This is a genomic window from Nocardia sp. NPDC050712 (assembly GCF_040654295.1).
In the GTDB taxonomy this organism is placed as follows: Bacteria; Actinomycetota; Actinomycetes; order Mycobacteriales; family Mycobacteriaceae; genus Nocardia.
Map to the genome: position 1 here is coordinate 339785 of NZ_JBFAHT010000003.1, position 56130 is coordinate 395914.

Genomic DNA, 56130 nt, shown 5'->3' on the forward strand with positions numbered 1-56130 from the left:
GACATGAACGATCATCTGGGGTGATTCTGGTGCTGTGCCGACCGCTGACATCTCCCCCGCCACGCACCTCGCCGCCGAGGTCGCCACCCAGCCCGACGACTGGGCGCGCGCCGCCGCGGTCGCCGCCGAATACCGCGCTGTGCTGCCGCAACCCGGCGAACGCGTCGCCGTCGTCGGCTGCGGGACCTCGCTGTTCATGTCCCGCGCCATCGCCGCCCTGCGCGAGGAAGCCGGGCAGGGCCTGACCGACGCCTGGCCCGCCAGCCAGCTGCGCCTCGGCCGCGAATACGACCGCTACCTGTTCATCTGCCGCTCCGGCACCACCACCGAGGTGGTGCGCGCGATGGAACAGGTGCCCGCTCACATTCCGCGCACCGTCGTGTGCTCCAGCCCCGGCACCCCCGTGCTCGGCCTGGGCGACGCCATCCTGATCGACGAGGTCGACGAGAAGTCCGTGGTGCAAACACGATTCGCGACCACCACGCTGGCCATCCTGCGCTGGCACCTCGGCGCGGACCTCGCCCCGGCGATCGCGCAGGCCCGCGCGGTGCTCGCCGAAGACCCGGCGAAGTCACTGGCCGCCGTGCGCCATGCCGAGCAGATCAGCTTCGTCGGCATGGGTTTCGCGGCCTCGATCGCCGACGAGGCGGGCCTGAAACTCCGCGAATCCTGCCAGGCCTGGACCGAGGGCTACCTGGCCACCGAGTACCGGCACGGGCCGATCAGCATCGCCGCCCCCGGCCGCGCGGTCTGGGCCTTCGGGGCCCTGGAACCCGGCTTCGCCGACGACGTCGCCGTCACCGGCGCCCACCTGGAACACCGTGACATCGACCCGATGGCCGACCTGGTCCGCGTGCAGCAACTCTGCCTGCTGCGGGCCGCCGACCTCGGCCTGGACGCCGACCACCCGCGCAACCTGAACCGCTCGATCATCCTCGAGCAGTGAGCGGACCAGCCATGAACTCCGGCAGCGCGGCGGCCGTCGGCCAGAGCCGGCCGCTATGGTCCAGGCCATGCCGATGACAACCGCCACCACGGTCCCCGACGAGGCACTGGTGCTCGCCGTCGACGTCGGTGGCACCACGATGAAAGCCGAGGTCACCGACGTTTCGGGGGCGGTGCTGAGCTCCGGTGTCCGCGAAACACCGCAGGGCGAGGCGGCTTTCGAGACCATGGGCGAGCTCGGTGATCAACTCCTCGCCGAGTTGACTCCGGCGCAGCGTGCCGCGGTGGCGCGCGCGTCGGTGGTGGTGCCCGGCATCATCGATGTCGAACGGTCGATCGCGGTGTTCAGCGCCAATATCGGCTGGCGCGACGTGCACATCGGTGACCGATTCACCGCGCGCTGGCGGATGCCGGTGCTGTTCGAACACGATGTCGCCGTGGCGGGCTGGGCCGAATGGCGCTACGGCGCGGGGCGCGGGCTCGACGACGTGTGCGTGGTCATCCTGGGCACCGGTATCAGCGGAACCCTCTCCGTCGGCGGCAGATTGGTGCGCGGCGGCATCGGCCAGACCGGCGAATACGGCCACATCTCCGTCCGCCACGACAACGGACTCCCCTGCGCCTGCGGCAACATCGGCTGCGTCGAAACAGTCGCCTCGGGCGCGTCCATCGCCCGGGCCTACACCGCCCGGACCGGCCGAACCGCCGGTGCCGCCGAGATTTTCGCGCTGCGCGACACCGACGCCGACGCGAAGGCCGTCCTCGCCGACGCCGTCGACGCCTTGGCCGCCGGTCTGGTCGGCCTCGTCCACGCCACCTGCCCCGAGCTGATCATTCTCGGCGGCGGCCTGGCCGGGGCCGGAGCGGCCCTGACCGACCCTCTGCACCGAGCGCTGACCGAACGCCTCCGCCTGGTCCCCGCACCCCGCGTCGTCCTCGGCGAATTCGGTGCCCGCGCCGGGTTGGCGGGCGCGGCCTGGTTCGCCCGCCAAGGGGAACTCGCGTGAGCGTGTTCGAGGTGCGGGGGCGGGTGGTTTCGGCTTCGCATGTGCTCGACGACGGAGTGGTGACCATTGCCGGGGACCGGATCGCGGGGGTGCAGCCGTTCGCCGAGTGGGTTGCGGCGCAGCCGGATTCGATAGCACCGGAGTTCGCGGGGACGGTGCTGCCGGGGCTGGTGGATATTCACAACCACGGCGGGTTCGGGTATCGGTTCGACACCGTCGACGCGGCCGAGGCCGAGGCGGCGGCGCGGTTCCATCACTCGCGCGGGTCGACCACGGTGGTGGCGAGTGTGGTCACCGGCGCACCCGCGGACATGGTCGCGCAGACCGCGGTGTTGCGGGGCCTGGCCGACGACGGAGTAATCGCCGGGATACATGCCGAGGGGCCCTTTCTCGCGGTGGCGCGCTGCGGGGCGCAAGATCCGCAATTCCTCCGCGCGCCCGACTCCGCGCTGACCGAGCAGTTGCTGGCCGCCGCGGGCGGGCATTTGCGGGCGATGACCATCGCCCCCGAACTTCCCGGTTATCACGCTGTGGCGCAACAGCTCTCCGAACGCGGCGTGATCGTCTCCCTCGGCCACACCGACACCGTCTTCGAGGTATTTCGAGCCGCACTGCGCCCGAACGGGTTCGGCAGCCTCGTCACCCACCTCGCCAACGGGATGCCGCCGCTGCATCACCGCTCCGGCGGCCCGGTGGCCGCCGCGCTGGTGGCCGCCGCCGCCGGCGATGTGGTGGTGGAGCTGATCGGCGACGGCGTTCATGTCGATTCCGGTTTCGCCGCACTGGTTTTCGCGGCTGTTCCGGGCCGTGTGGCTTTGATCACAGACGCGATGCAGGCCGCGGGCATGCCGGACGGCGCGTACCGGCTCGGGCCGCAGTCCGTCCGGGTGGTCGACGGCATCGCCCGGGTGCCGAGCGGATCCATCGCCGGCGGTACATCCACCCTGCTGCGATGCGTGTCGTGGGCGGTCGCCGAATGCGGGGTGCCGCTGCCGGAAGCCGTCCGCGCCGCCAGCTCGGTGCCGGCCGCGGCAGTGGGCTTGACCGATGTCGGTGACCTGCGCACCGGGCAGTTCGCCGATCTGGTGATAGCCGATGCCGATCTGCACTTGCGCCGGGTGCTCAGACGTGGACAGTGGTTGTCGTGATCCTCACCGTGACAATGAATCCCGCCTACGACATGACCTACCGTGTGGAGCGTTTCGAACGCGGCCAAGCACATCGTGTGCGCTCGGTCGAGCAGCGCATCGGCGGCAAGGGCATCAATGTCACCAGGGTGTTGAACCAGCTCGGGAAGTACGCCAGAGCAACGGGTTTCGCGGACCACGCGTTCGCCGCCGCGGCCGAGCTGGAGATGCCCGTGGATTTCGTGCACGCGCTGCCCTGGGTGCGCCGCACGGTGGTGATCAGCGAATCCGACGACGGGACCGCCACCGCCCTCTGGGAACCCGGCGCCCGCGTCTCCAATCCACATGCGGCCGAGCAACTCTCGATCCGGGTCGCGGGCCTGCTGCCCGACATCAACGGCCTGGTCATCTCCGGTTCGCTACCCGGCGGGATCGATCCCGGCCTGCCCGCCGAGATCGCCCGCATCGCCGTCGAAGCCGGCGTCCCGACCATCTGCGATGTCGACGGCGAGGCGCTGCGCCTGGCCGCCGAGGTCCCCGGGGTGGTCCTGATGCCCAACACCGAAGAGCTGGAACGCCTCACCGGCCTGGCCCCGGTCACCCCCGACGAGGTCGTGCACGCCGTCCGCCCGCTGCTCGAGCGCGGCGTCCGCGCCGTCATCGCCACCCGCGGCGCCGAAGGCATGATCGCCATCACCCCCGAGGGCGCCTGGGTCGCCGGACTCCCCGAGGTGCTGGCCGGAAATCCGACCGGCGCGGGTGATTCCGCCGCCGCCGCGGTCATCGCGACGCTGTCCGAGCACGGCGAAGCCGACTGGCCCGCCATCCTGGCCGACGCCGTCGCCACCTCGTCCGCCGCCGTCGTCATCCCCGTGGCCGGCGAGATCGATCGCTGCCTGCGCACCCGTATCGCACCCACCGTCGTCGTCGAGAAACTCAGCACCGCCCAGCCGACCACCGCTTGACCCCAGGAGCCCCACCCATGCCGTTGACGCCCGTTCCCGAGCTGATCGCCGCCGCCCGTCCGGGCGGCCTGGGCGCGTTCAACGTCATCACCCTGGAGCACGCCGAGGCCATCGCCACCGCCGCCGAGGCCGCGGATCGCCCCGCGGTCCTGCAGATCTCGGAGAACACCGTCAAGTATCACGGCAGCCTGGCGCCGTTGGCCCTGGCCTGCCTGCGCATCGCCGCCGACAGCACCGCGCCCCTGGCGGTCCACCTGGATCACGCCACCTCGTTCGAACTCATCACCGCCGCGGCCGAACTCGGGCTCACCTCGGTCATGTACGACGGCTCCACCGCCGACTACGCCACCAACCTCGCCGCCACCGCCGAGATCGCCGCCTGGTGCCATGCCCGCGGCATCTTCGTCGAAGCCGAACTCGGCGAGGTCGGCGGCAAGGACGGCGCCCACGCCCCCGGCGTGCGCACCGACCCCGCCGAGGCCGCCGACTTCGTCGCCGCCACCACCGTCGACGCCCTCGCCGTCGCCGTCGGCACCTCGCACGCCATGCACACCCGCACCGCCGAACTCGACAACGACCTGATCACCCGACTATCGGCGAAAGTGCCCGTCCCCCTGGTTCTGCACGGCTCCTCCGGCGTCCCCGACCCCGCCCTGCGCGCGGCCGTCCAGCACGGCATGACCAAGATCAACCTGGCCACCCGCCTGAACATCGCCGCCACCGATGCCGTCCGCGCCGCCCTCACCCCCACCCTCTCCGACCCCCGCAAATACCTCACCCCGGCCCGCACCGCCATCCACCAGGAGGTCCTGCACCTCCTCCGGCTCTTGGCTTCGTAACTCCGCAGGCGAGAACGCTATTCGGCCCGGACCACCTCGGCGAGCCACTTGCCGGGCTCCTCGGTGGTCCAGGTGACGGTGATGGCGGTGCCGTGGAAGTCGCGGGCGTATTCGGCGAGCATGTCGGTGGCGGCCTGGGTGGCCTGCTCGGGGGCGGCGTCGGCGGCGATGCGATAGAGATGGCCGCAGATCATCGAGTTCTCGGTGAAGATGCTGTGGCGCCAGCCCTCCGGCGTCGCGTAAACGTACATGCCGGTGGGCATTTCGTAGCGGCCTTCATAACGCGGCAATCGATGCACCTCTGTACGACGGTGTTCTCTCCGGCACCCTATTTCAGCACGTATGGCGAAACCGAGCTGCGGTGTTCGGAGATGTCCAGCACCTTACCGAGGGGCGGGAACGCGCGCTGCGGACAGTTGGTGCGCTCGCAGACGCGGCAGCCCGCGCCGATCAGGGTGGGTGTGGCCTCGTCGAGATCGATGCCGTCGGCGTAGACCACGCGGCCGGCGTGCCGCAGTTCGCAGCCCAGGCCGATGGCGAAGGTCTTACCGGGCTGGCCGTACCGGGTGGCGCGACGCTCGACCGTCCTTGCCACCCAGAGGTATTTGCGGCCGTCGGGCATCTGCGCGATCTGGGTCATGATCTTGCCGGGATAGGCGAAGGTCTCGTAGACGTTCCAGAGCGGGCAGGTGCCGCCGCTGGCGGAGAAGTGGAATCCGGTGGCGGACTGCCGTTTCGACATATTGCCCGCTCTGTCGACGCGGACGAAGGAGAAGGGGACACCGCGCAGCTTGGGGCGCTGCAAGGTCGAAAGCCGGTGGCAGATGGTCTCGTAACTCTGGGTGAAGAAGGCCGATAGTCGCTCGATGTCGTAGCGGAAATCCTCGGCTACCTCGTGGAAGTGCGTGTAGGGCAGCACGGTCGCGGCCGCGAAGTAGTTGGCCAACCCGAGCATCGCCAGTTTGCGCGAATCCTCGGTGGCGAAATTGCCCTCCTCGACCAGCTTTTCGAGCAGCTCGCCGCACTCGAAGTAGGCGAGTTCGGCCGCGAGTTTGAAGGTGCGCTGGCCGCCGGACAGGTGCGGCGCGATCTCCAGGACATGGGCGTCCTCGTCGTAGCGGTGCAGCACGCCCTCGCCGAGGTCGATGCGCTCCACGATGCGCACGTCGTGGTCGCGCAGCAGGCGGGCGATCTCCCGGTTCACGTCGCCGCCGTGGAAGCGGATGCGGTCGGTGAGTTTCTCGGCGGCCGTGTCCAATTCGTGGATGTAGTTCTGCCGCTGGTAGAAGAAGTCGCGGACCTCCTCGTGCGGTTTGCTGATGGCGGCGCTGCCGGAGCCGTCGGCGAAGCGGTCCTCGGTGGCGGCGGCCAGCTGCGCGCTGGTGTTGCGGTAGCGGTTGTGCATGTTCACCAGGGCCCGGGCCATGCTGGGGTGCGCGGAGACCATATCGGCGATCTCCTGGGTGTCGGCCTCGATGCCGAGCTCGGCGTCCATCACCACCTCTTGGAGTTCGGCGATGAGCCGGGTGTCGTCCTGGGAGGAGAAGAAGGTGGCGTCCACGCCGAACACTTCGCTGATCCGCAGCAGCACGGGCACCGTCAGCGGGCGCACGTCGTGCTCGATCTGATTGAGGTAGCTCGCCGAGATCTCCAGCTTGGTGGCGAGTGAGACCTGGCTCAGCCCCCGCTCGGTCCGCAGCTGACGCAGCCGCGCCCCGACGTAAGTCTTGGCCATGTGTCCAGTTTAGGCCCGATTTCGCACCCCTGCCAATGTTGGATTAACAGCAGAGCGAAGCAATTGTCCTAGGGGCGCGCTACCGTCAGTGCGTGCTGTTCTCGGATGTCGTCCAGGCTTCGGAGACCGTTCGCGCCACCCGGTCCCGGAAAACGAAGATCGCCACCCTGTCCGCGCTGCTCGCCACCGCCGCGCCGGAGGAGCTGGCGCCGGTCGTGGCGTGGGTGTCGGGCGAGCTCCGGCAGGGCCGTATCGGCACCGGCTGGCGTTCCCTCACCGCGCTCGACAGCGCTCCGGCGCCGGGCGCCACGCTCACCGTTTCGGCGGTAGACCAGGCGTTGACCGACCTGGGCGAGGTCTCCGGCAGCGGTTCCGCCGCCCGGCGTAAAGACCTCTTGACAGCCTTGTGGAGCGTCGCGACGGCCGACGAGCAGGGCTTCCTGCTTCGCCTGCTGACCGGCGAGCTCCGGCAGGGCGCGCTCACGGCGATCGTGAGCGAAGCGGTCGCCGCGGCCGCAGACGTTCCGGTCGATCTCGTACGCCGGGCGTACATGCTCTCGGGGCAGCTGCCCGTCACCGCCGCGGCGGCCCTGACCGGCGGCGCGGCCGCGCTGCGAGAATTCCGGCTGGAAGTGGGCCGCCCGATCCAGCCGATGCTGGCCGCGCCCGGCGCCTCACTCGACGAGGTGCTCGCCGAGTTCGAGGGCGAGGTGTCGGTCGAGCACAAGATGGACGGCGCGCGCATCCAGGTGCATCGCGACGGCGACCGGGTCTGGGTTTTCACCCGGACGCTGCGCGACATCACCGATCGGGTGCCCGAGCTGGTGGAACTGGTCGGCAAGCTGGAATGCACCAGCGTCGTCCTGGACGGCGAGACGCTGGCCCTCACCGATGCCGGCCGTCCGCGCCCGTTCCAGGAAACGATGAGCCGCTTCGCGACCTCGGTGCCCACCCCGCCGCCCGCCGCGCCCGAGCCGGCTCGGCGTTTGCCGATGGCCGACCCGACCGGCGTGGTGCACCCCGATCCGGGCGCGCGGGCCCGCAAGGCCGCACCCGCCGCGGTCAGCCGGGAAACCGGTGTCGCGGCGGAGCCGGCCGCGCCCACCGCGGTCGCCGAATCCGCCGCCGCGACGGCGACCCGGGAACTCCTGCTGCATCCCTATTTCTTCGACTGCCTGCACCTGGACGGCCGCGACCTGCTCGACGCGCCGCTCGTCCGCCGCCGCGCCGCGCTGACCAAAGTCGCGTCCGAGTACAGCATTCCGGCGCTGATCCGCCCCGACGCCGAGGCCGCCGCCGAATACTTCGACGGCGTGCTGGCCTCCGGGCACGAGGGCGTCATGATCAAGTCGCTGAGCGCGCCCTACGCGGCGGGCCGTCGCGGCCGGGCCTGGCAGAAGATCAAACCGACGCACACGCTGGATCTGATCGTGCTCGGCGCGGAGTGGGGCTACGGCCGCCGCACCGGATATCTGTCGAATCTGCACCTGGGTGCGCGCGATCCCGAAACCGGCGACCCGGTCATGGTCGGCAAGACCTTCAAGGGCCTGACCGACGCGTTGCTGGGCTGGCAGACCGCCGAATTCCCGCGCCACGAACGCGCCCGCGACGAGCACACCGTCTACCTCTGGCCGAAGCTGATCGTCGAGATCGCCTTGGACGGCGTCCAGGTGAGCCCGCGCTATCCCGGCGGCGTCGCCCTGCGCTTCGCGCGCGTGGTGCGCTACCGCCCCGACAAGGGCCCCGCCGAGGCCGACACCATCGACACCGTGCGCGCTCTATTGCCCTAGCCAGTGCACATACGCCCCGGTGCGTTTTCCGCGGAATGCCGTGATCGATACGCCAGACTGATCGCCGGTTGAGTCCGGTACGCATTCGGAACGGGGTTTCGGCAGTGCGCTTGTGCTTACGAAAGACGGCCGACAGAGCCGCGGTCCTGCTGGCTGTGCTGTGTGTCGCCGGCGCTTCGGCGGCCCGGGCGACGCCGGTGGACGAGATCGAGAAGCTGGCCAGACCGGTGGTGCGCGATCCGGCGACGGTGATGCCGACACCCATCGCCGACCCGTTCTACGATCCGCCGCCCGGCTTCGAGAACACCGCGCCCGGCACGGTGCTCGCCAGCAGAGACGGCGGGATCGGGCTGACCCTCACGCCGGTCACCTCCACCGAACTGCTGATCCGCTCCACCGACACCAAGGGCAATCCGGTTCCGGCGGTGGCGACGCTGCTGGTGCCGCAGGCGCCGTGGACCGGGCCGGGGTCGCGGCCGGTGGTCGCGTTCAATGTCGCGATCGACTCGCTCGGCCACACCTGCGCCCCGTCCTATCAGCTCCGCAAGGGGCCGTCGCCGGATCTGGTCGCCGCGCAGATTCCGCTGTCCAGAAACTATGCCGTGGTGGTGCCCGACCACGAGGGCCCGAGACAGGCCTACGCCGCCGGCCGGATGGCCGGGCAGGCCGTGCTCGACGCGGTGCGCGCCGCGGTGCACACCCCGGAGCTGGGGCTGCGACCGGATTCGCCCGCCGTGGTCACCGGCTACTCGGGCGGGGCCATCGCCTCCGGCTGGGCGGCGCAGCTGGCCCCCTCCTACGCGCCCGAACTCCATCTCGTCGGGGCCGTATTCGGCGGCGTCCCAGCCGACTTCGAACTCCTGCTGCACACCATGAACGGGGCCAATGCCGCCGCCGGTGTCTTCCTCGCCGCCGCCCTCGGGGTCGCCCGCGAGTACCCGGAGCTGATCTGGATGTTCAACGACAACGGCTGGCGCCTCGCGCAACACTTCAAAGATCTGTGCTTCCCGGGCGAGGCGGTGCTCGGCGCGATCCTGCCGGTGCCCGCGCAGCTGCTGACCGACGCGCCCGAGCCGCTCGCGCATCCGATGGTCCAGCAGGTGCTGGCCGACAACCGGATGGGCGCGGCCGCGCCGCGGGTGCCGGTCTTCATCTATCACGGTGCGCACGAGGTGTGGGTCCCGCTGGCAGGGGCGGAGAATCTGTACGACGACTGGTGCGCGCAGGGGGTGCCGGTGCGGCTCGAGATCTATCCGGGTGAGCACCTCGTCGCCGGCGGGCTGGGCATCGCGGAGGCCAATGCCTGGATAGACCGGATGTTCGCCGGAACCGGACCGGACGGTTGCTCCACGGCGTGGCGGTGAGTGCTTGAAGATCCACGTTAGCCCATCCGGATCGGGCCGCGACATGTGGCAACCGCATGGCAATTCGGACAGACCATGCGGGACACTGGACACGTGACCGCCGAATTACTGGTTCTCGTGATCGTCATCGTCACGGCTCTCGCCTTCGATTTCACCAACGGCTTCCACGACACCGCCAACGCGATGGCCACCTCGATCGCCACCGGGGCGCTGCGCCCGCGAGTGGCGGTGGCCGTGTCCGCGGTCCTGAATCTGATCGGTGCCTTCCTGTCCGTCGCGGTCGCCGCGACCGTGGCCAAGGGCATCGTGCAGTTGGACGCGGTGCACGGGCAGGACCTGTTGCGCATCGTGTTCGCGGGCTTGGTCGGCGGCATCCTGTGGAATCTGCTGACCTGGCTGTTCGGGCTGCCGTCGAGCTCCTCGCACGCGCTGTTCGGCGGCCTGATCGGCGCCACCATCGCGTCGCTGGGCTGGGGCGGCGTGATCTGGTCCGGCGCCTCCCAGGGCGTGCTGACCAAGATCGTGCTGCCCGCGGTGCTCGCGCCGATCGTGGCCGCCCTGGTCTCGGCCATCGGCACCCGGGCGATCTACCGGATCACCCGCGGCTCGAATCAGGAGAAGGTCACCACCGGATTCCGCTGGGGTCAGATCGGTTCGGCCTCGCTGGTCTCGCTGGCGCACGGCACCAACGACGCGCAGAAGACGATGGGCGTCATCTTCCTGGCGCTGGTCGCGCACGGCACCCTGACCCAGGACGCGGAAATGCCGCTGTGGGTGATGGCCGCCTGTGCCGTCGCCATCGCGGCGGGCACCTACCTGGGTGGCTGGCGGATCATCCGCACCCTGGGCAAGGGCCTGGTCGAGATCGACTCCCCGCAGGGCCTGGCCGCCGAATCCAGTTCGGCCGCGATCATCCTGACTTCGGCGCACTTCGGCCTGCCGCTGTCCACCACGCAGACCGCGACCGGCTCCATCCTGGGCAGCGGCCTGGGCAAGGGCGCCGAGGTGCGCTGGGGCGTGATGGGCCGCATGGTGGTGGCCTGGCTGCTGACGCTGCCGCTGGCCGGTGTGGCCGGTGCCATCTGCTGGGCCATCGCGCATTTCATCGGCGGGCTGGCCGGCGTGCTGGTGGTGTTCGCCATCCTGATCGCGCTGTCGACGCTGATGTGGCTGCGCTCGCGGCGCAACCCGGTCGACACGCACAACGTCAACGAATGGCCGAGTTCGACCGAGCCCGTGAACGTCTCCGAGGTCGAGACCACCGTGATCTCGACACCCGACGAGGTGTCCGCGGGTACGCCCTCGGCGAAGAAGTAGGAGCAGGGGATGCACACGCTCACCACCAATTTGAAAGCCCTGTGGGATGTCACCCTCGCGGCGCTGATCCTCGGGGCCGGGCTGCCGATCATCTTCGCGGTCGGGGTGCGGCTGTGGTCGTCCGCGGATACTGTCAGCGCTGGCAGCGCGGCCAAGCGGAACTACCCGGCCCTGGCCGGCGCGTGGGCCTGCTTCGCGATCGTGGTCGCGGCGATCGGCGCCGGCATTCTGTACACCGCGAAGGCCTTCCTCGCCGCCAAGTTCGGCATCCACGTGTTCGGACAGGCCTGAAGGGCGGAGCAATGACGGAACAGCAGACCCCACGGCAGAAACTACTCGGCCGCGTCATCGACTGGTTGCGCGCCGGCTATCCGCAGGGCGTCCCGCAATCCGATTACGTCGCGCTGTTCGCGGTGCTGCACCGCCACCTGACCGACTACGAGGTCGTCGCCATCGCCGAAGAGCTGGTGGCCGACCGCAACCCGAAGTCCGAGATCAGCCACACCGACATCGAGACCGCGATCTCCCGGGTCGCCCTGGAACAGCCGAACCCACAGGATGTCGCGCGGGTCGCCTCCCACCTCGCCGCCGGCGGCTGGCCCCTGGCCACGCCGCTCACCGAGTCGGATTGACATGCCGCCGTTCCTGCACGCCATCATCGACTGGCTGCGCGCCGGCTACCCCGACGGCGTCCCGGAATCGGACTACATCCCGCTGATCGCACTGCTGCGCCGTCGCCTCTCCGACGACGAAGTGCACCTGATCGCCGCCGAACTCGCCAGCACCGGCGACTTCCCCGCCGACACCGTCGACATCCAGGTCATGATCACCAAGGTCACCCACGAACTCCCCGCCGAACCCGACGTCGTCCGCGTCCAATCCCGCCTCGAGGCGCACGGCTGGCCGCCGCCGGAGCAGTAGGGCGCGTCAACCAGCGGCGGGCCGTCCCGAAGTGCTAGAAGGCGGACTCGTCCAGGGTCATGATGTCGTTGTCGAGGGTGGTGAGGATGGCGCTGGTGGCGGTGAGTTCGGGCAGGACGTTCTTGGCAAAGAACGACGCTACGGCCACTTTGCCCTGATAGAAGGGGGTGTCCTTGGGGGTGGGGCCGGCGGCGAGGGCGGCGGCGGCGATTTCGGCCTGGGCAAGCAGACGCCAGCCGATGAGGAGATCGCCGACGGACAGCAGGAAGCGGACCGAGCCGAGGCCGACCTTGTAGAGCTCGGCGGGGTCCTGCTGGGCGGCCATGAGGTAGCCGGTGAGGGTGGCGGCCATGGCGCTCACGTCGGCCTGTGCGGTGGCCAGCAGGGCGCGTTCGGTTTCGAAGCGACCGGTCCGGCCGTCGAGGAAGGCGGTGATCTGGCTGTTGATGTGGGCCAGGGCGGCGCCCTTGTCGCGAATGATCTTGCGGAAGAAGAAATCCTGGGCCTGGATCGCGGTGGTGCCCTCGTACAGCGAGTCGATCTTGGCGTCGCGGATGTACTGCTCGACCGGGTAGTCCTGGAGGTAGCCGGAACCGCCGAAGGTCTGCAGGGATTCGGTGAGGTACTGGTAGGCGCGTTCGGAACCGACGCCCTTCACGATGGGCAGCAGCAGATCGTCGACGCGGTGCGCCAGGTCGGCGTCGGCGCCCGAAACCAGTTGTGCCACATCGGCGTTCTGGTGCGCGGCGGTGTAGAGGTAGACCGCGCGCAGGCCCTCGGCGTAGGCCTTCTGCAGAGCGAGGGAGCGCCGCACGTCGGGGTGGTGGGTGATGGTGACGCGGGGCGCGCCCTTGTCGGCCATCTGGGTGAGATCGGCGCCCTGCACCCGAATCTTGGCGTACTCCAGCGCATTCAGGTATCCAATGGACAGCGTGCCGGTCGATTTGATGCCGACCACCATGCGCGCGTTCTCGATCACCTGGAACATCTGGGCGATGCCGTTGTGCACGTCACCCACCAGCCAGCCCTTGGCGGGCACGGCGCCACCGAAGGTGAGCTCACAGGTCGGCGAGGACTTCAGGCCCATCTTGTGCTCGACGCCGGTGACGTAGACGCCGTTGCGGTCGCCCAGCTCCAGGGTCTCGGCGTCGAACAGGAACTTCGGCACGTAGAACAGCGACAGCCCCTTGGTGCCCGGGCCCGCGCCCTCGGGCCGGGCCAGGACCAGGTGGAAGACGTTCTCGGCGGTCTCGCCCGCGTCGGCGCCGGAGATGAACCGCTTGACGCCCTCGATGTGCCAGGAGCCGTCCTCCTGCTGGATCGCCTTGGTGCGCCCCGCGCCCACGTCGGAACCGGCGTCGGGCTCGGTGAGCACCATGGTGCCCTGCCAGCCGCGCTCGTATCCCTGTGTGGCCCAATGCTTCTGCTCGTCGTTGCCGACGTTGAACAGCACCGAGGACATCACCGGGCCCATGTTGAAGAAGCTGGCCGAGGGGTTGGCGCAGGTGATCATCTCCTGCAGCGCCCACACCACGGCGGCGGGCGCGGCGGTGCCGCCCATGCCCTCGGGCAGGCCCAGCCGGCTCCAGTCCGCCTCGCGCACGGCCGCGACGGTCTTGCGCAGCGGCTCCGGCACGGAGATCGAATACGTAGCCGGGTCGTATGTGATGGGATCGCGGTCGGCGGGGGCGAAGGACTCGGCGATCGGCCCCTCGGCCAGGCGCTTCACCTCGGCCAGGATTTCGCGGACCGTGTCGGAGTCGAGATCGCCGTAGGCGTCGGTGTCGAGCAGCTTGTCCAGTTCGAGCACCTCGAAGAGGTTGAACTCGAGATCGCGCGCGTTCGCCTTGTAGTGACCCACCGTGGTCCTCCCTGACTCACTGCCGTGGCCCCGGCGGCCACCAATTCGGGTTCTGACGTTGTACAAAACGAAGAGTGCCGTACCGCTGTCGAGCTACGCAACCGTAGGCAAAACACTACGAGACCGTAGGTTTACCGCGCCCGGAATCTGGTAGCCGTAAGGTAACTGTGACCTTACACCCACCTTCCCGCAACCTCCGGCAGACGCGCTGGAAACCGTTGCTGTGAGCATTAATTCACCTGCCGGAAACGCACGCAACGGACTCGTCACCGAGAGATATTCCGCCGCAACAACTCCTGGCTACCGTTCGCATCACGAATACAGCCGCTGTATACAGCGCGGTCCACAGGCCGCCGCGGCGAACCCGCGAGCAGCCGATACGGACCGTGCCGGTGCCGCAGGCGGGCGTATTCGGCACGGCGCATCCAGCGCCGCCGTTCCACCTGATGAAGTTAGAAGGGTTCGCCCCATGCCAGAATCCCGTGCCGCCCGCCGGCCGTATGCCCGCCTGACCAAGACGCTGGTCGTACCCACCGCGGTGGCGCTCGCCGGTCTGTTGCTGACCGCCTGTGGCGCCAAAGACGATGCCGAAACCGGCTCGAGCGCCGCCTCCTGCGTCGACACCTCCAAGGACACGATCAAAGTCGGTTCGCTGCACTCGCTTTCGGGCACGATGGCGATCTCCGAGGTCACCGTCGCCAACTCCACCAAGCTGGCCGTCGACCAGATCAACGCCGCGGGCGGCGTGCTCGGCAAGAAGATCCAGCTGGTGCTCGAGGACGGCGCGTCGGACCCGAAGACCTTCGCGGAGAAGGCCGAGAAGCTGATCAGCTCCGACTGTGTCGCGGCGGTTTTCGGCGGCTGGACCTCCTCCAGCCGCAAGGCCATGAAGCCGAAGTTCGAATCCCTGAACTCGCTGCTCTACTACCCGGTGCAGTACGAGGGCCTGGAAGACAGCAAGAACATCTTCTACACCGGCGCCACCACCAACCAGCAGATCATCCCGGCGCTGGACTACCTGAAGCAGAAGGGCGTGACCTCGCTCTACCTGGTCGGCTCGGACTACGTCTTCCCGCAGACCGCCAACCGTGAGATCAAGGCCTACGCCGCCGCGAACGGCATCGAGATCAAGGGCGAGGACTACACCCCGCTCGGCTCCACCGACTTCTCCACCATCGTCAACAAGGTGCGCACCGCCAAGGCCGGCGCGGTCTTCAACACCCTCAACGGTGACTCCAACGTCGCGTTCTTCCGCGAGTACACCAACGCGGGCCTCAAAGCCGCTGAGATGCCGGTGGTTTCGGTGTCCATCGCCGAGGAGGAGGTGGCCGGCATCGGCGCGCAGAACGTCGCCGGCCAGCTCACCGCCTGGAACTACTACCAGACCGTCGACACTCCGGTGAACAAGAAGTTCGTCAGCGACTACAAGGCCGCCTTCGGCGCCGACAAGCCCACCTCGGATCCGATGGAGGCTGCCTACGCCTCGGTCTTCCTGTGGAAGAACACCGTCGAGAAGGCGAAGTCGTTCGCGGTGGCCGACATTCAGGCCGCGGCCGACGGCGTCAGCTTCGAAGCCCCCGAGGGCCTGGTCACCATCGACGGCTCCAACCACCACATCACCAAGACCGCCCGGATCGGCGAGATCCGCCCGGACGGCCTGATCTACACGGTGTGGGACTCGGGCAAGGCCGTGGTGCCGGATCCGTACCTGAAGTCCTACGACTGGGCCAAGGGCCTGAAGTAGTAGAGACCGCGCCGGTGCGGGGTGCCATGGGCGCCCCGCACCGGCCGACACCGTAGGAGAACTTCATGGATGTCGTTGTCGGCCAGCTCTTCACGGGGTTGAGCCTGGGATCGATTCTGCTGCTCGCGGCGCTGGGCCTGTCGCTGACCTTCGGTCAGATGGGCGTGATCAACATGGCGCACGGCGAGTTCATCATGGCCGGCTGCTACACGACCTACGTCGTGCAGAAGGTCATCTCGTCGGCGGGCGTCTCGCTGATCGTGTCCCTGCTGATCGGGTTCCTGGTCGGCGGCGCGCTGGGCGCGGCGCTGGAGATGGGCCTGATCCGCTGGATGTACGACCGGCCGCTGGACACCCTGCTGGTCACCTTCGGTGTCGGCTTGGTGCTGCAGCAGCTGGCCCGCGACATCTTCGGCGCGCCGGCCAAGAACGTGCTGGTGCCGTCCTGGCTGAGCGGCGGCGTCGACATCATGGGCGCGGTCGTGCCCAAGACCCGCATCTTCATTCTGGTGCTGGCCGTGGTCGCGGTCAGCACGCTGGCCGCGGTGCTGAAGACGACGCCGCTGGGCCGGCGCATCCGCGCCGTGGTGCAGAACCGCGGTCTGGCCGAAACCAGCGGTGTCTCTTCTCGTTTCACCGATATCAGCACCTTCTTCATCGGCTCCGGCCTGGCCGGCGTCGCGGGTGTGGCGCTGACGCTGATCGGTTCCACCAGCCCGACGATCGGGCAGAGCTATCTGATCGACGCGTTCCTGGTGGTCGTGATCGGCGGGCTCGGGCAGATCAAGGGCACGGTCATCGCCGCGTTCGCGCTGGGCCTGCTCAATTCGTTCATCGAATACTCGACCACCGCCTCCATCGCGAAGGTCATCGTGTTCGTCGCGATCGTCATCTTCCTGCAGGTCCGTCCGCAGGGGCTCTTCACTGTCCGGACAAGGAGTCTGGCATGACCACACTCACGGCCAAGTTGCGCGCGCATCCCTCGCTGACCGCCCTCGGCGGGTTCGCCTTCGCCGCGATCCTGCTGTTCGCGGTGGCGCCGGCGCTGCTCAGCGATTTCCGCCTGAACCTGCTCGCCAAGTTCCTCTGCTTCGCCATCGTGGCGGCCGGCATCGGCTTGGCCTGGGGCCGTGGCGGCATGCTCACCCTGGGGCAGGGCGTGTTCTTCGGCATCGGCGCCTACGTCATGGCGATGCACCTGCAGATGTCGGATGCCGCACGCCTGGGCAACGACGTGCCGGAGTTCATGGAGATCTCCGGTATCCGCGAATTGCCCTCGTTCTGGCAGCCTTTCGCCTCCGCGCCGGTCGCGATCCTGGGCATCCTGATCCTGCCCGCGCTGGTGGCGGCCGTGCTCGGCTACGGCGTGTTCAAGCGCCGGGTCAAGGGCGCGTACTTCGCCATCCTGAGCCAGGCGCTGGCGGCCGCGCTGGCCATCCTGCTCACCGGCCAGCAGGCCATCGGCGGGTTCACCGGCCTGTCGGACTTCCGGGCGTTCTTCGGCTTCAAGCTCTCGGATCCGGTGAACCGGCAGATGCTGTTCTTCATCGCCGCGGGCACGCTGCTCGTGGTGGTCGCGCTGGTGCGCCAGCTGATGCACAGCCGCTACGGCGAACTGCTGGTGGCGGTGCGCGATCAGGAGGAGCGCGTCCGCTTCCTGGGCTACGACCCCGCCAACGTCAAGATCGTCGCCTATGTCACGGCGGCCTTCTTCGCCGGTATCGCGGGTGCGCTGTTCACCCCGATCGTCGGCATCATCTCCCCCGCCGACATCGGCGTCGTGCCCTCGATCGCCTTCCTGATCGGCGTCGCGATCGGCGGGCGCACCACGCTGCTGGGCCCGGTGCTCGGCGCGATCGGCGTGGCCTGGGCGCAGACCGCGCTCTCCGAGCAGTTCCCCTCGGGCTGGACCTACCTGCAGGGTGTGCTGTTCATCGTGGTGGTCGGGTTCATTCCGGCCGGGCTGGCAGGTGTGTGGCCGATGCTGAAGGGCTTCGTGGACAGCAGGTTCCGCACACCGCGCGAAGCGGTGGTGGTGCACGAGACACCCGAGGCCGAGGCCGTCGAACCGGAGAAGGTGGAATCGCGATGAGAATGGACAACGAGTACCTCGAAATTCGCGGTCTCTCCGTCAGTTTCGACGGTTTCAAGGCCGTCACCGACGTGGATCTGACGGTGCTGCAAGGTGATCTGCGCTTCCTCATCGGCCCGAACGGCGCGGGCAAGACCACGCTGATCGACGCGATCACCGGTCTGGTGCCCGCCACCGGGTCCGCGCAGAAGTCCGGCTCGGAACTGCTCGGCAAGAAGGTGCACCAGATCGCGCGGCTCGGCGTCGGCCGGACCTTCCAGACCGCCAGCGTTTTCGAGCAATTGAGCGTTTTGCAGAACCTGGATATCGCGGCCGGTTCCGGCCGGTCCGCGCTCACCATGCTGCGGCGCCGCAAGTCGGTGCTGCCGAGCATCGAAGAGGCGCTGGAGATCACGGGTCTGGGCGCGCTGCGCGACCAGCCCGCCGGTGTGCTCGCGCACGGGCAGAAGCAGTGGCTCGAGATCGGCATGCTGCTGGTGCAGAACGCCACGGTGCTGCTGCTCGACGAGCCGGTCGCGGGCATGAGCGCCGAGGAGCGCGAGGAGACCGGAAACCTGTTGCGCCGCATCGGCGGTGACCGGGTCGTGGTGGTGGTCGAGCACGACATGGACTTCATGCGCGCCTTCGCCTCCTCGGTCACGGTGCTGGCCGGCGGCAAGGTGCTCAGCGAGGGCACCGTCGAGCAGGTCCAGGCCGATCCGAAGGTGCAGGAGGTCTACCTCGGCACGGCCGCGGCGGTCGGCACCGAACTCGAAACCGCGGCGACCGCGGTAGCTCTGGAGGAGGCGTGATGCTCGAGCTCACCGACATCCACTCCGGCTACGGCCGGACCGAGGTGATCCACGGCGTCTCGGTGACCGTGCCCGACGACAGCGTGGTCGCCATCATGGGCCACAACGGGGCCGGAAAGACCACCCTGCTGCGCACCGCCGTCGGCCTGATCGGCACCAAATCCGGCACCATCCGCTTCGACGGGGAACCCATCACCAAGCTGTCCCCCTCGCGGCGCGTCAAACGCGGCATCGCCTATGTGCCGCAGGGGCAGCAGAGTTTTCCCCAGCTGTCCACAGCGGAGAACTTGCAGGTGGTCGCCGACGGCCGCAAACGCGGCAAGGCCCTGATCGATGAATCCCTCGACCTGTTCCCCGCGCTGCGCGAACTGCTGCCGCGCAAGGCGGGTCTGCTCTCCGGTGGCCAGCGCCAGCAGCTGGCCATCGCGCGGGCCCTGATCACCGAGCCGAAACTGCTCATCCTGGACGAGCCGACCGAGGGCATCCAGCCCTCGGTGGTCGCCGAGATCGAACGCACCATCATCGATCTGACCGGACGCGGCGGGCTCAGCGTGCTGCTGGTCGAGCAGCACATCGGCTTCGCCCTGCAAGCGGCACAGCGGTATTACGTGCTGCAATCGGGGCGGGTGAGCTCCACCGGAGACGGTGGCGCGGGCGCGGAGTCGGCCGTCCGCTCGGCGATGGCGATCTGAGTCGCCTGTGTCCGGCCGGGGGCGGATATCGCTCGGCGAGCGGGTGTACGACGCGATGCGGCGCGATCTGGCCGCGGGCGCGATCGTCCCCACCGAGCGCCTGCGCGAGGAACGGCTGGCCGAAACCTACGGCGTCTCCCGCACTCCGGTGCGCGAGGCGCTGGCCCGGCTGCAGGCCGACGGGCTGGTCGAACGCCAAGCCGACGGCCTGTATCCCTACCGGCCGCGGCTCGGCGAACTCGATCAGCTCTACGAACTGCGGATCCTGCTGGAAGCCAGGGGAATCCAGCGGGCGCTCGGCGGCGGCCCCGCCTCGTTCCCCGGGTGGGCGCCCCGGGATCGGGTGGCCGCGCACGACCTCACCCTGGTCCGCGCGGAATACGACGCCTGGAAACGCCTGCGCGACCACCCGCCCGAACCCGGGCCCGCGCTGGTCGCCGCCGATGAGCAGTTCCACACCACCCTGCTCGCCGCGGCCGGGAACACCGCGCTGAGCGAGGCGCTGACGGCGGTCTACACCCGGGTCCGGCCGGTCCGCACGCTGGATCTCTACACACCGGAGCGCATCGCCGCCATGACCGCCGATCACCTCACCATCGCCGAGCACCTGCTGGCGGGCGACGCGGACACGGCGCTGCGGGCCCTGCTCGCGCACCTGGAGACCTCGCGCACCCACGTGCTGGCACGCGCGCAGCAGGCGCTCGAACTCACGAAACTGGGTCGCGCCATGCGCGATTGACTCAGCAGGTGGTCTGGAAGGGGTAGCAGTTGCGCTGGGTGTAGGTCGGCGGCGAGGGCGTCACCGAGGTCGTCTGCGCCGGCCGCACCCCGGGATCGTCGGACCCGTCGATGAACACCTTGGCGACCACCCAGAAGACGAGCAGCATGCCGATGACGGCGACCACCACCGCGCCCCAGGCGCCGGCCTGCTGGCGTCTGGTCTGGGGACCGGGGGTGTGCGCAGGCCGCGGTGGGCGCACCGGCTTGGCCGCCGGGGTGACCTCCCCGAGCGGCGTCGGCTTCACCTCGTCGAAGCCGTCGGCCAGCAGTTCGGCCCGCGACGGGACCGGATCCAGGCCGAGCACCTGAGCCGCCTGCACCACCCGGTCCACGGTCCAGCTGCGCTGGCCCGCGGAGAAGCCCTCCAGGTAGATGCGCAGTTCGGTGGCGTCGTCGACGTTGGCCACCACCACGTCCAGGCCGGGCCGGATCGAGGTGCGGGCGGGGCGCACCATCGCGCCGCGTTCCGGCACCAGCACGACCACGCCGCAGACGTCGCCGGGATCCTGTAGCGACCGTTCGAGTTTGGCTCGCACCGCGTAGACGCACTGTTCCAGGCGATCGGTGGGGTTGGTGTCGCTGTCGTCGATGTCGGCGGGCGCGTCGCTGACCTTCCAGATCTCGCCGCTGACATTGAGGATGCCGCTCTGCCGCTTGCGGAAGCCGCGGATCTCGGCGACGGCGATGCCGCGCGGGGTCAGCACCACCGCGTCGATCTGGCGGGTGCCGTGCACGCCGACGTGCACGTCCACCGCGGCGAGGGCAGTGCTCGGATAGGACCGCAGGCAGTCGACGAATTCGCGTTCCGCCGCCGAGAGCTGCGCTCCCGACCTGACCTTCACCAGCATCGCTCTGTCCCCTGTTGACCCGTACCGAAGCCCGGCGGCTACCCAGCCTCGCCGACCGCACCGATTCCGATGATGCCCGCCACCGGGAGGGAGTACCACCCGAAGCCCGGAACTGACTGGGGATTAGGGAGTAGCGCGAACTCCGCGCACACTCGATCACCAGGACCAACCCGGGTACGCTCACCAGCGGCCGGCCCGGACGGGCCGCACCCCGGGCGAGAGGCGGACGGCGATGACGGAACCACGGATCGCGCCCGGCCGGGTTCGCGAGCTCGGGCCCATCAATTGGGTTGTCTGGCAGGTGCTTTCCCGCGCCGCCGGAACCAGCGACGCACAGCTGTTCAGCACGCTCGGCCGCACCGGCGGGCTGTTCCGCGGCTGGCTGCACTACTCGGGCAAACTCATGCCCGGCGGGCGGCTGTCCCGGCACGAGGCCGAGCTCGTCATCCTGCGGGTGGCGCATCTACGCCAGTGCGACTACGAGATGGACCACCACATCCGGCTCGGCGAGAAAGCCGGTGTCACCCCGGAGATCCTGGAGCGCCTGCGGGGCGGCCCGACCGCCGCGGGCTGGTCGGACAAGCACCGCGCCCTGCTCGGCGCCGTCGACCAGATCGTGGCGACCCGCGATCTGGACGACGCCGCCTGGGCGGCGCTCGCCGCGCACTACGACGAGCGCCGGCTGATCGAAATCGTGCTGCTCACCAATCAATACGAGGGCCTGGCGTCCTCGATCACCGCGCTGCGCATCCAGCGCGACGGTTTCTGAGCCGCCTCAGCGCTCGATGAGTAGCGTCTCCAAACCGTCGAGCACCAGCGCGAGACCGAACTCCCAGGCGTGCTCGGCGCCGTAGACCGTGTCGTCGGCTTGCTCCGCCGAGGCGCCGACGCGCGCGGCGATCGGAAAGCGCTCGGCGTCGAAGACCTGCTCCAGCAGCGGCGCGGCGGCCCCCTGCGGTTCGGACGGCGCGCTCTCGCCGGCCACCCGCTCGGTGTCGATGGCCACGCGCGCGACCGAGGTGACGAAGCCGAGCAGGTGGGTCAGCGCCTCGTCCATCTCCACGTCGCTGAGCCCGATGCGCTCGAAAGCCCGTAGTTCGTGGTCGTATTTGGCCGCGAGCCCGGGTCCGAGCGGCGGCCGCGTCGTCGGTAGATAGGCCACCCAGGGGTGCCGCCGCAGCAGCGCCCGGTTCTCCTCGGCGATGGCGATGATCCGGCGGCGCCAGGTCAGCTCCGTCAGATCCGCGCGCGGCATGCGCTGGTAGACCGCGTCGAGCATGAGGTCGATCAATTCGGCCTTGCCGGGGACATAGGTGTAGGTCGCCATCGGGGTCAATCCCAGTCTCGCGGCCACCGCCCGCATGGTCACGGCGTCCAACCCGGCTTCGTCCGCGATCTGCACCGCGGCCGCGACCACGGCATCGATGCTGCTGCGCTGTTTCGGGCCGCGCGCGGCCTTTCCCGGGACCCGCCATAGCAATTCGAGCGTGCGCGCCGGGTCACCCGCACTGCTGCGTTCTTTAACCGTCACATCGCCTCCTTCGCTGAGCGTCGATCGTATCGACGTGACTCAGCTCATAGTGCAGACACGCGGTTACCCTTGTACAAAGTACTCCGTACTTCATACGGAGTTAGTTCATCGAGCTAGAGGAGGCCGCATGACCATCACCGCATCCACCATTTCCCTCAACGTCGCCGACCCGACGACCTCCGCGCGGTTCCTGATCGACACGCTCGGGTTCGCGGAGGTGATGTCGGCCGACGGCTTCGTCTCGCTCGCGCACCCCGAAGCCGGTATGACCGTGGTCTATCTGGCGGTCGGGCTGGCGTCGTTCAAGCCCGCGGACAAGGCGGGCGCGGCGGGCGACGGCCTGCTGATCGCCTTCACCGTGGACAACATCGACGCGGAGTACGAGCGCCTGCGCGGCGCCGGGGTCCCGATCGTCACCGAGATCGAGACCGAGCCCTGGGGCGAGCGCTACTTCCAGATGGGCGATCCGAACGGCATCATCATCCAGCTGGTGCAGTGGGTCTGAGCTGATCGGTTGCCGGGGCGAGCGATTCGGCCGCGCTCGCCCCGGGCCGGGTCAGGCCAGGGCCTTGCCGAAGACCTCGGCGGCCGGGGTGGCGGAACGGCCGAGCAGCTTCTGCAGGTCGCCGGAGTCGACATCGAGCACACCCTGGGCGATGCCGGCGTCCGCGTCGGCCACCGCCTGGGCGTACCCGGCGGGCAGGCCCGAGCCCTCCAGGGCCGCGGCGTAGTCGGACTGCGGCAGGTTCTCGTAGCGCACCGGCTTGCCCGCCGCCGCGGAAATCACCTGCGCCAGTTCGGCATAGGTGAGGCGCTCGTCGCCGCCGAGCTCGTAGACACGCCCCGCGTGCCCGTCGGTGGTGAGGACGCGTGCGGCCGCCTCGGCGTAATCGGCCCGGGCCGCCGCGGCTACCCGGCCGTCGCCCGCGGCGCCGTGCAGCACACCGGTTTCCACGGCGTGCCCGAGGCCGCCGAGGTAGTTCTCCCAGTACCAGCCGTTGCGCAGGATGGCGTGCGGGACCGTCGATGCCGCGAGCACGGCCTCGGTGCCGATGTGCTCCTGCGCGAGGATCAGCGGGTTGGCCTCGCCCTTCGGAATGCTGGTGTAGGCGAGCAATTGCACGCCGGCGCGCTCGGCGGCGCGAATCACGTTGGTGTGCTGGTCGACTCGCTTGCCGAACTCGTTACCCGAGATCAGCAGCACCCGGTCGACACCGGCGAGCGCGCGATCCAGCGCGGCCGGATCGTCATAGGAGGCGGTCCGGACCTCCGCGCCCAGCTCTGCCAGGTCGGCCACCTTCTGCGGATCACGGGCGATCGCGACGACGGGAGTGGACCCCGTGCGCAGCAGCGCTTCGACGACGAGACGACCCAGCTGACCACTGGCTCCGGTGACTGCGACGGTCATGACTACCTCCAGGTTCGGTACTGATCTGTAAGCACTAACTATTAGTAAGCACTATCCATTCCGCAGGCGCTCTCGTCAAGTTGAGTACTATCGGAGGCATGAACGCCCAGCGCCCGCCCTCACCCGAGGTCGACGACCCCACGCTGGAAGCCGATGTTTTCGCCAGGAACTGCACGTCACGTCCGGTTTTGCAGAATGTCGCCAGTCGCTGGGGCACCCTCGCCATGGTCGCGCTCCGCGAAGGCCCCTACCGGTTCAGCGCGCTGCGCCGCCGCGTGGAGGGTGTGAGCGAGCGCATGCTGTCGCAGACCCTGCAACATTTGGAACGCGACGGACTGGTGCACCGCGAGGTGCACGAGACCATCCCGCCGCGCGTCGAATACACGCTCACCGACCTCGGCATCCAGGTGGCCGATCAGCTGGAAGCCCTGATCAAGGTGCTGGAGACGAACCTGCCGCGCATCCAGGCGGCCCAGGCGGCCTATCACCGCGAGTGAGCAGGCTCAGCCGATCAGCTTCGAGACGGTGACGAATTCGTAGCCCCGAGCGCGTAATTCGGCGACGATGCGCGGGATCGCGGCGAGTGAGTTGCCGCCGTTCATGACGTGCAGCAGCACGATGGACCCGGGCCGCACCTCCGCCAGCGTTTCGGCGACGATCGCGTCGGTGGTAGCGACCTTGCCCGAGTCGGGCTCGACATCCCACATCACCGTGGCGCGGTCGTGGTCGGCCAGATACTTCGGCAGGCCCCACAGCTTCTTGCCGTACGGCGGGCGGAACGTAATCGGGCCCTGGTAACCGGTTTTCGCGATCTCGTCATCAGTGCGCTCGACCTCCGCACGCACCGTGTCCGGCGCCACCAGCACCATCCGCCGGTGCGAATAGGTGTGATTGCCGATCTCGTGCCCGGCCCGGACGATCGCCCGACCGGCCTCCGGCTGCTGCGCCAGATCCCGGCCGTTCAGGTAGAAGGTCGCTTGGATACCCGCCTCCGCGAGGACTCTCAGCACCTCGGGGGTGCGCGCGGTGGGCCCGTCGTCCAGCGTCAGCGCCACCACCTTCGCCTCGGTGTCCACCCGATGCACCAGGCGTCCGGTCAACTGGAAGGTCCGCGAGTTCATCAGGTAGTAGCCGCCGACCGCGAGCAGCACCAGAACGACCAGGGTCAGAGCGCTACCCACGAGCAACTTGCGACGCATCAACCCGTGTATACCAGAGCGGCGCAGAGATTTTCGCGGCCACAACGGCGAACGACCCGGCGGGCAGACTGCCGCGCCGGGTCGTTCGCCGAGCCGATCAGAAGTTGATCATGTGGCCGGCCAGGCCGTGGAACGCTTCCTGGAGGGCTTCGCTCAACGTCGGGTGGGTGTGGACGTTGCGGGTCAGCTCGTTGATCGTGAGATCCCACTTCTGGGCCAGGGTCAGCTCGGGCAGCAGCTCGGAGACGTCGGGGCCGATCAGGTGGCCGCCGAGGAGCTCGCCGTACTTGTTGTCCGCGATCAGCTTCACGAAGCCGGTCGGATCGCCCAGGCCGTGCGCCTTGCCGTTGGCGGTGAACGGGAAGGTGGCGACCTTCACGTCGTAGCCCTCGTCGCGGGCCTGCTGCTCGGTGAGACCGAAGCTGGCGACCTGCGGCTGGCAGAAGGTGGCGCGCGGCATCATGCGGTAGTCACCGAGGGTGACGGTGTCGGCGCCCGCGATGGTCTCGGCGGCCACCACACCCTGCGCCTCCGCGACGTGGGCGAGCTGCAGCTTCGCGGTGACGTCGCCGATGGCGTAGATGTTCGGCACGTTGGTGCGCATGTAGTCGTCGATGGCGATGGCGCCGCGGTCGGTCAGCTCGACGCCGGTCTTCTCCAGGCCGTAGCCCTCGACCCGGGGCGCGAAGCCGACGGCCTGCAGCACCTTGTCGACGGTGACCGTCTCGACGTTGCCGGACTTGTTGTCCTTGATCTGGACGGTGACCTTGGCGCCGTCGTCGTCGATCGACTGCACGGCCGCACCGGTGGAGATGGTGATGCCGAGCTTCTTGTACGCCTTGGTGATCTCCTTGGAGACATCGGCGTCCTCGTTCGGCAGCGCGCGGTCCAGGAACTCCACGATGCGCACGTCGACGCCGTAGTTCTTCAGGACGTAGCCGAACTCCATGCCGATCGCGCCCGCGCCGACGATGAGGATCGAACCGGGCAGGTCCCGGGTCAGGATCTGCTCCTCGTAGGTGACGACATTGTCGCTGAGCTGGGTGCCCGGCAGCAGCTTGGTGATCGTGCCGGCCGCGATGATGGCGTTGTCGAACGTGATCGTCTCGGTGCCGCCCTTGGACAGCTCGACCGCCAGGGTGTTGGCGTCGACGAAGGTGCCCTTGCCGTCGAACTCGTCGATCTTGTTCTTCTTCATCAGGAAGTGCACGCCCTTGACGCGACCGTCCGCGACCTTACGGCTGCGGTCGAACGCGGCGCCGAAGTCGAACTTCGCCTCCCCGCTGATGCCGAAGGTCTTGGCCTCCTTGGTGAAGATATGGGCCAGCTCGGCGTTGCGCAGCAGTGCCTTGGACGGGATGCAGCCCACGTTCAGGCACACGCCACCCCAGTATTTCTGCTCGACAATCGCTGTTCGCAGGCCGAGTTGAGCGGCGCGAATCGCGGCGACATATCCGCCGGGACCAGCGCCGAGAACGACGACATCGTAGTGGGAAGTCACGCCCCCGAGCCTAACTCCGTCGCGGAAGGTTGGCCTACCCGTCCCCCTGCAAATAATCGCACCAACCCGCGCCGACCTGGCCGCCCGCGCCGCCGAACAGTATGAACAAACGCCGGACCTGCGACGGGCACGCGCGATCGATACTGTGGACGGGTGGCACTCGAGGGACCGGCCGGCGGCAAACGGCTAGCGCTGGACCCGACCGGCAGCACCGCCTCCACCCATCTGATCCGGCTGGTCCGCGATGCCGCGCACGCGGCCGGGGCGGCGCCGGAGCGGCTGGCCGCCATCCACGGCACCGACGACGCGACCCTGGCCGGCGAGCTGAACCGGGTCCCGCTGCACTCGCTGATCCAGCTGTGGGAGGCCCTGGCCACCGCCCGCCCGGGCCCCGGCGCCGGTGCCGCGGTAGCCGCGGCCGCACCGCTCGGAACCTTGACGACCTGGGATTATCTGATCACCAACGGCCCGACGCTGGCCGACTCGCTGCGCGCGGCCCAGCCCTATCACCGGCTGGTGACCGCCGCCGCCGAGGGCTTCGACCTGCACCACGACGGCGAACTGACCATCGGCTACCGGACCAGCGCGGGCGATCCGGCCGTGGTGGCCGCGGTCAACGAGTACGTGCTCGCCTACTACCTGCGCCGGGCCCGCGAGGCCACCGGGCGCGCGGTGCGCCCGGCCCGGGTCACCTTCGGGCACAGCGCGCCGCCGGACCACAGCGCTCTCGTCGACGCGTTCGGCACCACCGCGATCGAATTCGACGCACCGGCCGACGCCATCACCTTCACCGCGGCCGACGCCACCGCCCCGCTCCCCCGCGCCGACCCGATGCTGGCCGACCTGCTGCGCAGTCACGCGGACCTGGTGCTTGCCTCCGCGCGCCCGCTGCCCAGCCCGCTGGAGGCCTTCCGGATCGCCTTGGCCGCGGCGATCTCCGCCGGTGATCCCACGCTGGCCACGGTCGCGCGCCGGCTGGCCATGAGCCCGCGCAGCCTGCAACGTCACCTCGCCGACCACGACACCACCTGGCGGCACGAATACGACTCCGTGCGCTACGAACAGGCGAAATCCCTGCTCGGCGCGGGGCATTTGACGACGGCCGCGATCGCGGACCGCCTCGGTTTCACCGACGACCGGGCGCTGCGCAAGGCCATCCGGCGCTGGTCGGGGACCTCCCCGTCGGAGCTGCGCGCCGCCTCGGCGTGAGCGTGGCGCGTTCGGACCGGTGCGCGTCATCCGCGGACCTCGGAATGGGTCCCGCTGCCTCATAACGTCATTCGTGTCGGATCGAACGGTCCGAACGGATCACGAAGAAGAGGCAGTGCGATGCAGACCAACGCCATCCAGACCGCGACCACCACCCTCCCGACCACCTCCCAGGAAATCCAGCTGGCCGCGCGCCCCACCGGCGCGCCGACCGCCGCGAACTTCGCGCTGGTGCGGCGCGACCTGCCCGAACTCGCCGACGGCCAGATCCTGGTCCGCAACACCTGGATGTCGGTCGACCCGTACATGCGCGGCCGGATGGACGACCGCCCGTCCTACATCCCGCCGTTCCAGCTGGACGCGGCGCTGGAGGGTTCGGCGGTGGGCGAGGTGATCGCCTCCCGCGCGGCCGAGATCCCGGTCGGCGCGACGGTGTCGCACTTCGCCGGCTGGCGCGAGTACGCGGTGCTGGACGCGGCCACGGCCACCCCGGTCGATCCGGAACTCGCCGCGCCGCAGCACTACCTGGGCGCGCTCGGCACCACCGGGCTCACCGCGTACGCGGCGCTCACCGATGTCGCGCCGGTCCGGCCCGGCGACACCGTGTTCATCTCCGCGGCGGCCGGCGCGGTCGGCAGCGTGGCCGGACAGATCGCGAAGGCGCTCGGCGCCGGGCGGGTCATCGGGTCCGCGGGCGGACCGGTGAAAACCGCACTGCTGCTGGAGGAATTCGGCTATGACGCCGCCATCGACTACCGCGCCGGCGATCTCGCCGGACAGCTGGCCGCGGCCGCGCCGGCGGGCATCGACGTCTATCTCGACAGCGTCGGCGGCGAACACCTGCGCGTCGCGGTCGACGCCCTGCGCCAGCACGGCCGGGTCGCCCTGGTCGGCGCGATCAGCGGCTACAACGGGGATGCCGGCACGGCCGGGCCGGACCTGTACCGGGCCGCGACCAAGGAGGCGACCCTGCGCGGGATGCTGGTGAACAGCTACTTCCCGATCTTCGGCGAGTACATCGGCAAGGCCGCGGGCTGGCTGGCCGACGGCACCGTACGCACCAGGGAGACCGTCTACGAGGGCCTGGAGCAGGCGCCCGCGGCGTTCCTGGGCGTGCTGTCCGGCGCGAACACCGGCAAGATGCTGGTCCGCCTGGGCTGACCGGCTCAGTCCCGCCAGACCGCTCCGGCCAGGCGGGAGAAGTTGCCGCCGAACACGGCGGCGCGGTCGGACTCGGAGAAACCCCGGTCGGCGAGCACCTCGTCCAGGCCGGGGACTTCCGCGTTTCCGAGCAGGTCCTCCGGCGGAATCCATTGCAGCGGGCCGTATTTCGTATAGTCGGCGGAGAAATTCTGTGGATTCGCCAGGATCTCGGCATTGAAGTCGGCGTGGTCGAACGAATAATCGGACCCGATCCCGATGTGCTCGATGCCCACCAGTTCGGCGCCGTACTCGATATGCCGTGCCATCGCCGAAACCCGCTCGGCACGTTCGGATTCGGCATTGTGCCCCAGGAAGATTCCGACCCCGTTGAGGCCGATGACACCACCGGTCCCGGCACACGCGAGCGCCTGCTCATCGGTGATATTGCGCGGATGTGCCCACAGGGCGGCGAAATTCGAGTGGCTGTAGATCATCGGCGCCGCGGTCAGCTCGGCCATCTCCAGGCCGCTGCGCCGCGAGCAGTGCGAGCCGTCGACGAACATGCCGACCTCGTTGAGGGTGCGCACCACGTCCCGCCCGTAGCGCGTCAGGCCGGTGTCCTCGGTGTCCAGGCAGCCGCAGCCCGCCGCGTTGGCGTGGTTGTAGGTGGTGGCCATCGAGCGAACGCCCAGCTCGTAGAACATCTCGACATTGCCGAGGTTGCCGCCCAGCGGCCCGGAATCCTCCAGATCGAAGGCCAGCGCGATGGCTTCACCGGCGCAGGCCGCGATATCGCCGTGCCGCTGCACCAGCCGGAACCGGCCGTCGTCCAGGGCGTCCTTGCGGAACAGCTCGGCCATCGCCACCGCGTCCGCGGTCGACTGCGGCGCGTACCCGACGTTCACCGACAGGTAGGACCCGACCGGGTACCGCGCCAGTTCGGTGACGCGCGCCGACGGCAGCAGCGGCAGGCAGCAATGTTGTTCCCACACGAAGGGCGGCACTCGGACTCCTGTTCATCGCGGACTACCGTTCCAACGAATATGCCCCGGCCTGGGGTTCCTGGCCCGATTCGAGACGAACCCGCTACCGTTCCGTGCCTAACGGGCTGTCCGATTCGCCCGATCTATCGGGTACCTGATTACCCTGCGAATTCTGATGAAGGCTGGTGCGGCATGCGTCGCATATTCTCCATTTTCGTCGCGCTGTCCGCGCTCGCCACGATGCTGACCCTGGTGGTCACCACGGCGGCCCCGGCCGGTTCGACGCCCTCCTATTGCGGTCTGGTCTGGGGGTCACTGGACAAGTCGAACCAGTACGGCTCCGCCGCCCCGGTGACGAATATCCGATCCGGCCGCAACGACTGCTTCGACCGCCTGGTGTTCGACCTGGCGGGGCCGGTTTCCGGCTACCACGCCCGCTACGTCGACCGGGTGACCATGGACGGTTCCGGCGCCCCGGTTCCGCTGCGCGGCGGCGCCTTCCTGAGCGTGGCCGTCTATGCCCCGGCCTACGACAGCGCGGGCAACACCACCTACAACCCGGCCAACCGCGCCGAGCTGACCGACGTGACCGGTTACGGCACCTTCCGCCAGGTCGCGTGGGCGGGTTCGTTCGAGGGGCAGACCACGGTCGGCCTCGGTGTGCGCGCCCGGCTCCCGTTCCGGGTATTCACCCTGGACGGGCCCGGCGGCGGCTCGCGCGTGGTGCTGGATGTCGCACACTATTGGTGACCCAGTCGGCCATGACACGACATCCAGGTGACAATGTCTCCTATGAGCGATCCTTACCTCTGGCTAGAAGAGGTGACCGACGAGCGGGCGCTGGACTGGGCCCGTGCCCATAACGACGTGGTCGTGGGGCGGTTCGCCGCCTCCGACCGGTTCAGCGAGCTCGAGCGCCGCATCCTGGACATGCTCGACGACGACACCAAGGTGGCCTATCCGGGCCGCCGGGGCCGGTGGCTGTACAACTTCTGGCGCGACGCCGAGCACCCGCGCGGCCTGTGGCGGCGCACCACCTTCGAGGAGTACGCCAAGGAGTCCCCGGCGTGGGACGTGCTCATCGACGTGGACGCGCTGGCCACCGCCGAGGACGAGAACTGGGTGTGGGCCGGCGCGGGCGTGCTGCGCCCGGAGCAGCGGCGCGCGCTGATCAGCCTGTCCCGCGGTGGCGCGGACGCCAAGGTGGTCCGCGAATTCGATATCGAGACACGGCAATTCATCGACCCGGCGGACGGCGGGTTCTACCTGCCCGAGGCGAAGTCGCGGGTCAGCTGGATCGACCTCGACTCGGTCTATGTCGGCACCGACTTCGGCCCGGGCTCGCTCACCGAGTCCGGTTACCCGCGGATCGCCAAGCGCTGGCACCGCGGCACCGAATTGTCCGCCGCCGAAACAGTTTTCGAAGGCGAACCCGGTGACGTCTCGGTGGGCGCCGGCTACGACCGCACCCCCGGATTCGAGCGGCACTACGTCGCGCGGGCGACGGACTTCTTCAACGAGGACGTCTTCCTGCTCGACAAGGACGGCACGCTGCGCCCGCTGGACGTGCCCACCGACGCCAGCGAGTCCTGGTACAAGGACTGGCTGACCATCCGGCTGAAGTCGGCCTGGGAGGTGGGCGGCGTCACGTACCCGGCGGGCGCGCTGCTGGCCATCGATTTCGAGAAGTTCCTCGCCGGCGCACGGGAATTCGAGGTGCTGTTCACCCCGGACGCGCACACCGCCCTGCACGGCTACGGCTGGACCGAGAACCATCTGATCCTGGTCACCCTCGAGGACGTGCAGACCAAGCTCTACGTCCTGACCCCGCCGGGGCCCGGCGACCGCGCCGTCGACACCTGGGCCCGCCGCCCGCTCGCCGATGCCCCGCCGATGTCGACCACCGGGGTCACGAACCTGGATCCGCTCGAGGGCGGCGACGAGTTCATGCTGATGACAAGCGGTTTCACCACCCCGACGACGCTGCTGGCCAGCTCGGTCGGCGGCGAGACCACGCAGCTGAAGCAGGAAGCCGGCTACTTCGACGCCACGGGCATCGAGACCGAGCAGTTCTTCGCCCGCTCCGACGACGGCACCATGGTCCCCTACTTCGTGCTGCGGCATCGCGACCGCAAGGGCCGTCCCGGCCCCACGGTGATGTCCGGGTACGGCGGCTTCGAGGTCTCGCGGACGCCCGCCTACAGCGGCGTGTCCGGCATGGGCTGGCTGGAGCGCGGCGGCACCTGGGTGATGACCAACATCCGCGGCGGCGGCGAGTACGGCCCCGAGTGGCACACCCAGGTCCAGAAGGCCAACCGGCACAAGGCCTTCGAGGACTTCGCCGCGATCGCCCGGGATCTCGTCGCGCGCGGCATCACCACCCCCGAGCAGCTCGGCGCGGTGGGCGGCAGCAACGGCGGCCTGCTCATGGGCGTGATGCTGACGCGGTACCCGGAGCTGTTCGGCGCCATCGTGTGCCAGGTGCCGCTGCTGGACATGCGGCGCTACCACCTGCTGCTGGCGGGCGCGTCCTGGGTCGCCGAGTACGGCGACCCGGACAAGCCCGAGGAGTGGGAGTACATCAGCAAGTACTCGCCGTACCAGAACGTGCGAGCCGACGCGCAGTACCCGCCGATCCTGCTCACCACCTCCACCCGCGACGACCGCGTGCATCCGGGCCATGCCCGCAAGATGGCGGCGCTGCTGGCCGAGCAGGGCCACACCTTCTGGTACCACGAGAACATCGAGGGCGGCCACGGCGGCGCGGCCGACAACAAGCAGTCGGCCTTCCAGGCCGCGCTGATCTACGAGTTCTTCATCCAGATGTTGTTCGAGGACAACAAGACTCGCTAGACCACCGGACTACCGGTCCCGCAGCCACTTCTCGAGCCGATCGAGAGTGCTTGCGGGATCGGTGATCCAGCCGTTGTGCCCCAGTTTCTCCGGCTGATGCCATTCGGTCACCTCGGCTTTCGGCATCTTCGACAGCAGATGCTCGGCGGAGCCGGGCGGGGTCAGGTCGTCGCCGCCCATGGTGATGGACAAGACCGGCAGCCGCAGCCGCCCGATCCGCTCCTCGTAGTCGATATCGGCGGCGACGGGCCGGAACCGCCCGGTGCGGGCCAGCCGGGCCCAGTCCGCGATCAGCACCTTGGACTGACGGCCGAAGCCGCCCACCGTGATTCGGTCACCGGGCCAGAACCCGGTCAGATTGGCGGTCAGCGTGGCCGCGGCCGTGCCGACGAGCATGCCCGGCCCGAAGGCGCCCGGATAGGCGCGGTGGTACGGCGTCCCGGAGGCGACCAGGATGAGCCCGCCCAGCCGCCCGCGGATGCGCGAGGCGTACAGGACGGCGAACTGGCCGCCCATGCTGTGCCCGAGCAGGTACGGCGTGCTGGAGGGGAATCGGTTCCGCACCACCTCGAGCATGGCGGGAAAATCCACCGAGACGAGTTCGTGGTAGCCGTAGGTGCTCGACGCGCTGGGTTTGGGCCGGCTGTCACCGTTGCCGCGAATCTCGCCGATCGCGACATCGAAGCCGCGATCGGCCAGCCGCTCCGCGAAGTACTCGTAATACCCACCGGGAACACCCAATCCGGGTACGAGCACCACCACCGGCCGCGGTGCGTCCGGTGTCACCGGATGCTTGTGCGCACCGGTGGCGGGGAACAGCCGCACGGGGATCGTGCTGCCGTCCGGAACCTGAATGGGAACCGTCTCCATACCGGGCCACGTTACCGCCCGGTAGCGCCGGCCCGGCGCCGACATTAGGCCCCGACGGCGCCCATGATCACCCGGCTGAGCACCCGGATCACATCGTCGAGCGGCGGCCGCGGGTCGGCTCCGCTCCACGAATCGACCACGTAGTTGACCGCGCCGATGATGGCCAGCACGCGCATTTCGTAGTCGCCCGTCGGGATCTCGCCGTGCATGGCGGCGTCCTCGGCGGCGCTGGCGAGCAGCGAACCCCAGACGCGGCGCAGCTCCAACCGGAACTTCTCCACCTTGGGGCCGGCGCCGACCACCTCGACCAGCGCCACGCGCGCCTTGCGCGGATCGGCGCCGATGGCCTCGACGTAGGCCCGGACGGCCGCGTCGATGATCTCCAGCGCGCTCGACTCGGCCTTCTTGTCCAGCGCGGCGGTGACCGCCTCGCGGGACTCCCGATCGATCTGCTCGTAGAGCTCGAGTAGGAGGGATTCGCGGCCGGTGAACTCCTCGTAGAACTGGCGCGAGGAGAGCCCGGCGTCTTTACAGATAGCGCCCACCGAACTATTGGCGTAGCCGTCGCGTGCGAAGACCGTGAGGCCCGACTCCAGAAAACGCGCACGCCGCTGACGTTGCCGGTCCTCTACGGGTTGCCCGGCATACATTCGTCCCGTATTCGCATCCTGTGACATTGGGGCAGACAATACCGAAGGCCCCGATCCCCTCGTCATGGATCGGGGCCTTCGTTTCAACCTCCGGCTGACCGCGCGTTAGCCGGAAGTTGGCGGGAAAACACCTGCCATACAACGACTCCGATCTTACGGCCGCCACTCCGCTGTCACTGGCTGTTTGCCGAATCGGACGATACCGAGCGGCCGACGGCTCTTGGGCAATTTTGGAGGGAAATCGTAGAACTTTTTTTGGACGGACCGGTTCCCCCGATACGCGAAGTTTGCCGGGCTCATGCCCCGGCCGGAACCTCCGGCTCGCCGAGGCTGAGCATGAGCCGGTTGGCCCAGGAGAACGAGGCGGTCGAGAGCACCAGATCGTGCAGTTCGGTGTCGCTGAAACCGAGCGCCCGCAACCGGTCCAGGTGCGCGGCTTCGGCGCGCGGCGGCTGCGCCGCCAGCGCGGCGGTGAAATCGATGATGGCGTCCCAGCGTTCGTCGATCCGCACGCCCGTGCCCTCGTCCAGCAGCCGCTGCACGTCCGGCTCGCGCTTGGACAGTTGCGAGGTGAAGCGGGAGTGCACCGAGGCGCAGTACTCGCAGCCGTTGTGGCGCGAGGTGACAGTGGCCGCCAATTCCCTTTCGGCCCTGGTCAATCCGTCCCGGCTGTAGAAGATGTCCTGATCGTTGGCGCTGCGGTGCGCCAGGACGGCCGCGTTGCGGGCCAGCAGGCGGAAGTACGGGCTCGCGCCGCGCTGCCCCGCCAGCAGCGGCAGTTGTTCGGCGTCGGCCTCGGCCAACTCGATCGGCTCGACCCACGGCACCCAGTCCAGGTGCTGCTGGGTGAATCCCGTTGGCCGCCGGTCGGCTTCGACGTCGCGCACTTCACTCATGGGTGGCTCCGATCAGGGTCAGGCCGGCCAGCAGCCGGATCTGATAGTTCACGAAACCGGCGAGCTGGGCGACCGTGACGATCTCCAGCTCGGTCAGTCCCGCCGCGTGCAGTTCGGCGATGTGCGCCCGGGCGCTCGTCGCGGGCGCGAGGGTCAGCCGGGTGACGTGGGTCAGCGCGGCGGCGAGTTTCGGGTCCGCGGCGTCGCCCGGCGCGGCCGTAGCGGCATAGTGCGCCGCAAGGGCTTTCGCGCCCGCCAGGTCCGCGATGTGGGCCGCGACCGCGGCCAGCCGTTCCGGGCCGAAGGCGAGGCCGCCAGGGCCCTGGAAGAGCGCGTCGTGCACACCCTGGGTGTGCGCCACGACCGCGGGCCGGCTCTGCCGGACGGCGCGCACGGTCTCGGCGAGTTCGCCGCCGAGCGCGGCATCGATGACGTCTGTCAACGGGGTCACTACCTTTCGCTGGGATGCCACCCGAGGTGCGGCGCGACCTTGGTGGCGATCAGTTCGATGGACCGCAGGGCGGCCCGCTGGTCCGGATCGATCGGATGGATCTGGACGATGAGGTGTTCGGCGGCTCCGGCCGCGGTGTCCGCGGCCAGCGACTCGGCCACGTCGTCAGGGGTGCCGACGTAGGAGTCGCGCAGCACCTCCGGCACCGTGCTCGCGAGCTCGGTCACGCCCGCGCTCCGCAGATGCTCCAGGAACCGCAGTGCGCCGTGCTCGGCCAGCCGGGCCGCGGCGTCCCGGTCGTCGGCCACGAAGACGCTGCGGGAGGCTCCGATTCGCGGCTCCACGTCGCGCGGCAGGGCATCGAGGTAGGCATCGATCAGCGGCCGCTGGATCTCGGCGAGCGTGGCTTCCGGCGCGGCGGGATCCCGAGGTTGGGTGCGCGACAACAGCAATCCCGCACCGGACTGCCCCGCGCGCTCGGCGCCCGCCACGGAAAATGTTGCCTGCCAGGTACGTCGCGCCAGCGCACCGGCGGCCGGATGCAGGCGCCGGCCGGGAACAAGTTCCGAACCACCGAGCGCCGCGGTGATGCGGGCCAGGTTGCGGGCGTAGACGGCCTGCCGCTGTTCACCCGGCACGTCGAACAGTTCGAACGAGCTCTTGGAACCGCCGCTGCCGAAACCCAATTCGAGGCGGCCCCCGGACAGGGTGTCCAGGACCGCGGCGTCCTCGGCCACCCGGATCGGGTCCTCCAGGCCGAGCGTGACGATCGCGGTGCCCAGCCGGATCCGGGTGGCGCGGGCGGCGGCGTGCGCGAGAAACACGAACGGGGACGGCAGTCCGCCCTCCGCCGGATCGACGTGATGCTGTGCCACCCACGCCGTGTCGTAGCCGAGCCGCTCGGCGTGCTCGATCTGCTCGAGCGCGTCGCGGTAGACCTGCGCCGCCGGCTGCCGCTCGTGCGAGCGCACCAGCCGGGTGAACAGGCCGAGCCGTTTGCCGGTCATGCGGTCACCTTTCCCAGGTACGCGTCGCGCACCGCCGGATTGTCGAGTAGTTCCGCGGCCGTGCCGCGCAGCACGATCTCCCCGCCGCGCAGCACATTTCCGCTGTGCGCGATGGACAGCGCCAGCTCGGCCTGCTGCTCCACGATCAGGATCGCGAGCCCCAATTCCTCGTTGAGCCGAGCGATTTCGTCCAGCACCCGGTCGACGAACAGCGGCGAGAGCCCCATCGTCGGCTCGTCCATGCAGATCAGGCGGGGCTTGCTCATCAGCGCCCGCGCGAAGGCGAGCATCTGCTGTTCCCCGCCGGACAGCGTCCCGGCCTGCTGCGCGCGGCGTTCGTACAGGCGTGGAAAGTGCTCGTAGAGTTCGGCCGCCCGTTCGGCCAGGACCGAGCGGCGCTCCTTGCGGATGAAGCCGCCGACGTAGAGGTTCTCCGCCACCGTCATCTCCGGGAACACCCGGCGCGCTTCGGGCACCGAGGCCAGCCCGGCCGAAATGCGCGCGGCGGGCGGTCTATTGGAGACATCGACGCCGTCGATCCGGACGGACCCCGAACTCGGCCGCAGCAGCCCGAGCGCGGTCTTCATGGTGGTCGACTTGCCCGAGGCGTTGCCGCCGAGCAGGGACACGATCTCCCCCGGATGCACCCGCAGCGAGACCCGGTCCAACGCGCGCGACGGGCCGTAGTGCACCGTGACCTCGTCGAATTCCAGGATGGGAGTGTATTTTTCAGACACTGGTCGTTACCTCACGTTCCGGAGCCGCGGTCCGGGCCCGGACCCGCCGCCGGCCCAGGTACGCCTCGATCACCCGCTCGTCGTTCTGCACCTGCTCCGGCGTGCCCTCGGCGATGATCCGGCCCTCGTCCAGCACGATCACCCGATCGGAGAGGGTGTTCACCAGTTCCAGCTTGTGCTCGACCAGCACGATGGTCTGCCCCTGCGCCTTCAGCTCGGCCAATTGCCTGCCGACCTCGGCGGTTTCGGTCTGGTTCATGCCCGCCGCGGGCTCGTCGAGCAGCAGCAGTTTCGGCTGTAGCGCCAGCGCCCGGGCGATCTCGGTGCGCCGCCGGTTGGCGTAGGACAGCGTGTAGGCGTTGTGCTCCGCGCGCGGCACCAGCCGCTCCGGGAACCGCGCCAGTTGCTCGTCGACCAGTTCGACGGTCCGGCGGCGCTCGGCCCGCACCGCCGGAGTGGGCGCCAGCGCCAGCACGAGTTCGGCCAGCAGCGGCACCCAGCGCAGCACCGGAACACGAGCGAGCCGGCGCAGCGGGCGGGCGGCCCGCAGCGTGGTGTGCAGGCCGACCTCCGCGTTCTCCCGGACCGTCAGATTGCCGAAGACCCGGCCGTTCTGGAAGGTCCGGGCGATACCCGCCGCGGCGGCCAGCTCCGGGCTGCCCGGCCGCAGCGGTGCGCCGTGCACCAGCACCTGCCCGCCGTCGGGCCGCAGCAGCCCGGAGATCAGATTCACGGTGGTGGTCTTGCCGGAGCCGTTCGGCCCGATGATGGACACGAATTCGCCCGGCGCGACGATCAGATCCAGACCCGCCACGGCATGCACGCCGCCGAAGGATTTGCGCAGACCGGTCACCGCGAGCACCGCGGGCTCAGACACGGACGACGCTGGGCTTGTCGACGACACGTTCCCTCCTCACCAGAATTCCTTGCGGCCGGAACCGGATGATCAGCAGCAGCGTCACGCCGTACAGCAGGATGCGCGCCTCGGGCGCCAGCCGCAGCGCCTCCGGCACGCCGATCAGCACCACCGCGCCCAGCACCGCGCCATAGGGCGAGCCGGTACCGCCGAGCACCAGGATGGTGACGATCAGGAGCGACATCGGCAGGTTGAACACCGTCGGGTCGATGTAGCTGTACTGGTGCGCCAGCAGCGCACCGGCGATACCGGAGAACACCGCGCTGATCGCGAAAGCCAGTGCCTTGTAGTCGCGCACCGGCACCCCCGAGGAGCGCGCCGCGACCTCGTCGGCGCCGATGGCGCGCAGCGCGGTACCCAGCCGGGAACGCTGGATACCGACGATCACCGCGAGCGCGATGGCCAGGAACACCAGATCCAGCAGGAAAACTTCGGCGGCGTCGGTGAATTCATGCCCGAACAGGGTCGGCACGGGGATACCGAAGATGCCGTAGCTGCCCCGGGTCAGCGATTCCCAGTTGCGGATCACCGCCACCGTCACGATGCCGATGCCGAGCGTGGCGATCGCCACGTAGTGCCCGTTCAGGTTCCACAGCGGCGCGGCGAGCACCGAGGACACCACCGCCGCCACCACGCCCGCGGCCAGTACCGCCGCCAGGAACGGCCAGCCGTGGTTCAACGTCAGGATCGCCGAGGTGTACGCGCCGATCGCGATCGGACCGGCCTGCCCGATCACCAGCTGCCCCGCCGAACCCGCCACCAGCGTCATCGACACCGCGATGATCGCGTAGGCGAGTATCTGGGTGCCGACCACCAGGGCGTAGTTGTTGGCAACCAGCGGCACCGCGATGCCCGCCACCGCGAACGCCGATACCGCGTGCCACCAGCGGATCCGCAGCTGCCGACCGGCGCCGAGGAAGGTGCCGGTGAGCGGTTCGGCGGTGATCGCGGGCACCTTGGCCAGCAGCCCGCCGGGCCGCAGGATCAGGAACCCGACCAGCACGCCGAAGGTGATGAGATCGCGGTAGCCGTCGCCGAAGACGTAGATCCCGAAGGCCTCGACCACACCGAGCGCGAACCCGCCGATCACCGCGCCCGGGATGGACCCGAGCCCGCCGATGGTCGCGGCCACGAAACCGGTGAGCCCGACCAGGCTGCCACTCGTCGGCGAGATGTTCGAGTTGTACAGGCCGACAAAGATTCCGGCCAGACCGCCGAGACCCGAGGCGATCGCGAAGGCCAGCACCTGGATCCGGGCCACCCCGATCCCCATCTGCTCGGCGGCGTCCGGATCCTGGGCGGTCGCGCGGATCGCCAGGCCGTAGCGGCTGAACCGCAGGAAGCCCGCCAGCCCGGCCATCACCGCGAGGGTGATCGCGAACATCACCACGTCCGAGGTGCCGAAGCGGACGCCACCCAGCTGAAAATTGTTGGTGGGCAGCACCTGCGGGAACGGCCGGGTCTCCGGGCCGAAGACGATCTGCACCAGGTTCTCGATGATCAGGCCCGCCGCCACCGTCGCGAGCAACGCCGCGATCGCGGGCGCCTTCCGCAGCGGGTGGACGGCGAGCACGTCGATCGCGATGCCGACCAGGGCGGTCACCCCGACCACCAGGATGATGGTCAGCCACAGCGGCACCCCCTGCTGCGCGATGAGCCACCAGCCCAGGATCGACCCGAACGCGAACACCGCGCCGTGCGCGAAGTTGATCACGTTCGTGACGCCGAAGATCAGGGTGATGCCCACCGCGAGCAGGGCGTACGCGTTACCGTGCACCAGCCCCGCGATAAGGGTGTCGAACATCAGCGATTACCGGTCGGGACGAACTTGCCCTCGCGCAGGATCAGCTCGATCGGCTTCACGTTGAGCGGGCGGCGGGTCTTCTGATCGAAACTGAAGGTGCCCAGGCCGATTCCGGTGAACTGGGTATCGCTCTTCAGCGCCTTCAGCACACCCTCGCGGGTCGCGCCGCCTTCCTTGGCGGCCTTGACCAGCACGTGCAGGGCGTCGTAGGCGTAGACGTTGAAGTCGCCCGGGTCGACGTTGAACTTGGCCTTGAAGGCCTTGACGAAGGCCTGCACCTTCGGATCCGGATCGGCCGGGGTGAAGACGCCGTTGACGATGTCACCCTCGGCGGCGGCACCGGCCAGGGAGATGAACTGCGGGGTGTTCTGGCCGCCGAAGAACTGGCCGGTGAAGCCCACGTCGCGCAGCTGCTTGACCACCAGCGCGCCGTCCGGGCCGTAGCCCAGGTGCACGAACGCCTCCGGGTTGGCCTCGCGGCCCTTGATCAGGATCGGCTTGACATCGGTGGAATCCGGCAGCACCGGGGAGGAATAGGCGATCTCGATGCCCTTCTCCTTGGCGAACTTCTCGAAGAACTGGAAAGCCTGCTTGCCCCAGTCGGTTTCGAGGTAGACCACCGACACCTTCTTGGCGCGCTTGCTGATCCACTCCGCGTTGCGCTCCTGGAAGACGTCCAGGGTGATGGACGGGCTCCACGAGTAGTCGCCGGCCTTGGTGAAGTCCACGGCGGAATTGGTGAAGCCGTACTGCACCAGCTTGCCGCGGTTGTAGATCGGCGAGGCCGCGATCGAGGCGGGCGAGGAGAAGTCGCCCAGTTCCGCGATGATCGACTTGTCGTCGACGAACTTGGTGGCGATCGGGACGGTCTGCTTGGGATCGGACTGCGAGTCCTCCCACTTCAATTCGACCTTGCGGCCGTTGATCCCGCCCGCCGCGTTGATCTCCTCCAGGGCCAGGTCGAAGCCCTGCTGCCAGAGCCGGCCGTACTCGGCCGAGGGGCCGGTCTTCGGGCCGGAGACGCCGAAGTAGACCGGGCCGCTGGTGCCGGCACCCTGATCGTCACCGCACGCCGTCGCCGAACCCAGTGCGGCGGCGGCTATTACGACACCCGCGAAAACGCGACGGCGCGACCCGGACAAGAAACTTCTCATTGGTGTGTATTCCTTACATAGCGAAGCTCACCGCACATTCCCGACGACGCGAGGAATGCACGGTGCAGGGATGCGGGCATGGAAATGCCCGGGAATTGTGGGAGTTCTCCGTTTCAGCGCTTGCGCTATTCGCCGTGAATAGTCGCCTGGTCGTCACCCGGGGCACCCCACCGCTGGTGCGAGGGTTGCCGATCAGCGAGCCGGGGCTCATCACTGCTGATACTCGTGACCGTTGAGCAGATCGTAACCCCGCCTCCGGACGGCTCCATCCGTTTGGCTCAGCTCGAGTAGAAAAGGGGGCCAGCAGTCGCATCGTGCGGCAAATCATTGCCCGCCTGCGGAACTGAGAATTCCTACTGCGAAGGGGATTTCATGGCCACCCGTAGCCGTTTCACCATACCGCCGCCGCCTGATCGGCCGGATCCGCCGCGACACCGGTGGCATCGCCGACCCGGTCACCCAGGTGCAACCAGTCCCCGCCCTGCGCGGCGACCCGCGACAGCACCGGATCGGCGCCACGGTAGGCGCGGTGCGTGACCAGTTCCAGGAACGGCAGATCGCTGGCGTGATTGCCGTAGCCGTAGCTGTCCCGCACCGAAATGCCGGATTCACGCAGGTAGTCCAGGACCGCGGCGCCCTTCGCCGTCCCGACCAGCGGGCGTTCCACCGCCCCGGTGAGCAGGCCGCGCCGATCCACGACCGGCGTGGTGGCGATGATCCGGTCCGCGCCCAGAACCGCGGCCACCGGCGTGATCGCCGGCGCGAACGAACCCGAGAGCAGCACGATGCGATCATCCGAATCCTGATGCGCACGCAGTGCTTCCACCACATCGACGTAGAACGCCGTACCGCCGGCGCTGAATTCGGCGAACCAGCGCTGCCCCGCTTGGTACAGCTCGGCCTGGGTCACGCCGCGGTAGGCGCGGTAGTACTGCCGGTTGATCTCCTCGCGAGCTTCACCCTCCGCCGCCCGCTGTTTGATGTCGCCGGTGATCTCCGCGTATTTCGCTCCGTCGTCGCCATTTTCGGCGAGCCAGAAGCGCAGGAACGAGAACGTGCTCTTCACCGTGATGAGAGTTTCGTCCACATCGAAGAACGCCACCCCCGTCATGCCGCCGCCCCCGGGATGAGCACAGCACGCCGGGTCGCCGGCAGTGCGAACAGAAACTGATACTTCGGTTCGGTGGCTAACGACATGAATCCTCCTGCGTAACGGGAACAGACGCTTATGGCGGCAGGGTTGCCGCCCGGCAAGCCGGGGCTATGTGCTGGAACTCATGACCGTCAAGCGAAAGGTATGTGCCACACCGTTTTTGAACAACGATTTCGACCAGGCTGGACAAAAATATGAATTCGGCCGGGTCGCCGACGCCCTGACTTTCGCCGCCAACTCCGGCGCGTCGCGTGGGGTCGCGGTGGCGGGTCGGGCGCGCGTGACATACGCTTCGCGCGGAAAACCGCCTCGTGGAGGGACTATGGCCACTCCGAACACCCTGGAGCAGGATACGGGCGAGACCGATGACGCGCGCACGGTTCCGCTATCACAACTGATCCACCTGATGTCCGAGTACCAGAAGCTCGGTACCCACCGCCAGACCTATCTGCCCGCACCCGCGAGCGATACGTTCGTGCGCGGTTGCGGCATCGTCATCGGGTGCTGCGTGGTGCTCGGTGTCATCTGTGTGGCCGTCGGCGCACCCGCGGGCGGGGCAGCCGCCGTGCTGTTCGCGCTGGTCCCGGCCATCCCGGCGGCTTGGCGTGCGCGCAGCAATCGGCAGCACCGGTCCTCGCGGCTGGATCTGTTCGACTTCGGCATGACGGTGTACCGGTCCGGTGAGCGCATCGCCGGATTCCGCTGGGATACCGCGCAGGTCAAGCAGCGGGTGATTCCGTTCCAGTCCTCCTCGATGACCGAGTACGCGTTCGAGATGAGCGGGCCCGGTGCGCACGCCACCTTCGACGACACCCTGTTCAGCAACGGCCGGGAGTGGGGCAAGACGATCCAGTCGGCGATCACCGCCACCCAGCTGCCGAACGCGGTCGCCGCCATCGACAACGAAGAGACCATGCAGTTCGGCGATCTCGCGCTGAACCTGGACGCGCTGATCTTCCGCGGCAACAGCTACCCGTGGGAGCGGATCCAGCTGATCGACGCGCGCAGCGGGCTGGTGCGGATCAAGTTCGACGGGCGGTGGATCTCGCTGGTCGCCGTGGCGTCGATCCCGAACTTCTACATCTTCAACGAACTGGCGGAAAGACTCCGGGTGACCGACCCGATCTAGGGCCGGTCCGGGCGGATCGAATCGAATCGGTCCGCGCACCGGGTCAGCAGGTTTTGCAGCTGTGCCAGTTCGGCCGCGCCGAACTCCGCCGCCACCGTGCGCTCCACGTGGATGGCGCGGGAGTCGGCGTCCTTCATGACCGCCGCGCCCTTGTCGGTGAGGCGGGTCTCCAGCACGTTCTTGTGCCAGGCGTGCGGGGTGCGCTCGATCAGGCCGCGCTCCTGCAGATTGCTCAGCACCGTGTTCATCGTGGGCGGGGTGACGCCACACAGCCGCGCCAAGGCAGCGGCCGAGATTCCCGGATTCTCGTCGAGATGCAGTAGCGCGCTGTATTGCGAAACCGTGACGCCCGCCGGCTTCAGCGCGGCCGTCTTCGCCGCGGCCATCGCCTGCTCGGCGCGCTTGAGGTAGGAACCGAGGCGCTCGGCGGCGGGCATCGACGTCATGCACGCATGGTATCCGGCCACCTTCTCATTCGACTCTTGACGATCATTAGACCTCTAATTTATGTTCGAACACGTTATTAAATGTGACTTCGTTCGATAGAGGCTCGATCATGAATCTGCTGCGCCCCGTCGCCGCTACCGCCGTTTTCGCCGCCGCCGCGCTCCTGACCGCCTGTGGCGCCGAGTCGGACACCACCTCCGCACCCCACATCGGCACCGCCTACGAACTGCCCGGCGAGCGCGCCTACCCCGAAGGCATCGCCGTCGACGCGCGCACCGGCGCGACCTACGTCGGCTCCTACAGCACCGGCGCGGTCTATCGCGCCGCCGCGGGCGCCGCGCGAGCCGAGGTCTTCCTGCCCGAAGGCGCCGACGGGCGAAACACCGCCAACGGACTGAAGGTCGACCAGGCCGGCCGGCTCTGGGTCACCGACTCCACCAAGGGAGTTTCGGTGTACGACACCGGGACTCGGGCCCTGCTCGCCACCTTCACCGTGCCCGGCGCCGATCCGCGGTTCGTCAACGACCTGGCGATCACACCCGACGGGTCCGCGTATCTCACCGATTCCGCGCGCGCACTGGTCTATCGTGTGACTCCGGAGCAGGTGGGCCGCGGCGGAACCGCCGAACTGACAACGGCTTTCGACCTGAGCAAGACCATCACACCGCGCGCGGCGGGCGAATTCAGCCTGAACGGTATCGCCGCCGACCCGAGCGGGAAGTATCTGCTGGTCGTCGACATGCCCACCGGTGCGCTGTATCGCATTGCCACCGGGCCGGATTCATCCACAGCCATCCACAAGGTGACCCTCGACGGCGGCGACCTGCAGAACGGCGACGGGCTCGACTTGTCCGGCACGACCCTGCGAGTTGTGCACAACCGCACCAACACCCTGAGTCGCTGGACGATGTCGCAGGACTACGCCACCGGCACCCGCGACGCGGTCGTCACCGACGCGGCGCTGTCGATTCCGACGACCATGGTCTTCGTGGGCGGCAAAGCGCTGGTCGCGGCGTCGCAGTTCGACAAGGGCGGTCCGATGGGCGCGGGTACGCCGGTCGCCCCGTTCAAGGTGCTGGCGGTCGAAGGGTTCTGATTTCCCAAACGAGAGCACTGCTCTTGACAGGAGGAGCTCCGCTGCGCGATCATCATTCGCAACAGAGAGCAGTGCTCTTAGAGGAGAGATGATGATCGACCAGCACACCTACGAAATCGGCACAGCGGCACGGGATTACCAGCGGACGCGGCTCGGTGCCGCGGGTCTCGCGGTCGCGGCGGTGCTGTCCGTCGTCTACGAAACCGCCGCTCCGCGCCTGGACCAGAGCACGCTCGCCGGAGCCGAATCCTGGGCCGGCACCGGCTGGCTCGTGGGGCACATCGCGGCAGTCGGCATGTTCGTGCTCTACACCGTCGGGCTGCTCGGCCTCTACCTCGCGCTGCGGCCCACCCGGTCCGAACGCACCGCGTTGCGCGCCACCGTGCTCGCGTGGATCGGCGTCGGCCTGACACTGCCCTACTACGGTGCCGAGGTATTCGGGCTCCGTGCCATCGGCGCCCACGCCGCGGCCGTGCAGGACCAGTCCCTGGTACCGCTCGGCGAGAACTTCCGCTCCGATCCGACCGCCTCCACCATGTTCGCCCTCGGACTCGGCCTGCTGGGCGTCGCGGCCGTGCTCGCGGCCGTCGCCGTGTGGCGCTCGCAGCTGCTGCCCCGCACCGGCGCGATCCGGCAGGCGGTGGGTTTCGCGCTGTTCATCCCGCAGTTCTTCGCGCCGCAACCGGTGCGGATCGGGCACGCGGTGCTGCTGGCGATCGGGCTGCTGGCCCTGGCGTGGGGCATGGTCCGGGCCAGAACCGCCGCGCCGCAGTCGGTTTCCGCCTGATTCCCGCGCCGACAAGGGCCGGTCCCCGCAGCGGGGACCGGCCCTGCGGCTTCCGGTGCACCGCGGCCCCTAGGGTGAGCCCATGCTGAAAGCGCTGCTCTACGGGCTCGGGACCGCGGTACCGCTGGTGATCGGCGCGGCGATCGGGTTGCGCTGGACGCTGCCGAAGCAGGTGCTCGCGTCGTTGATGGCGTTCGGCGCGGGCACCATGATCGCGGCGGCCTCCTCGGAACTCTTCGAACCAGCTTTCCATCAGGCGGGCGTGTGGATCGCGGCCGCGGCGCTGTTCGCCGGGGCCGGAATCTATGTCGTGGCCAACCATTTCATCGAGGCCAAGCTCGGAGCCGCCGCCATCGGCTGGGCCTTGCTGCTGGGCACGGTCCTCGACGGCGTCCCCGAGAACACCGCACTCGGCGTCTCCCTCACCTCCGGCGGCGGTTTCGTCCTGCTCGTCGCGGTAGCCGTCGGCAACATCCCCGAGGCCATCAGCGGCGCCACCCTGATGCGCGACAAACACAACTTCTCCTCCGCCCGCGCCTTCTGGCTCTGGGCCGCAACAGGTTCGATGCTCGTACTCGTCACCCTCGTCGGATACACCCTCTCCGACAACCTCTCCCCCACCCACATCAGCGCCGTCCAAGCCTTCGCCGGCGGCGCCACCATCGCCGTCCTCGCCGACTCCCTCATGCCCGAGGCCTACCGCGAAGGCGGCTGGTGGGTCGGAATGGCCACCGCCGCAGGCTTTCTCGTTGCCTTCGTGCTGGAGGGTTGAGAAGCGGCTAATCCTCGACTCGGTGGGAGACGGTGCGGATGAATCGGACCAGGTCTTCGGTGTGGTAGCCGAGCAGGTTGGTGCGCTCGACCGACATGAGGGCGAGTTGGCCGAGAACCTTTGCGCCCCAGCCGTTCAGGCCGTCCGAGGACCACTCGTCGACGTTCTCGATGCCGAGGTCGTACATGGGCAGGCCGTAGCGGTCGCGGATGTGGGCGCAGGTGGTGGCGACGGCGTCGAGGAACGTCGGGCCGGGCCGCTCACATTCCAGCGCGAAATATCGGCCCAGCTCGGTGACGGTGCAGCCCTCCGGTGGATCGCCTTTGATCGCCTCGTACCGCGCGTCCTCGAACCTGATGTCCCACTGCCCGAGCGGGCAGTGGAACAGGGTGAACCGGTGCCACCCCGACGGCAGCGAGTGCGGCGGCCAATATTCGAACGATCCCATGAACCCTCCTCCTAACAGCGATGTGGCATCGGACATGCCCTCATCAGGCAGTCCACCGGTAGCCATGCGCTATATGTTCCCCCTCCGAGGGCGCCTCCGGGCTGGAATCGCAATATTGCAAACGCATTTTTGCGTTTCAACGATCGGTGACCTGATCCCGGAGTACCGTCTCGCGACATGGCTGTCACGCCCACGAACCCCCATGACGAATATTTCCGACAGGTGCTCGGCGAACCCGCCAACGCCGCATCGCAGCTACGCACCCTGCTACCAGAAGCGGTTGTCGCACAGCTGGATTGGGACCGCTTAGAGCTGACGACGTCCAGTTTCATCAGTGCGGAGCTGTGCTCGAGCTATAGCGACCTGCTCTTCCGGACCAGTGTCGACGGACACGACGCATTCATCTACATACTGGTCGGGCACCAGAGCTGCTCAGATCGAATGATGCCGCTGCGCATGCTCGGATACGTCGCCCGCATCTGGACCGACCATGTGGGCGAAAACCCCGGCACCCGAAGACTTCCCGTTGTCATCCCAGTGTTGGTGCACAGCAACCACAACAGCGTCGCATGGTCAGCCCCTACGGAACTCGCCGATCTCTACGATGCCGATCCGTCCACGCTCCAGACATTGGGCCCTTACCTGCCCCGTTTCCACTTCTTCCTTGATGACATCGCCGGGAGCGACGCCGAAGCGCTACGAACCCGGCAACTGACTCCACCGGTCCGCTTGATGCTCCATTTACACAAGATAGGCCCGAAGTTCACCGCAATAGACTTCGCCGCCATGGCCGATCGGTCGGCCTCCAAGCCGAGAATGCGCTGATGACGGCAACCTCTTCCAACGCCGAAGGCCGGCCCACCAGTGGTGGGCCGGCCTTCGGTTATGAAACTGGTTGCCTGGGGGCAGGACTCAGAAGTCCATGCCGCCCATGCCGCCGGTCGGGTCGCCGGCGGGAGCGGCGGCCTTCTCCGGCTTGTCGGCGACGACAGCCTCGGTGGTGAGGAAGAGCGCCGCGATGGAGGCGGCGTTCTGCAGGGCGGAACGGGTGACCTTGACCGGGTCGGCAACGCCGGCGGCCAGCAGGTCCTCGTAGACGCCCGAGTCGGCGTTCAGGCCGTGGCCGGCGGGAAGGTTGGAGACCTTCTCGGCGACGACGCCCGGCTCCAGGCCGGCGTTGAAGGCGATCTGCTTCAGCGGGGCCGACAGCGCGACGCGCACGATGTTGGCACCGGTGGCCTCGTCACCCTCGAGCTTCAGCTCGTCCAGGGCCGGAGCCGACTGCAGCAGAGCCACGCCGCCACCGGCGACGATGCCCTCTTCGACGGCAGCCTTGGCGTTGCGCACGGCATCTTCGATGCGGTGCTTGCGCTCCTTGAGCTCGACCTCGGTCGCCGCGCCGGCCTTGATCACCGCAACGCCGCCGGCCAGCTTGGCCAGACGTTCCTGCAGCTTCTCACGGTCGTAGTCGGAGTCCGAGTTCTCGATCTCGGTGCGGATCTGCGCCACGCGGCCCTTGATGGCCTCCGCGTCGCCCGCGCCCTCGACGATGGTGGTCTCGTCCTTGGAGATGACAACCTTGCGCGCCTGGCCGAGCAGCTCGATGCCGGCGGTCTCCAGGGAGAGGCCGACCTCTTCGCTGATGACCTCGCCACCGGTGAGGATGGCGATATCGGCGAGCTGCGCCTTGCGACGGTCACCGAAGCCCGGGGCCTTGACGGCGACGGACTTGAAGGTGCCACGGATCTTGTTGACCACCAGCGTGGACAGGGCTTCGCCCTCGACGTCCTCGGCGATGATCAGCAGCGGCTTGCCGGCCTGGATGACCTTCTCCAGCAGCGGCAGCAGGTCCTTGACGGTCGAGATCTTCGAGCCGACGAGCAGCAGGTACGGATCCTCGAGGACCGCTTCCTGACGCTCGGGATCGGTCACGAAGTAACCGGAGATGTAGCCCTTGTCGAAGCGCATGCCCTCGGTCAGCTCCAGCTGGAGCCCGAAGGTGTTGCTCTCCTCGACGGTGATGACACCTTCCTTGCCGACCTTGTCCATGGCCTCGGCGATGAGCTCACCGATGGACGCGTCGCCGGCGGAGATACCAGCGGTAGCAGCGATCTGCTCCTTGGTGTCGATCTCCTTGGCGGTGTCGAGCAGCTTGGCGGTGACGGCCTCGACGGCCTTCTCGATGCCGCGCTTCAGACCGAGCGGGTTCGCGCCGGCCGCGACGTTGCGCAGGCCTTCACGCACGAGCGCCTGGGCGAGCACGGTGGCGGTGGTGGTGCCGTCGCCCGCGACGTCGTCCGTCTTCTTGGCGACTTCCTTGACCAGCTCGGCGCCGATCTTCTCGTACGGGTCCTCCAGGTCGATCTCCTTGGCGATGGAAACACCATCGTTGGTGATCGTGGGGGCGCCCCACTTCTTTTCCAGAACGACGTTGCGACCCTTCGGGCCGAGCGTCACCTTAACGGCGTCGGCGAGGGCATTCAGACCCCGCTCGAGACCGCGGCGGGCCTCTTCGTCGAACGCAATCATCTTGGCCATTGCGAGTGGATCCTCCCAAGTAATGAGGGTGACACGCAGGACGACCGCTGGTCGGATCGCCCCATTAACGCTGGCCAGGTTCGGTGCCCGCGACGGACGACCGAGGGTGTCGATGGACCCGGTCTCACCGGCCCGACCTGGCACTCACAGCTAGGGAGTGCCAATGCCATTTCTAGCACTCGGCGATGACGAGTGCAAGGTCGCCCCCTCCGGCGGAGCTAGGGGCGGTCGTCGATACGCAGCACCAGCGCGACGAAGGCGTCGGTGCGCCGCTCGTCGGGGGTGCGCGGTTCCTCGTTGTCCACGGTGACCAGCTCGGCGTCGTGCAGCAACAGCTCGGCTTCCACCCGCATGATGGCCCGGATGAAGGGCGGGGCCACCTCGGGCGGCAGATCCCCGTTCACGATGTACTCGCCGTCCGGCCCGTAGTCCGTCGACACATACGACAACGCGGTCAGCAGGTCCGAGCGACGTTCTCCCGCGACTAGGTCGGAATCCGTTTCTTCCGTTTCATCCGCCATCGCTATAGCTTAACTGGCTACCCCCGCCCGGCCGCCAGCCAACCGGCCGACAAATGAACCGGTGATACTTCACACTGTGCGGGGGTTATGCATCCGATCGGCCGGTCCCGCGGGCGCGGACCTACTGTTGAGCGGGTGAGTGGTAGACCCGGATGGGAAGCGATCGAGGGGGCGCTGAGCGAGCTATACGGCGGGGTCGATCCGAGACGGTGGCTGGCCGAGGATCCGTGGTCGGCGGGCGGCGCGGAGCCGCTGGACGGCGTCTACGCCTACGCGTGCACCGAGCCGGTGCCGCACTGGCACTACGTCAGCTTCGGGATGAGCGAACTGTACGAAAAGGAATGGGACAACCCGGCGGAGTCGGGCTGGGGTTTCGAGTTCACCTTCCGGCTGGTGCGCGAGGACGGGGAACTGCGGGCGCCGCAGTGGCCGGTGCGCTTCCTGCAGAACCTGGCCCGCTATGTCTTCCAGTCCGGCAAGCGGTTCGAGCCCGGGCACACCATCAAGTCGAGTGGCCCGATCGCCGATGACCGGCCGGAGTCGCTGATCCACGCGGTGGGCTTCGTGGTGGATCCCGAACTGGGCGTGCTGCAGGCGCCGTTCGGGCGGGTGGAGTTCCGCCAGCTGGTCGGGCTGACGATGACCGAGTACCGGGCCACCCTGGGCGGCAAGCTGAACGCGCTGCTGGGCGGGATGTCCGAACAGTTGCCGATGTATGTCACCGACATGGGACGGCGCTCGCTGATCCCCGAGCCGAAACCGCAGGCGAGCTGGCCGCGCTGGGGCGGCGGACTGCGCGGACGGGCGTAGATTCGGCAGCGAACCATGATCATCTCCGACGGGAGGCGGGCGCATGCGGGTGCCGTTCGAATCGCTGTACCGGCACGGGTTCGCCCGGGTCGCGGTCGCGGTGCCCCGGGTGCGGGTCGCCGACCCGGCCTACAACCTCGAGCAGACCCTGGAGCTGGCCCGGCAGGCCGCCGAGCAGGGCGCGGTGCTGACGGTGTTTCCCGAGCTCGGACTGTCCAGCTACACCGCTGAGGACCTGTTCCATCAGGACGCCCTGGACGACGGCGTGCGGCTGGCGTTGGACCGGCTGCTCGTCGCGAGCCTGGAGATCGACACCGTGCTGGTGGTGGGCGCGCCGGTGCGCAGCCAGGGGCGGCTGTTCAACTGCGCGATCGCGGTGGCACACGGGCGGGTGCTCGGGGCCGCGCCCAAGAGTTATCTGCCGAACTACCGGGAGTTCTACGAGAAGCGCCAATTCGCGGCCGCGCGTGAGTCTTTGCAGGACGACATCGTGATCGCCGGGCAACGAGTCCCGTTCGGATCGAATCTCCTGTTCACCGCGACGAACCTGACCGGCTTCACCTTCCACCTGGAGGTCTGCGAGGACGGCTGGGTTCCGTTGCCGCCCAGCGGTTATGCCGCGCTGGCCGGCGCGAACGTGCTGGTGAATCTGTCGGCGAGCAATATCGTCATCGGGAAGGCCGACTACCGGCGCGCACTGTGCACCTCGCATTCCGCGCGCTATCTGGCCGCGTACCTGTATTCGGCTGCCGGACATGGTGAGTCGACCACCGACCTGGCGTGGGACGGCCAGGCGCTGATCTGCGAGAACGGCGACCTGCTCGCCGAGGGCGCGCGGTTCGCGGAGGAACCGCAACTGGTGCTGGCCGACCTCGACCTGCAACGCCTGGCCGCGGATCGCCTGCGCACCACCAGCTTCGCCGACAATGTGCACGACCACCGCGACCGGCTGATGACGATGCGCTGGATCGAGGTCGACCTGCCGATTCCGGTCGAGGCCGTCCCCTTGCGCCGCGAGATCCCGCGGTTCCCTTATGTTCCCAGCGATCCGGCGGAATTGAACGAGCGCTGCGCCGAGGTGCACCACATCCAGGTCGAGGGCTTGAGCACCCGGATGCGGGCCACCGGCATCGAACGCCTCGTCATCGGCGTCTCCGGCGGCCTGGACTCGACCCAGGCCCTGATCGTGGCGGCCAAGACCATGGACCGGCTCGGCCTGCCGCGCGCGAACGTCCTCGCTTACACGATGCCCGGCTTCGGAACCAGCACCCGAACCCGCACCGACGCACACCGTTTGATGGCGGCCCTGGGTGTGACCGCCGAGGAGATCGACATCAAGCCGTCGGCCACCCAGATGCTGCGCGATCTGAAACACCCGGCCGCCGAGGGTGTTCCGCAGTACGACGTCACCTACGAGAACGTGCAGGCGGGCGAGCGCACCTCGCACCTGTTCCGCCTGGCCAACCAGCACGCGGCCCTGGTCGTCGGCACCGGTGACCTCAGCGAACTCGCCCTGGGCTGGTGCACTTTCGGCGTCGGTGACCACATGGCGCACTACAGCGTCAACGCCTCGGTGCCGAAAACCCTGATCAAATACCTGATCGCCTGGGCCGCCGACACCGATCAGTTCGGCTCGGCGGCCGAGGACGTGCTGAAATCCATTCTGCGGACCGAGATCTCACCCGAGCTCGTCCCGCACGGCGACGACAGCGCACCCGGCCAGAGTTCCGAGGCCACCGTCGGCCCGTACGAACTCCAGGATTTCCACCTCTACCATCTGCTGCGCTTCGGCGATCGCCCCAGCCGCATCGCCTATCTGGCCCAGCACGCCTGGTCCGACCCCGCTCGCGGCGCCTGGCCGGAGCTGATCCCGGTCGATCAGCGCAACGCCTACGACCTGCCGGTGATCAAGCACTGGCTGGCCGAGTTCCTGCGCCGCTTCATCCAGACCAGCCAGTTCAAGCGGTCCACCCTGCCGAACGCCCCGAAGGTCGGCTCCGGCGGATCGCTTTCACCACGCGGGGACTGGCGCGCGCCCAGCGACGCCTCCGCCGCCGCCTGGCTGGACGAGCTCGCCCGCAACGTCCCCGACCGCAGCCCGGAAGACCCAGTGGCGCAGCGAAAGAAATCGCAGTCCACCCACGAGGCCGGAGACCGCTAACACCGCGGCGGCCTCCAGCGGGCCACTCGATCCGGGAGCGGTGACCTCCAGCAGCGCCAGCGTGCCCGCGCTGGCGGCGAGCGCGCCGACGGCGGTGCCGCCACCTTTGAGCTGCGCGCTCACCCAGCCCACCCGGGCGGACCGGAAGGTCAGGCGCCGATGCAGTTCGTTGGCCAGGGCGGTGCTGAGGACCGAGCCCGCGACATTGGCGACCTGGGTGCCGTGGCCGTGCAACGCCAGAAACCCCAGCAGATAGCCGAGATTGGCCAGCCCGCCCACCGAGGCGAAGCGCAGCAGCTGGGCCAGCGCGTGATCGCTGCGGGCGAATCGCATCGGCCCCCTCATGCGTGCGCGGTCTTTCCACCGTCGATGACCAGCTGGGCCCCGGTGAGATACGGATGCTCCGGGGACGCGAGAGTCAGTGCGAACGCGGCGATCTCCTCGGCGGTGGCCAGGCGGCCGAGTCCCGGCACGTTGGATTTCGCCCACTGCTTCATGAACACCTGGTAGACGTCGTCGGGCACCGCCGCCATGCCCGCGGCGCGGCGCACCAGTTCGGTGTCGGTGGTGCCGGGCACCAGGGTGTTGACGCGGATCCCGTCGGCCGCGTAGTCCAGCGCCGCCGACTGCACCAGCCCGACCAGCCCGCGCTTGGCCGCGGTGTAGGCGGCGCGCCCGGCGTCGGTGGCGACGGCATTGCTGGACGAGGTCACCACGATGGTGCCGCCGCCGGCCCGAATCAGGTGGGGCACCTGGTATTTCATCGACAGGAAGACACCGCGCACATTGGTGCCGAGCACCCGATCGAACTCGTCGGCGCTGTACTCGTGCAGCTTCTTCTGAATGGTGATGCCCGCGTTGTTGAACGCGACGTGCAGCCCGCCGTAGCGCCGCACCGCCGATTCCACGAAATCTCGCACCTCGCTTTCGATCAGCACGTCGGCGCGGAAGTAGGTGGCATCGCCCCCGGCGGCGCGGATCTCGCGCTCGACGGCCTGCCCGCGCTCGACGCGTCGGCCGCAGAACGCGACCCGCGCGCCCTCAGCGGCGAACTGCCGGGCCGCGGCCGCCCCGATCCCCGAGGTGCCGCCGGTGACCAGCACCACTTTGCCGTCGAAGCGGCGCAGTCCACCGTGCTGGGCGCGGGGCGGGGTCGCGTCGGCGCCGAGCGCGATCCCCCCGGCCAGACCGGCGGCGGTACCGGCCGCGAGACCGGCGGCGGTCAGGCCGAAAAGCTTGCGCCGGTTCGTTTTCGGCGCGGCCTCGGCGACGGCCGCGGTGTCGAAGGTGTCCTGCTCATCGGTCATACCTCGACTCTGGCCGCCCGGCGCGCCGCGCGAATCCGCCCCCAGGGCTGGAATCGCGGCCCCGGGGTGGAGTCCTCTCCTCCCTTGGTAGGAGCTGCGGGCCACTCCTACCGGGCATCATGGGTACGTGGTGGAGGCGAGTGGCGTGGATCGCGGCGTGGAGTGGCTGCTGGATGCCCGGTCGCTGCCGATCCGCATGGTCGTCCTGTGCGCGGTCGGCGCGGGTTATCAACTGCTGCTCGCCGACGCGCCCACCGGCCTGGACTGGGCCATCGCCGCGCTGTCGCTGCTGGCCGTCGCCGGTGGGGCGCGCTGGCCGCTGGCCACCGCGCTCACCACCACCGCGCTCCTGCTGATCGGCTTCGAGTTCGGGCAGTCCGGACCGGCGGTCTCGAAGGTGGTCGCGGCCGTCGCGCTCACCGAACTCGCGGCCCGCCAGGGTGGTTGGCGACCGCTGCTGGGTGCGGGCGCGCTCGCCGGGGCGTACCTGGCGCATCCGGCTCTCGGCGGGGTCGCCGCCATGGGCTACCGCGCGGTCGTCATGGCCGCCGCGCCGCTGCTGCTCGGTGTGCTGCTGCGGGCCGCGCGGGAGAACGCGGAGCGGTCGCGGCGCGAGGCGCTCGACCTGGAGCGGCGCCGGGCGACCGAGATCGCCGCGGCCCGCGCCGTCGAGCGCACCGCGATCGCCCGCGAACTGCACGATCTGATCGCCCATCACGTCTCCTCCACCGTGCTGCGGGTCGGTGTGGCCCGGCACGCCGTGCCCGACGCGCCGCCCGCCCTGCTGGCAGTGCTCGACGACATCCACGCCAGCGGCAAGGCCACCCTGGTGGACCTGCGCAAACTGGTGACGATCCTGCGCGACCCGCAGGCGAACGGCGAATCCTTCGTCGCCCCGGCCGATCTGCCGGACGCGATCGCCACCGCGGTGGATCGGGCGCAGCGGCTCGGCCTGCGAATCGAGGCCGAGGTGGGCGCCGACATCATCGAGGTGGACGCCACGGTCGGCCTCACCCTGCTGCGGCTGACCCAGGAGGGGCTGGCCAACACCGTCAAGCACGCGGGCACCGGCGCCGATGCCCGCCTGGCCATCTCCCGCGCGGCGGGTGGCGTCGATTTCCTGTTGCGCGACAACGGTTCCGGCGCGCCCGCACCGGCCGGCGACGGCACCCGCGGGGTGGGACTGATCGGCCTGCACGAGCGGGTGGCGCTGCTCGGCGGCACGCTCTCGGCCGGGTCCACCGGCAACGGCTGGCGGCTGGCCGCGCACCTGCCCGCCCCGACGGCGGCCGCGTCGTGACCGTGCGCGTCCTGCTCGTCGACGACCAGCGCCTGGTGCGGGCGGGGTTGCGCATGCTCTGCGAGAGCGCCGGTGACCTGGAGGTGGTCGGCGAGGCCGCGACCGGCGGCGACGCCGTGCGGCTGGCCGAGCAGACACGGCCCGATGTGGTGCTGATGGACCTGCGGATGCCGGGCATGGACGGAATCCGCGCCACCGCGGCCATTCTCGCGGCCCGCCCGTCGACCCGGGTCCTGGCCCTGACCACCTTCGACGACGATGACCACCTCTATCCGGCGCTCACCGCCGGAGCCTGCGGATTCCTGGTCAAGGACGCCGCGCCCGCCGATCTGCTGGACGGCATCCGCCGCGCCGCCGCCGGTGGCCGCCCCTTCTCCCCCGATGTCCTGCAGCGCGTCCTGGATTCGGCGATCGCGGCGCGCACCGGGCAGGTCACCGAAACCGCCGACCCCGCCGCCATTTTCGGGCTGACCCCGCGCGAGGCCGAGGTCTTGGCGCTGGTCGCCGAGGGGCACTCCAACGCGGAGATCG

57 protein-coding genes, 1 pseudogene and 1 riboswitch (1 of these 59 running past the window's edge) are annotated in these 56130 nt (G+C 68.9%); of the genes and pseudogenes, 33 read left to right on the forward strand and 25 right to left on the reverse strand.

Features of this window, described 5'->3' with window-relative positions; translation table 11 throughout:
* The first annotated feature begins 34 nt into the window (after positions 1-34).
* The 5 genes from AB0H76_RS22025 to AB0H76_RS22045 all read left to right on the forward strand — a co-directional run bounded on the left by AB0H76_RS22025 (position 35) and on the right by AB0H76_RS22045 (position 4883).
* Positions 35-946, forward strand: coding sequence for a sugar isomerase (locus AB0H76_RS22025; protein ID WP_357326950.1), 912 nt, complete (start codon positions 35-37; stop codon positions 944-946).
* 67 nt (positions 947-1013) lie between these two features.
* Positions 1014-1952 (forward strand): ROK family protein, encoded by a 939-nt coding sequence (locus AB0H76_RS22030; protein WP_357326953.1) that lies wholly within the window; start codon positions 1014-1016, stop codon positions 1950-1952.
* A complete protein-coding gene (locus AB0H76_RS22035; protein WP_357326955.1) occupies positions 1949-3100 on the forward strand; it encodes an amidohydrolase family protein in 1152 nt (383 codons plus the stop codon). The genes AB0H76_RS22030 and AB0H76_RS22035 overlap by 4 nt, the downstream gene beginning before the upstream one ends.
* Entirely contained in the window at positions 3097-4044 is a 948-nt protein-coding gene (locus tag AB0H76_RS22040; protein ID WP_357326957.1) for a 1-phosphofructokinase, read from the forward strand. The genes AB0H76_RS22035 and AB0H76_RS22040 overlap by 4 nt, the downstream gene beginning before the upstream one ends.
* Positions 4045-4061: 17 nt before the next feature.
* On the forward strand, positions 4062-4883 hold the full coding sequence (locus AB0H76_RS22045) for a class II fructose-bisphosphate aldolase (protein ID WP_357326959.1): 822 nt from the start codon (positions 4062-4064) through the stop codon (positions 4881-4883).
* Positions 4884-4900: 17 nt separating this feature from the next.
* Here the strand turns inward: AB0H76_RS22045 and AB0H76_RS22050 are convergent, their stop codons facing one another.
* Together AB0H76_RS22050 and ramB are read right to left on the reverse strand one after the other, a co-directional pair.
* A complete protein-coding gene (locus AB0H76_RS22050) occupies positions 4901-5173 on the reverse strand; it encodes a hypothetical protein (protein ID WP_357326961.1) in 273 nt (90 codons plus the stop codon).
* 38 nt (positions 5174-5211) lie between these two features.
* Positions 5212-6618 carry an acetate metabolism transcriptional regulator RamB gene (gene ramB / locus AB0H76_RS22055; RefSeq protein ID WP_357326963.1) on the reverse strand — a complete coding sequence of 469 codons (1407 nt, stop codon included), beginning with the start codon at positions 6616-6618 and terminating at the stop codon, positions 5212-5214.
* Between the two features lie 92 nt (positions 6619-6710).
* On the opposite strand from ramB, the gene AB0H76_RS22060 reads away from it, so the two are divergent.
* The 6 genes from AB0H76_RS22060 to AB0H76_RS22085 all read left to right on the forward strand — a co-directional run bounded on the left by AB0H76_RS22060 (position 6711) and on the right by AB0H76_RS22085 (position 12010).
* The gene (locus AB0H76_RS22060; RefSeq protein WP_357326964.1) at positions 6711-8408 is read left to right on the forward strand and encodes an ATP-dependent DNA ligase; all 1698 of its coding nucleotides are present in this window, start codon (positions 6711-6713) and stop codon (positions 8406-8408) included.
* 155 nt (positions 8409-8563) lie between these two features.
* Positions 8564-9772, forward strand: coding sequence for a lipase family protein (locus tag AB0H76_RS22065; protein ID WP_357326966.1), 1209 nt, complete (start codon positions 8564-8566; stop codon positions 9770-9772).
* A 93-nt stretch (positions 9773-9865) separates the two neighbouring features.
* On the forward strand, positions 9866-11089 hold the full coding sequence (locus AB0H76_RS22070; RefSeq protein ID WP_357326968.1) for an inorganic phosphate transporter: 1224 nt from the start codon (positions 9866-9868) through the stop codon (positions 11087-11089).
* 9 nt (positions 11090-11098) lie between these two features.
* Positions 11099-11380 (forward strand): hypothetical protein, encoded by a 282-nt coding sequence (locus AB0H76_RS22075; protein ID WP_357326970.1) that lies wholly within the window; start codon positions 11099-11101, stop codon positions 11378-11380.
* Positions 11381-11391: 11 nt separating this feature from the next.
* Positions 11392-11721, forward strand: a complete 330-nt coding sequence (locus AB0H76_RS22080) for a DUF3349 domain-containing protein (RefSeq protein WP_357326973.1) — start codon at positions 11392-11394, stop codon at positions 11719-11721.
* Positions 11717-12010 (forward strand): DUF3349 domain-containing protein, encoded by a 294-nt coding sequence (locus AB0H76_RS22085; protein WP_357329810.1) that lies wholly within the window; start codon positions 11717-11719, stop codon positions 12008-12010. The genes AB0H76_RS22080 and AB0H76_RS22085 overlap by 5 nt, the downstream gene beginning before the upstream one ends.
* A gap of 34 nt (positions 12011-12044) precedes the next feature.
* Here AB0H76_RS22085 and AB0H76_RS22090 read toward each other — a convergent pair whose 3' ends face one another.
* Positions 12045-13871, reverse strand: a complete 1827-nt coding sequence (locus AB0H76_RS22090) for an acyl-CoA dehydrogenase (RefSeq protein ID WP_357326976.1) — start codon at positions 13869-13871, stop codon at positions 12045-12047.
* Positions 13872-14340: 469 nt separating this feature from the next.
* Between AB0H76_RS22090 and urtA the strand changes: the two genes are divergently transcribed.
* The 6 genes from urtA to AB0H76_RS22120 all read left to right on the forward strand — a co-directional run bounded on the left by urtA (position 14341) and on the right by AB0H76_RS22120 (position 19929).
* A complete protein-coding gene (urtA, locus tag AB0H76_RS22095; protein ID WP_357326979.1) occupies positions 14341-15615 on the forward strand; it encodes an urea ABC transporter substrate-binding protein in 1275 nt (424 codons plus the stop codon).
* Positions 15616-15680: 65 nt separating this feature from the next.
* Positions 15681-16565 (forward strand): urea ABC transporter permease subunit UrtB, encoded by an 885-nt coding sequence (gene urtB, locus AB0H76_RS22100; protein WP_357326982.1) that lies wholly within the window; start codon positions 15681-15683, stop codon positions 16563-16565.
* Positions 16562-17707: an urea ABC transporter permease subunit UrtC gene (gene urtC / locus AB0H76_RS22105; protein WP_357326984.1), complete on the forward strand. Its 1146-nt coding sequence runs from the start codon at positions 16562-16564 to the stop codon at positions 17705-17707. Before urtB ends, urtC begins: the two co-directional genes overlap by 4 nt.
* Positions 17704-18498, forward strand: a complete 795-nt coding sequence (gene urtD / locus AB0H76_RS22110; protein ID WP_357326987.1) for an urea ABC transporter ATP-binding protein UrtD — start codon at positions 17704-17706, stop codon at positions 18496-18498. The genes urtC and urtD overlap by 4 nt, the downstream gene beginning before the upstream one ends.
* The gene (gene urtE / locus AB0H76_RS22115; protein WP_357326990.1) at positions 18498-19190 is read left to right on the forward strand and encodes an urea ABC transporter ATP-binding subunit UrtE; all 693 of its coding nucleotides are present in this window, start codon (positions 18498-18500) and stop codon (positions 19188-19190) included. The genes urtD and urtE overlap by 1 nt, the downstream gene beginning before the upstream one ends.
* Before the next feature lie 7 nt (positions 19191-19197).
* A complete protein-coding gene (locus AB0H76_RS22120) occupies positions 19198-19929 on the forward strand; it encodes a GntR family transcriptional regulator (RefSeq protein ID WP_357326993.1) in 732 nt (243 codons plus the stop codon).
* A gap of 1 nt (position 19930) precedes the next feature.
* Here the strand turns inward: AB0H76_RS22120 and AB0H76_RS22125 are convergent, their stop codons facing one another.
* Positions 19931-20818 carry an NERD domain-containing protein gene (locus AB0H76_RS22125; protein ID WP_357326996.1) on the reverse strand — a complete coding sequence of 296 codons (888 nt, stop codon included), beginning with the start codon at positions 20816-20818 and terminating at the stop codon, positions 19931-19933.
* 232 nt (positions 20819-21050) lie between these two features.
* Here AB0H76_RS22125 and AB0H76_RS22130 point away from each other — a divergent pair, with 232 nt between their 5' ends.
* A complete protein-coding gene (locus tag AB0H76_RS22130) occupies positions 21051-21587 on the forward strand; it encodes a carboxymuconolactone decarboxylase family protein (RefSeq protein WP_357326998.1) in 537 nt (178 codons plus the stop codon).
* Positions 21588-21593: 6 nt separating this feature from the next.
* Here the strand turns inward: AB0H76_RS22130 and AB0H76_RS22135 are convergent, their stop codons facing one another.
* On the reverse strand, positions 21594-22349 hold the full coding sequence (locus tag AB0H76_RS22135; RefSeq protein WP_357327001.1) for a TetR/AcrR family transcriptional regulator C-terminal domain-containing protein: 756 nt from the start codon (positions 22347-22349) through the stop codon (positions 21594-21596).
* A 127-nt stretch (positions 22350-22476) separates the two neighbouring features.
* On the opposite strand from AB0H76_RS22135, the gene AB0H76_RS22140 reads away from it, so the two are divergent.
* The gene (locus tag AB0H76_RS22140; RefSeq protein WP_357327004.1) at positions 22477-22854 is read left to right on the forward strand and encodes a VOC family protein; all 378 of its coding nucleotides are present in this window, start codon (positions 22477-22479) and stop codon (positions 22852-22854) included.
* A 51-nt stretch (positions 22855-22905) separates the two neighbouring features.
* On the opposite strand, the gene AB0H76_RS22145 is transcribed toward AB0H76_RS22140, so the two are convergent.
* Entirely contained in the window at positions 22906-23757 is an 852-nt protein-coding gene (locus AB0H76_RS22145) for an SDR family oxidoreductase (protein ID WP_357327007.1), read from the reverse strand.
* A 98-nt stretch (positions 23758-23855) separates the two neighbouring features.
* Between AB0H76_RS22145 and AB0H76_RS22150 the strand changes: the two genes are divergently transcribed.
* A complete protein-coding gene (locus AB0H76_RS22150; RefSeq protein ID WP_357327009.1) occupies positions 23856-24254 on the forward strand; it encodes a helix-turn-helix domain-containing protein in 399 nt (132 codons plus the stop codon).
* Positions 24255-24260: 6 nt separating this feature from the next.
* On the opposite strand, the gene AB0H76_RS22155 is transcribed toward AB0H76_RS22150, so the two are convergent.
* Both AB0H76_RS22155 and lpdA read right to left on the reverse strand, forming a co-directional pair.
* Complete coding sequence (locus AB0H76_RS22155; RefSeq protein ID WP_357327012.1) at positions 24261-24956, reverse strand: polysaccharide deacetylase family protein; 696 nt, start codon at positions 24954-24956, stop codon at positions 24261-24263.
* A 97-nt stretch (positions 24957-25053) separates the two neighbouring features.
* Positions 25054-26457: a dihydrolipoyl dehydrogenase gene (lpdA, locus tag AB0H76_RS22160; RefSeq protein ID WP_357327015.1), complete on the reverse strand. Its 1404-nt coding sequence runs from the start codon at positions 26455-26457 to the stop codon at positions 25054-25056.
* Positions 26458-26610: 153 nt separating this feature from the next.
* Here lpdA and AB0H76_RS22165 point away from each other — a divergent pair, with 153 nt between their 5' ends.
* Together AB0H76_RS22165 and AB0H76_RS22170 are read left to right on the forward strand one after the other, a co-directional pair.
* A complete protein-coding gene (locus tag AB0H76_RS22165) occupies positions 26611-27666 on the forward strand; it encodes an AraC family transcriptional regulator ligand-binding domain-containing protein (RefSeq protein WP_357327019.1) in 1056 nt (351 codons plus the stop codon).
* 120 nt (positions 27667-27786) lie between these two features.
* Positions 27787-28827, forward strand: a complete 1041-nt coding sequence (locus AB0H76_RS22170; RefSeq protein ID WP_357327022.1) for an NADP-dependent oxidoreductase — start codon at positions 27787-27789, stop codon at positions 28825-28827.
* A gap of 5 nt (positions 28828-28832) precedes the next feature.
* Here AB0H76_RS22170 and AB0H76_RS22175 read toward each other — a convergent pair whose 3' ends face one another.
* Positions 28833-29813 (reverse strand): membrane dipeptidase, encoded by a 981-nt coding sequence (locus AB0H76_RS22175; RefSeq protein WP_357327024.1) that lies wholly within the window; start codon positions 29811-29813, stop codon positions 28833-28835.
* A gap of 171 nt (positions 29814-29984) precedes the next feature.
* Between AB0H76_RS22175 and AB0H76_RS22180 the strand changes: the two genes are divergently transcribed.
* Both AB0H76_RS22180 and AB0H76_RS22185 read left to right on the forward strand, forming a co-directional pair.
* Positions 29985-30542: a hypothetical protein gene (locus tag AB0H76_RS22180; RefSeq protein ID WP_357327026.1), complete on the forward strand. Its 558-nt coding sequence runs from the start codon at positions 29985-29987 to the stop codon at positions 30540-30542.
* 42 nt (positions 30543-30584) lie between these two features.
* Entirely contained in the window at positions 30585-32645 is a 2061-nt protein-coding gene (locus AB0H76_RS22185; RefSeq protein WP_357327028.1) for a prolyl oligopeptidase family serine peptidase, read from the forward strand.
* Positions 32646-32654: 9 nt separating this feature from the next.
* Here AB0H76_RS22185 and AB0H76_RS22190 read toward each other — a convergent pair whose 3' ends face one another.
* The 10 genes from AB0H76_RS22190 to AB0H76_RS22235 all read right to left on the reverse strand — a co-directional run bounded on the left by AB0H76_RS22190 (position 32655) and on the right by AB0H76_RS22235 (position 42241).
* A complete protein-coding gene (locus AB0H76_RS22190) occupies positions 32655-33515 on the reverse strand; it encodes an alpha/beta fold hydrolase (RefSeq protein ID WP_357327030.1) in 861 nt (286 codons plus the stop codon).
* 44 nt (positions 33516-33559) lie between these two features.
* Positions 33560-34192 carry a TetR/AcrR family transcriptional regulator gene (locus AB0H76_RS22195; protein ID WP_357327032.1) on the reverse strand — a complete coding sequence of 211 codons (633 nt, stop codon included), beginning with the start codon at positions 34190-34192 and terminating at the stop codon, positions 33560-33562.
* Between the two features lie 269 nt (positions 34193-34461).
* On the reverse strand, positions 34462-35061 hold the full coding sequence (locus AB0H76_RS22200; RefSeq protein ID WP_357327034.1) for an alkylhydroperoxidase domain protein: 600 nt from the start codon (positions 35059-35061) through the stop codon (positions 34462-34464).
* Positions 35054-35512 carry a hypothetical protein gene (locus AB0H76_RS22205; protein WP_357327036.1) on the reverse strand — a complete coding sequence of 153 codons (459 nt, stop codon included), beginning with the start codon at positions 35510-35512 and terminating at the stop codon, positions 35054-35056. The genes AB0H76_RS22200 and AB0H76_RS22205 overlap by 8 nt, the downstream gene beginning before the upstream one ends.
* Positions 35512-36519, reverse strand: coding sequence for a putative FMN-dependent luciferase-like monooxygenase (locus tag AB0H76_RS22210; RefSeq protein ID WP_357327038.1), 1008 nt, complete (start codon positions 36517-36519; stop codon positions 35512-35514). The genes AB0H76_RS22205 and AB0H76_RS22210 overlap by 1 nt, the downstream gene beginning before the upstream one ends.
* A complete protein-coding gene (locus AB0H76_RS22215; RefSeq protein ID WP_357327040.1) occupies positions 36516-37256 on the reverse strand; it encodes an ABC transporter ATP-binding protein in 741 nt (246 codons plus the stop codon). The genes AB0H76_RS22210 and AB0H76_RS22215 overlap by 4 nt, the downstream gene beginning before the upstream one ends.
* Positions 37249-38133, reverse strand: a complete 885-nt coding sequence (locus AB0H76_RS22220) for an ATP-binding cassette domain-containing protein (protein WP_357327042.1) — start codon at positions 38131-38133, stop codon at positions 37249-37251. The genes AB0H76_RS22215 and AB0H76_RS22220 overlap by 8 nt, the downstream gene beginning before the upstream one ends.
* Positions 38126-39976, reverse strand: coding sequence for an ABC transporter permease (locus tag AB0H76_RS22225; protein ID WP_357327044.1), 1851 nt, complete (start codon positions 39974-39976; stop codon positions 38126-38128). Before AB0H76_RS22225 ends, AB0H76_RS22220 begins: the two co-directional genes overlap by 8 nt.
* The gene (locus AB0H76_RS22230; protein ID WP_357327046.1) at positions 39976-41130 is read right to left on the reverse strand and encodes an ABC transporter substrate-binding protein; all 1155 of its coding nucleotides are present in this window, start codon (positions 41128-41130) and stop codon (positions 39976-39978) included. The genes AB0H76_RS22225 and AB0H76_RS22230 overlap by 1 nt, the downstream gene beginning before the upstream one ends.
* 111 nt (positions 41131-41241) lie before the next feature.
* Positions 41242-41361: riboswitch (SAM riboswitch) on the reverse strand.
* A 160-nt stretch (positions 41362-41521) separates the two neighbouring features.
* Complete coding sequence (locus AB0H76_RS22235; protein ID WP_357327048.1) at positions 41522-42241, reverse strand: HAD-IB family hydrolase; 720 nt, start codon at positions 42239-42241, stop codon at positions 41522-41524.
* 364 nt (positions 42242-42605) lie between these two features.
* Here AB0H76_RS22235 and AB0H76_RS22240 point away from each other — a divergent pair, with 364 nt between their 5' ends.
* The gene (locus AB0H76_RS22240; protein ID WP_357327050.1) at positions 42606-43412 is read left to right on the forward strand and encodes a DUF6585 family protein; all 807 of its coding nucleotides are present in this window, start codon (positions 42606-42608) and stop codon (positions 43410-43412) included.
* Here AB0H76_RS22240 and AB0H76_RS22245 read toward each other — a convergent pair.
* Complete coding sequence (locus AB0H76_RS22245; RefSeq protein ID WP_357327052.1) at positions 43409-43858, reverse strand: MarR family transcriptional regulator; 450 nt, start codon at positions 43856-43858, stop codon at positions 43409-43411. The two genes, AB0H76_RS22240 and AB0H76_RS22245, sit on opposite strands and share 4 nt — an antisense overlap.
* A 110-nt stretch (positions 43859-43968) precedes the next feature.
* Here AB0H76_RS22245 and AB0H76_RS22250 point away from each other — a divergent pair, with 110 nt between their 5' ends.
* The 3 genes from AB0H76_RS22250 (at position 43969) to AB0H76_RS22260 (ending at position 46514) form a co-directional block, all read left to right on the forward strand.
* On the forward strand, positions 43969-44955 hold the full coding sequence (locus tag AB0H76_RS22250; RefSeq protein WP_357327054.1) for a superoxide dismutase: 987 nt from the start codon (positions 43969-43971) through the stop codon (positions 44953-44955).
* 91 nt (positions 44956-45046) lie between these two features.
* Positions 45047-45742 (forward strand): hypothetical protein, encoded by a 696-nt coding sequence (locus AB0H76_RS22255; RefSeq protein WP_357327056.1) that lies wholly within the window; start codon positions 45047-45049, stop codon positions 45740-45742.
* 82 nt (positions 45743-45824) lie between these two features.
* Positions 45825-46514 carry a ZIP family metal transporter gene (locus tag AB0H76_RS22260; RefSeq protein ID WP_357327058.1) on the forward strand — a complete coding sequence of 230 codons (690 nt, stop codon included), beginning with the start codon at positions 45825-45827 and terminating at the stop codon, positions 46512-46514.
* A gap of 7 nt (positions 46515-46521) precedes the next feature.
* On the opposite strand, the gene AB0H76_RS22265 is transcribed toward AB0H76_RS22260, so the two are convergent.
* A complete protein-coding gene (locus AB0H76_RS22265; RefSeq protein WP_357327060.1) occupies positions 46522-46962 on the reverse strand; it encodes a hypothetical protein in 441 nt (146 codons plus the stop codon).
* Between the two features lie 177 nt (positions 46963-47139).
* On the opposite strand from AB0H76_RS22265, the gene AB0H76_RS22270 reads away from it, so the two are divergent.
* Positions 47140-47787, forward strand: a complete 648-nt coding sequence (locus AB0H76_RS22270; RefSeq protein WP_357327062.1) for an Rpn family recombination-promoting nuclease/putative transposase — start codon at positions 47140-47142, stop codon at positions 47785-47787.
* An 87-nt stretch (positions 47788-47874) separates the two neighbouring features.
* Here the strand turns inward: AB0H76_RS22270 and groL are convergent, their stop codons facing one another.
* The gene (gene groL, locus AB0H76_RS22275; protein WP_357327064.1) at positions 47875-49500 is read right to left on the reverse strand and encodes a chaperonin GroEL; all 1626 of its coding nucleotides are present in this window, start codon (positions 49498-49500) and stop codon (positions 47875-47877) included.
* Between the two features lie 218 nt (positions 49501-49718).
* Positions 49719-50021 carry a hypothetical protein gene (locus AB0H76_RS22280; RefSeq protein ID WP_357327067.1) on the reverse strand — a complete coding sequence of 101 codons (303 nt, stop codon included), beginning with the start codon at positions 50019-50021 and terminating at the stop codon, positions 49719-49721.
* A gap of 135 nt (positions 50022-50156) precedes the next feature.
* Between AB0H76_RS22280 and AB0H76_RS22285 the strand changes: the two genes are divergently transcribed.
* The gene (locus tag AB0H76_RS22285) at positions 50157-50831 is read left to right on the forward strand and encodes a suppressor of fused domain protein (protein ID WP_357327070.1); all 675 of its coding nucleotides are present in this window, start codon (positions 50157-50159) and stop codon (positions 50829-50831) included.
* Between the two features lie 43 nt (positions 50832-50874).
* Positions 50875-52992, forward strand: coding sequence for an NAD(+) synthase (locus tag AB0H76_RS22290; RefSeq protein ID WP_357327073.1), 2118 nt, complete (start codon positions 50875-50877; stop codon positions 52990-52992).
* Here the strand turns inward: AB0H76_RS22290 and AB0H76_RS22295 are convergent.
* Both AB0H76_RS22295 and AB0H76_RS22300 read right to left on the reverse strand, forming a co-directional pair.
* Positions 52993-53337, reverse strand: a pseudogene (locus tag AB0H76_RS22295) (GtrA family protein); the annotation flags it as partial.
* Entirely contained in the window at positions 53334-54299 is a 966-nt protein-coding gene (locus AB0H76_RS22300; RefSeq protein WP_357327076.1) for an SDR family NAD(P)-dependent oxidoreductase, read from the reverse strand. The pseudogene AB0H76_RS22295 and the gene AB0H76_RS22300, both read right to left, overlap by 4 nt.
* Positions 54300-54426: 127 nt before the next feature.
* Between AB0H76_RS22300 and AB0H76_RS22305 the strand changes: the two genes are divergently transcribed.
* A complete protein-coding gene (locus tag AB0H76_RS22305; RefSeq protein ID WP_357327079.1) occupies positions 54427-55599 on the forward strand; it encodes a histidine kinase in 1173 nt (390 codons plus the stop codon).
* On the forward strand, positions 55596-56130 hold the 5' portion of the coding sequence (locus AB0H76_RS22310; protein ID WP_357327081.1) for a response regulator transcription factor. Its footprint extends 116 nt past the window's final position; 535 of the gene's 651 nt are visible here — the first part of the coding sequence; its start codon is at positions 55596-55598; its stop codon lies off the right edge, out of view. Before AB0H76_RS22305 ends, AB0H76_RS22310 begins: the two co-directional genes overlap by 4 nt.

Coding starts and splice junctions, on each gene's coding strand:
- ramB (WP_357326963.1), bottom strand. CDS start 6,618: ATGGCCAAGACTTACGTCGGGGCGCGGCTGCGTCAGCTGCGGACCGAG.
- AB0H76_RS22155 (WP_357327012.1), bottom strand. CDS start 24,956: ATGCGTCGCAAGTTGCTCGTGGGTAGCGCTCTGACCCTGGTCGTTCTG.
- AB0H76_RS22290 (WP_357327073.1), top strand. CDS start 50,875: ATGCGGGTGCCGTTCGAATCGCTGTACCGGCACGGGTTCGCCCGGGTC.
- AB0H76_RS22210 (WP_357327038.1), bottom strand. CDS start 36,519: ATGACCGGCAAACGGCTCGGCCTGTTCACCCGGCTGGTGCGCTCGCAC.
- AB0H76_RS22180 (WP_357327026.1), top strand. CDS start 29,985: ATGCGTCGCATATTCTCCATTTTCGTCGCGCTGTCCGCGCTCGCCACG.
- urtE (WP_357326990.1), top strand. CDS start 18,498: ATGCTCGAGCTCACCGACATCCACTCCGGCTACGGCCGGACCGAGGTG.
- AB0H76_RS22240 (WP_357327050.1), top strand. CDS start 42,606: ATGGCCACTCCGAACACCCTGGAGCAGGATACGGGCGAGACCGATGAC.
- AB0H76_RS22250 (WP_357327054.1), top strand. CDS start 43,969: ATGAATCTGCTGCGCCCCGTCGCCGCTACCGCCGTTTTCGCCGCCGCC.
- AB0H76_RS22145 (WP_357327007.1), bottom strand. CDS start 23,757: ATGACCGTCGCAGTCACCGGAGCCAGTGGTCAGCTGGGTCGTCTCGTC.
- urtB (WP_357326982.1), top strand. CDS start 15,681: ATGGATGTCGTTGTCGGCCAGCTCTTCACGGGGTTGAGCCTGGGATCG.
- AB0H76_RS22195 (WP_357327032.1), bottom strand. CDS start 34,192: ATGTCACAGGATGCGAATACGGGACGAATGTATGCCGGGCAACCCGTA.
- urtD (WP_357326987.1), top strand. CDS start 17,704: ATGAGAATGGACAACGAGTACCTCGAAATTCGCGGTCTCTCCGTCAGT.
- groL (WP_357327064.1), bottom strand. CDS start 49,500: ATGGCCAAGATGATTGCGTTCGACGAAGAGGCCCGCCGCGGTCTCGAG.
- AB0H76_RS22260 (WP_357327058.1), top strand. CDS start 45,825: ATGCTGAAAGCGCTGCTCTACGGGCTCGGGACCGCGGTACCGCTGGTG.
- urtC (WP_357326984.1), top strand. CDS start 16,562: ATGACCACACTCACGGCCAAGTTGCGCGCGCATCCCTCGCTGACCGCC.
- urtA (WP_357326979.1), top strand. CDS start 14,341: ATGCCAGAATCCCGTGCCGCCCGCCGGCCGTATGCCCGCCTGACCAAG.
- AB0H76_RS22280 (WP_357327067.1), bottom strand. CDS start 50,021: ATGGCGGATGAAACGGAAGAAACGGATTCCGACCTAGTCGCGGGAGAA.
- AB0H76_RS22080 (WP_357326973.1), top strand. CDS start 11,392: ATGACGGAACAGCAGACCCCACGGCAGAAACTACTCGGCCGCGTCATC.
- AB0H76_RS22045 (WP_357326959.1), top strand. CDS start 4,062: ATGCCGTTGACGCCCGTTCCCGAGCTGATCGCCGCCGCCCGTCCGGGC.
- AB0H76_RS22140 (WP_357327004.1), top strand. CDS start 22,477: ATGACCATCACCGCATCCACCATTTCCCTCAACGTCGCCGACCCGACG.
- AB0H76_RS22170 (WP_357327022.1), top strand. CDS start 27,787: ATGCAGACCAACGCCATCCAGACCGCGACCACCACCCTCCCGACCACC.
- AB0H76_RS22230 (WP_357327046.1), bottom strand. CDS start 41,130: ATGAGAAGTTTCTTGTCCGGGTCGCGCCGTCGCGTTTTCGCGGGTGTC.
- AB0H76_RS22130 (WP_357326998.1), top strand. CDS start 21,051: ATGACGGAACCACGGATCGCGCCCGGCCGGGTTCGCGAGCTCGGGCCC.
- AB0H76_RS22270 (WP_357327062.1), top strand. CDS start 47,140: ATGGCTGTCACGCCCACGAACCCCCATGACGAATATTTCCGACAGGTG.
- AB0H76_RS22190 (WP_357327030.1), bottom strand. CDS start 33,515: ATGGAGACGGTTCCCATTCAGGTTCCGGACGGCAGCACGATCCCCGTG.
- AB0H76_RS22300 (WP_357327076.1), bottom strand. CDS start 54,299: ATGACCGATGAGCAGGACACCTTCGACACCGCGGCCGTCGCCGAGGCC.
- AB0H76_RS22185 (WP_357327028.1), top strand. CDS start 30,585: ATGAGCGATCCTTACCTCTGGCTAGAAGAGGTGACCGACGAGCGGGCG.
- AB0H76_RS22255 (WP_357327056.1), top strand. CDS start 45,047: ATGATCGACCAGCACACCTACGAAATCGGCACAGCGGCACGGGATTAC.
- AB0H76_RS22150 (WP_357327009.1), top strand. CDS start 23,856: ATGAACGCCCAGCGCCCGCCCTCACCCGAGGTCGACGACCCCACGCTG.
- AB0H76_RS22235 (WP_357327048.1), bottom strand. CDS start 42,241: ATGACGGGGGTGGCGTTCTTCGATGTGGACGAAACTCTCATCACGGTG.
- AB0H76_RS22265 (WP_357327060.1), bottom strand. CDS start 46,962: ATGGGATCGTTCGAATATTGGCCGCCGCACTCGCTGCCGTCGGGGTGG.
- AB0H76_RS22245 (WP_357327052.1), bottom strand. CDS start 43,858: ATGACGTCGATGCCCGCCGCCGAGCGCCTCGGTTCCTACCTCAAGCGC.
- AB0H76_RS22125 (WP_357326996.1), bottom strand. CDS start 20,818: ATGCTGGTGAAGGTCAGGTCGGGAGCGCAGCTCTCGGCGGCGGAACGC.
- AB0H76_RS22225 (WP_357327044.1), bottom strand. CDS start 39,976: ATGTTCGACACCCTTATCGCGGGGCTGGTGCACGGTAACGCGTACGCC.
- AB0H76_RS22200 (WP_357327034.1), bottom strand. CDS start 35,061: ATGAGTGAAGTGCGCGACGTCGAAGCCGACCGGCGGCCAACGGGATTC.
- AB0H76_RS22075 (WP_357326970.1), top strand. CDS start 11,099: ATGCACACGCTCACCACCAATTTGAAAGCCCTGTGGGATGTCACCCTC.
- AB0H76_RS22030 (WP_357326953.1), top strand. CDS start 1,014: ATGCCGATGACAACCGCCACCACGGTCCCCGACGAGGCACTGGTGCTC.